General features: G+C 35.1%; 50 protein-coding genes, 2 tRNA genes, 3 pseudogenes and 1 other annotated feature (1 of these 56 only partly in view). Of the genes and pseudogenes, 48 read left to right on the top strand and 7 right to left on the bottom strand.

Annotated elements, in window-relative coordinates; all coding sequences use genetic code 11:
• The 14 genes from LDM92_RS06070 to LDM92_RS06135 all read left to right on the top strand — a co-directional run.
• A protein-coding gene (locus LDM92_RS06070; protein WP_223902444.1) for an oligosaccharide flippase family protein crosses the window boundary here: on the top strand, window positions 1–1,042 show its 3' portion. 389 nt of this gene lie to the left of the window's left edge; the window shows 1,042 of its 1,431 coding nt (coding positions 390–1,431); its start codon lies beyond the left edge, outside the window; its stop codon occupies window positions 1,040–1,042.
• Window positions 1,043–1,045: 3 nt separating this feature from the next.
• On the top strand, window positions 1,046–1,744 hold the full coding sequence (locus LDM92_RS06075) for a glycosyltransferase family 32 protein (RefSeq protein WP_223902445.1): 699 nt from the start codon (window positions 1,046–1,048) through the stop codon (window positions 1,742–1,744).
• 1 nt (window position 1,745) lies between these two features.
• A complete protein-coding gene (locus tag LDM92_RS06080; RefSeq protein ID WP_223902567.1) occupies window positions 1,746–2,210 on the top strand; it encodes a SprT family protein in 465 nt (154 codons plus the stop codon).
• A gap of 107 nt (window positions 2,211–2,317) precedes the next feature.
• Window positions 2,318–2,998 (top strand): MarR family winged helix-turn-helix transcriptional regulator, encoded by a 681-nt coding sequence (locus LDM92_RS06085; RefSeq protein WP_223902446.1) that lies wholly within the window; start codon window positions 2,318–2,320, stop codon window positions 2,996–2,998.
• 79 nt (window positions 2,999–3,077) lie between these two features.
• Window positions 3,078–4,829, top strand: a complete 1,752-nt coding sequence (locus LDM92_RS06090) for an ABC transporter ATP-binding protein (protein ID WP_223902447.1) — start codon at window positions 3,078–3,080, stop codon at window positions 4,827–4,829.
• Between the two features lie 72 nt (window positions 4,830–4,901).
• A tRNA-Leu gene (locus tag LDM92_RS06095) sits at window positions 4,902–4,987 on the top strand.
• Window positions 4,988–5,152: 165 nt separating this feature from the next.
• The gene (locus LDM92_RS06100; protein WP_198180913.1) at window positions 5,153–5,800 is read left to right on the top strand and encodes a glycoside hydrolase family 73 protein; all 648 of its coding nucleotides are present in this window, start codon (window positions 5,153–5,155) and stop codon (window positions 5,798–5,800) included.
• An 80-nt stretch (window positions 5,801–5,880) separates the two neighbouring features.
• Window positions 5,881–8,133: a DNA helicase PcrA gene (gene pcrA, locus LDM92_RS06105; protein ID WP_223902448.1), complete on the top strand. Its 2,253-nt coding sequence runs from the start codon at window positions 5,881–5,883 to the stop codon at window positions 8,131–8,133.
• A 47-nt stretch (window positions 8,134–8,180) separates the two neighbouring features.
• Window positions 8,181–10,193 carry an NAD-dependent DNA ligase LigA gene (gene ligA, locus LDM92_RS06110; protein WP_223902449.1) on the top strand — a complete coding sequence of 671 codons (2,013 nt, stop codon included), beginning with the start codon at window positions 8,181–8,183 and terminating at the stop codon, window positions 10,191–10,193.
• 13 nt (window positions 10,194–10,206) lie between these two features.
• Window positions 10,207–11,346: a CamS family sex pheromone protein gene (locus tag LDM92_RS06115; protein WP_223902450.1), complete on the top strand. Its 1,140-nt coding sequence runs from the start codon at window positions 10,207–10,209 to the stop codon at window positions 11,344–11,346.
• A gap of 14 nt (window positions 11,347–11,360) precedes the next feature.
• Window positions 11,361–11,663: an Asp-tRNA(Asn)/Glu-tRNA(Gln) amidotransferase subunit GatC gene (gene gatC, locus LDM92_RS06120; RefSeq protein ID WP_045927721.1), complete on the top strand. Its 303-nt coding sequence runs from the start codon at window positions 11,361–11,363 to the stop codon at window positions 11,661–11,663.
• Entirely contained in the window at window positions 11,663–13,102 is a 1,440-nt protein-coding gene (gene gatA / locus LDM92_RS06125; protein ID WP_223902451.1) for an Asp-tRNA(Asn)/Glu-tRNA(Gln) amidotransferase subunit GatA, read from the top strand. Before gatC ends, gatA begins: the two co-directional genes overlap by 1 nt.
• Window positions 13,103–13,105: 3 nt before the next feature.
• Entirely contained in the window at window positions 13,106–14,536 is a 1,431-nt protein-coding gene (gene gatB / locus LDM92_RS06130) for an Asp-tRNA(Asn)/Glu-tRNA(Gln) amidotransferase subunit GatB (protein WP_223902452.1), read from the top strand.
• Window positions 14,537–14,566: 30 nt separating this feature from the next.
• Window positions 14,567–15,487 (top strand): diacylglycerol kinase family lipid kinase, encoded by a 921-nt coding sequence (locus LDM92_RS06135; protein WP_223902453.1) that lies wholly within the window; start codon window positions 14,567–14,569, stop codon window positions 15,485–15,487.
• Between the two features lie 67 nt (window positions 15,488–15,554).
• Here LDM92_RS06135 and LDM92_RS06140 read toward each other — a convergent pair whose 3' ends face one another.
• Window positions 15,555–16,265: a Bax inhibitor-1/YccA family protein gene (locus LDM92_RS06140; RefSeq protein ID WP_046331795.1), complete on the bottom strand. Its 711-nt coding sequence runs from the start codon at window positions 16,263–16,265 to the stop codon at window positions 15,555–15,557.
• 173 nt (window positions 16,266–16,438) lie between these two features.
• Between LDM92_RS06140 and rlmD the strand changes: the two genes are divergently transcribed.
• The 10 genes and pseudogenes from rlmD to LDM92_RS06190 all read left to right on the top strand — a co-directional run bounded on the left by rlmD (window position 16,439) and on the right by LDM92_RS06190 (window position 28,592).
• Window positions 16,439–17,791, top strand: a complete 1,353-nt coding sequence (gene rlmD, locus LDM92_RS06145; RefSeq protein WP_223902454.1) for a 23S rRNA (uracil(1939)-C(5))-methyltransferase RlmD — start codon at window positions 16,439–16,441, stop codon at window positions 17,789–17,791.
• A 222-nt stretch (window positions 17,792–18,013) separates the two neighbouring features.
• Window positions 18,014–20,032, top strand: a complete 2,019-nt coding sequence (locus LDM92_RS06150; RefSeq protein ID WP_223902455.1) for a site-specific DNA-methyltransferase — start codon at window positions 18,014–18,016, stop codon at window positions 20,030–20,032.
• A 3-nt stretch (window positions 20,033–20,035) separates the two neighbouring features.
• The gene (locus tag LDM92_RS06155) at window positions 20,036–23,026 is read left to right on the top strand and encodes a type III restriction-modification system endonuclease (RefSeq protein WP_223902456.1); all 2,991 of its coding nucleotides are present in this window, start codon (window positions 20,036–20,038) and stop codon (window positions 23,024–23,026) included.
• 1 nt (window position 23,027) lies between these two features.
• Window positions 23,028–24,337 (top strand): annotated as a pseudogene (locus tag LDM92_RS06160) (hypothetical protein).
• Complete coding sequence (locus LDM92_RS06165; protein WP_223902458.1) at window positions 24,303–26,195, top strand: SNF2-related protein; 1,893 nt, start codon at window positions 24,303–24,305, stop codon at window positions 26,193–26,195. The pseudogene LDM92_RS06160 and the gene LDM92_RS06165 overlap by 35 nt, the downstream one beginning before the upstream one ends.
• 11 nt (window positions 26,196–26,206) lie before the next feature.
• Window positions 26,207–26,560 carry a hypothetical protein gene (locus LDM92_RS06170; protein WP_223902459.1) on the top strand — a complete coding sequence of 118 codons (354 nt, stop codon included), beginning with the start codon at window positions 26,207–26,209 and terminating at the stop codon, window positions 26,558–26,560.
• 178 nt (window positions 26,561–26,738) lie between these two features.
• Entirely contained in the window at window positions 26,739–27,005 is a 267-nt protein-coding gene (locus LDM92_RS06175; RefSeq protein WP_223902460.1) for an AbrB/MazE/SpoVT family DNA-binding domain-containing protein, read from the top strand.
• A 24-nt stretch (window positions 27,006–27,029) separates the two neighbouring features.
• Window positions 27,030–27,734 carry a DUF6994 family protein gene (locus LDM92_RS06180; protein WP_223902461.1) on the top strand — a complete coding sequence of 235 codons (705 nt, stop codon included), beginning with the start codon at window positions 27,030–27,032 and terminating at the stop codon, window positions 27,732–27,734.
• Between the two features lie 118 nt (window positions 27,735–27,852).
• Window positions 27,853–28,233 carry a YbgA family protein gene (locus LDM92_RS06185; protein ID WP_223902462.1) on the top strand — a complete coding sequence of 127 codons (381 nt, stop codon included), beginning with the start codon at window positions 27,853–27,855 and terminating at the stop codon, window positions 28,231–28,233.
• Window positions 28,230–28,592 (top strand): TIGR02328 family protein, encoded by a 363-nt coding sequence (locus tag LDM92_RS06190; protein ID WP_223902463.1) that lies wholly within the window; start codon window positions 28,230–28,232, stop codon window positions 28,590–28,592. Before LDM92_RS06185 ends, LDM92_RS06190 begins: the two co-directional genes overlap by 4 nt.
• 132 nt (window positions 28,593–28,724) lie before the next feature.
• Here LDM92_RS06190 and LDM92_RS06195 read toward each other — a convergent pair whose 3' ends face one another.
• Both LDM92_RS06195 and LDM92_RS06200 read right to left on the bottom strand, forming a co-directional pair.
• Entirely contained in the window at window positions 28,725–29,183 is a 459-nt protein-coding gene (locus LDM92_RS06195; protein WP_223902464.1) for a DUF3021 domain-containing protein, read from the bottom strand.
• Window positions 29,180–29,614, bottom strand: coding sequence for a LytTR family DNA-binding domain-containing protein (locus LDM92_RS06200; RefSeq protein WP_223902465.1), 435 nt, complete (start codon window positions 29,612–29,614; stop codon window positions 29,180–29,182). The genes LDM92_RS06195 and LDM92_RS06200 overlap by 4 nt, the downstream gene beginning before the upstream one ends.
• Window positions 29,615–29,835: 221 nt before the next feature.
• Between LDM92_RS06200 and LDM92_RS06205 the strand changes: the two are divergent.
• The 11 genes and pseudogenes from LDM92_RS06205 (at window position 29,836) to LDM92_RS06250 (ending at window position 40,767) form a co-directional block, all read left to right on the top strand.
• Window positions 29,836–30,372, top strand: a pseudogene (locus tag LDM92_RS06205) (DUF7010 family protein).
• Between the two features lie 22 nt (window positions 30,373–30,394).
• On the top strand, window positions 30,395–31,678 hold the full coding sequence (locus LDM92_RS06210; RefSeq protein ID WP_223902467.1) for a KAP family P-loop NTPase fold protein: 1,284 nt from the start codon (window positions 30,395–30,397) through the stop codon (window positions 31,676–31,678).
• A gap of 133 nt (window positions 31,679–31,811) precedes the next feature.
• Window positions 31,812–33,389, top strand: a complete 1,578-nt coding sequence (locus tag LDM92_RS06215) for a type I restriction-modification system subunit M (RefSeq protein ID WP_373868650.1) — start codon at window positions 31,812–31,814, stop codon at window positions 33,387–33,389.
• 16 nt (window positions 33,390–33,405) lie between these two features.
• Window positions 33,406–34,647, top strand: a complete 1,242-nt coding sequence (locus tag LDM92_RS06220; protein ID WP_223902468.1) for a restriction endonuclease subunit S — start codon at window positions 33,406–33,408, stop codon at window positions 34,645–34,647.
• An 18-nt stretch (window positions 34,648–34,665) separates the two neighbouring features.
• Window positions 34,666–37,683 (top strand): type I restriction endonuclease subunit R, EcoR124 family, encoded by a 3,018-nt coding sequence (locus tag LDM92_RS06225; RefSeq protein WP_223902469.1) that lies wholly within the window; start codon window positions 34,666–34,668, stop codon window positions 37,681–37,683.
• 49 nt (window positions 37,684–37,732) lie between these two features.
• Window positions 37,733–37,963 carry a hypothetical protein gene (locus tag LDM92_RS06230; protein WP_223902470.1) on the top strand — a complete coding sequence of 77 codons (231 nt, stop codon included), beginning with the start codon at window positions 37,733–37,735 and terminating at the stop codon, window positions 37,961–37,963.
• A gap of 3 nt (window positions 37,964–37,966) precedes the next feature.
• Entirely contained in the window at window positions 37,967–38,656 is a 690-nt protein-coding gene (locus LDM92_RS06235) for an abortive infection family protein (RefSeq protein WP_223902471.1), read from the top strand.
• 42 nt (window positions 38,657–38,698) lie between these two features.
• Window positions 38,699–39,583, top strand: a complete 885-nt coding sequence (locus tag LDM92_RS06240; protein ID WP_223902472.1) for a restriction endonuclease — start codon at window positions 38,699–38,701, stop codon at window positions 39,581–39,583.
• Window positions 39,584–39,637: 54 nt separating this feature from the next.
• On the top strand, window positions 39,638–39,943 hold the full coding sequence (locus LDM92_RS06245) for a type II toxin-antitoxin system RelB/DinJ family antitoxin (RefSeq protein WP_223902473.1): 306 nt from the start codon (window positions 39,638–39,640) through the stop codon (window positions 39,941–39,943).
• A 186-nt stretch (window positions 39,944–40,129) separates the two neighbouring features.
• Window positions 40,130–40,240, top strand: a pseudogene (locus LDM92_RS09960) (type II toxin-antitoxin system mRNA interferase toxin, RelE/StbE family); the annotation flags it as partial.
• Between the two features lie 41 nt (window positions 40,241–40,281).
• Window positions 40,282–40,767: a prolyl-tRNA synthetase associated domain-containing protein gene (locus LDM92_RS06250; RefSeq protein WP_223902474.1), complete on the top strand. Its 486-nt coding sequence runs from the start codon at window positions 40,282–40,284 to the stop codon at window positions 40,765–40,767.
• Between the two features lie 70 nt (window positions 40,768–40,837).
• On the opposite strand, the gene LDM92_RS06255 is transcribed toward LDM92_RS06250, so the two are convergent.
• The gene (locus tag LDM92_RS06255) at window positions 40,838–41,659 is read right to left on the bottom strand and encodes a MurR/RpiR family transcriptional regulator (RefSeq protein ID WP_223902475.1); all 822 of its coding nucleotides are present in this window, start codon (window positions 41,657–41,659) and stop codon (window positions 40,838–40,840) included.
• Between the two features lie 139 nt (window positions 41,660–41,798).
• Between LDM92_RS06255 and LDM92_RS06260 the strand changes: the two genes are divergently transcribed.
• The 10 genes from LDM92_RS06260 (at window position 41,799) to LDM92_RS06305 (ending at window position 52,796) form a co-directional block, all read left to right on the top strand.
• Entirely contained in the window at window positions 41,799–42,500 is a 702-nt protein-coding gene (locus tag LDM92_RS06260; protein WP_034977286.1) for an N-acetylmannosamine-6-phosphate 2-epimerase, read from the top strand.
• Between the two features lies 1 nt (window position 42,501).
• Entirely contained in the window at window positions 42,502–44,544 is a 2,043-nt protein-coding gene (locus tag LDM92_RS06265; protein ID WP_223902476.1) for a glucose PTS transporter subunit IIA, read from the top strand.
• A gap of 1,048 nt (window positions 44,545–45,592) precedes the next feature.
• Window positions 45,593–45,831, top strand: a binding site (T-box leader).
• A 49-nt stretch (window positions 45,832–45,880) separates the two neighbouring features.
• Entirely contained in the window at window positions 45,881–47,065 is a 1,185-nt protein-coding gene (locus tag LDM92_RS06270; RefSeq protein WP_223902477.1) for a metal-dependent hydrolase family protein, read from the top strand.
• A 94-nt stretch (window positions 47,066–47,159) separates the two neighbouring features.
• The gene (locus tag LDM92_RS06275) at window positions 47,160–47,531 is read left to right on the top strand and encodes a pyridoxamine 5'-phosphate oxidase family protein (protein ID WP_223902478.1); all 372 of its coding nucleotides are present in this window, start codon (window positions 47,160–47,162) and stop codon (window positions 47,529–47,531) included.
• Between the two features lie 163 nt (window positions 47,532–47,694).
• A complete protein-coding gene (locus LDM92_RS06280) occupies window positions 47,695–48,696 on the top strand; it encodes a D-2-hydroxyacid dehydrogenase (RefSeq protein ID WP_223902479.1) in 1,002 nt (333 codons plus the stop codon).
• A gap of 125 nt (window positions 48,697–48,821) precedes the next feature.
• The gene (locus LDM92_RS06285) at window positions 48,822–49,529 is read left to right on the top strand and encodes a GH25 family lysozyme (protein WP_223902480.1); all 708 of its coding nucleotides are present in this window, start codon (window positions 48,822–48,824) and stop codon (window positions 49,527–49,529) included.
• A complete protein-coding gene (locus LDM92_RS06290) occupies window positions 49,526–50,761 on the top strand; it encodes a DEAD/DEAH box helicase (protein ID WP_223902569.1) in 1,236 nt (411 codons plus the stop codon). Before LDM92_RS06285 ends, LDM92_RS06290 begins: the two co-directional genes overlap by 4 nt.
• Window positions 50,758–52,086: a PTS sugar transporter subunit IIC gene (locus LDM92_RS06295; protein ID WP_223902481.1), complete on the top strand. Its 1,329-nt coding sequence runs from the start codon at window positions 50,758–50,760 to the stop codon at window positions 52,084–52,086. Before LDM92_RS06290 ends, LDM92_RS06295 begins: the two co-directional genes overlap by 4 nt.
• A gap of 53 nt (window positions 52,087–52,139) precedes the next feature.
• Window positions 52,140–52,212, top strand: a tRNA-Arg gene (locus LDM92_RS06300).
• Between the two features lie 143 nt (window positions 52,213–52,355).
• Complete coding sequence (locus LDM92_RS06305; protein ID WP_223902482.1) at window positions 52,356–52,796, top strand: hypothetical protein; 441 nt, start codon at window positions 52,356–52,358, stop codon at window positions 52,794–52,796.
• Window positions 52,797–52,965: 169 nt separating this feature from the next.
• On the opposite strand, the gene LDM92_RS06310 is transcribed toward LDM92_RS06305, so the two are convergent.
• The gene (locus LDM92_RS06310; RefSeq protein ID WP_223902483.1) at window positions 52,966–53,202 is read right to left on the bottom strand and encodes a DUF2188 domain-containing protein; all 237 of its coding nucleotides are present in this window, start codon (window positions 53,200–53,202) and stop codon (window positions 52,966–52,968) included.
• A 410-nt stretch (window positions 53,203–53,612) separates the two neighbouring features.
• Here LDM92_RS06310 and wecB point away from each other — a divergent pair, with 410 nt between their 5' ends.
• Entirely contained in the window at window positions 53,613–54,755 is a 1,143-nt protein-coding gene (wecB, locus tag LDM92_RS06315; protein WP_223902484.1) for a non-hydrolyzing UDP-N-acetylglucosamine 2-epimerase, read from the top strand.
• 53 nt (window positions 54,756–54,808) lie between these two features.
• On the opposite strand, the gene LDM92_RS06320 is transcribed toward wecB, so the two are convergent.
• Window positions 54,809–55,339: a GtrA family protein gene (locus LDM92_RS06320; protein ID WP_373868651.1), complete on the bottom strand. Its 531-nt coding sequence runs from the start codon at window positions 55,337–55,339 to the stop codon at window positions 54,809–54,811.
• On the bottom strand, window positions 55,332–55,778 hold the full coding sequence (locus tag LDM92_RS06325; protein ID WP_223902485.1) for a flavodoxin: 447 nt from the start codon (window positions 55,776–55,778) through the stop codon (window positions 55,332–55,334). Before LDM92_RS06325 ends, LDM92_RS06320 begins: the two co-directional genes overlap by 8 nt.
• Window positions 55,779–55,914: 136 nt before the next feature.
• Between LDM92_RS06325 and map the strand changes: the two genes are divergently transcribed.
• On the top strand, window positions 55,915–56,742 hold the full coding sequence (map, locus tag LDM92_RS06330) for a type I methionyl aminopeptidase (RefSeq protein ID WP_223902486.1): 828 nt from the start codon (window positions 55,915–55,917) through the stop codon (window positions 56,740–56,742).
• 5 nt (window positions 56,743–56,747) lie between these two features.
• Window positions 56,748–57,665, top strand: a complete 918-nt coding sequence (locus LDM92_RS06335) for a YihY/virulence factor BrkB family protein (protein ID WP_223902487.1) — start codon at window positions 56,748–56,750, stop codon at window positions 57,663–57,665.
• Window positions 57,666–57,671: the final 6 nt, after the last annotated feature.

A 57,671-nucleotide genomic window follows, 5' to 3' on the forward strand; every position in this document is an offset into this window, starting at 1 on the left:
TTCCTGGTTCTTTCAGGGACTGGCTGATTTTGGCCGAGTGGTTTTAAAAAATACTGCCGTTAAACTAGTATCTGTTATCTTGATTTTATTATGGGTTAAAAGTCCCGGTGATCTTTGGAAGTATATGTTGATTATGTCGGTTTCAACTATGTTAGGGTCATTTGTCTTTTGGTTTGATATACACCGTTATGTAGGTGGACCGGTCAAACACTTTTACCAATATCGCGCGACTGTTAAAGCAATCTTTACCCTTTTAATTCCGCAAATTGCCACGCAAATTTATACCTCGCTTGACAAGCCTATTTTAGGACTTTTTCAAAATTCCACTCAGGTTGCCTTTTACGACAATTCCCAAAGAATTTCCAATATGGTTTTGGGAATTGTGACCAGTATTTCCTTAGTGATTATGCCTAAAATGGCGGGTGAAGGTAAAAAAGAACAACGAATAGTTTTAAAAAAATCTTTGGAAGCGACAGTGATGCTAGGGACATTATTTGCAGTTATTATTATGGCGAATACTAAAGAATTTGTGCCTTTCTTTTTTGGGCATAAATTTATCCCAATGACGCCTTTGATGTTCTTCTTCACTTTGACCATCATAATGATTCCAACAGGTGGAGTTTTTGCTAACCAATTTGCCCTTGCTAATCACCGAGACCGAGATTATGCTATTCCCGTGATAGTCGGCGCAGTGTTAGAAATAGTATTGAGCTATTTTTTGGATCGGTTTTATGGTGCAACGGGAGCAATGATTGCAATTTTAATTACCGAGTTTATAGTTTTGCTTTTACGACTATGGATTGTTCGGGATGGTTATGATTTTAAATATTCTTTTCGTGAAATTCCTAAATATTTCCTAATTGCAATTATTGTTTTGGCAGCGGGGATGCTTCTGCCACAATTGTTTGCATCAGCATTTCTTAACATGCTAGTCAAATCAATCATTATGCTTGTTTTGTATATCGCTTTAATGTTCTTGTTGAAACTAGACTTTAATCAAGACATAATTTTGCTATTAAAGAAATTTTTTACTAGAGGTTAACTTATGATTCCCAAAATAATTCACTATGTCTGGGTGGGGGGCAACCCTAAGCCTAAAAATATTCAGCGTTGCATGAAAACTTGGACCAAGCATCTGCAAGACTACCAAATAATCGAATGGAACGAGGACAATTTCGATATTCACGAAAATAAATATGTTGAGCAGGCTTATCAAGCTAAAAAATGGGCGTTTGTTTCCGACTATATCCGGGCTAAAGCCGTTTATGAAATGGGCGGCATTTATATGGATACTGACGTTTTAGTCTTGGACAATTTGCATGATTTATTAAATAATAGAGCTTTTGTTGGTTTTGAAAATAAAGAGAATCCGTTTACGGCAGTCTTTGGCGCTGAAAAAGGTCATCCATTAATTAAAGACATGCTTTCTTATTATGATGACCGAGATTTTACATTTGATAAGCAGGACCAATTGGCGGGAGTCAATACTGTATCGGTGTCTGACATTTTAAAAAACAAGTACGGTGCTCAGCCTAATAACAAGGAGCAGCAATTGCAGACCGGTATACACGTTTATCCGGATGGCATACTTTGTAATCCGTCAGCACAATCAAAAACTATTCATGTGTTTACTGGTACGTGGATGGAAGGTGCCAAACCGTTAAAAAGAAAGTTAGTCACAGCTCTTAAAGTCAGGATTAAGACAAAAAAAGAGGCAGCTCTTTATGCCAAAGTTTTCAGATAATCTGACTGAAGAAGAATTACAGAACCTGGTGGCAGAAGTTTCTCTTAAGTATTTTGGCAGACAGTTTAAGCACCAAGTAAAAATTAATAAGCGCATGACAACAACTGGTGGTCGGTATCATTTAGATGATCACCACATTGAAATTAATGCGCATTTTTTAGTGCCGCAATATTATCAAGAATTGATTGGCATAATTAAGCACGAATTGACGCATTACCACTTACATTTAAATCACAGAGGATATCGTCATCAAGACCATGATTTTAAAGTTTTACTTAATAAAGTTGGTGGTTCAAGGTATGCACCGGATATTGGTCTCAGACGCAAAAGAAAAGCAAAATATTTGTATATTTGCACTATATGCGGTCAACAGTTTGTGCGGGTTCGGCGCGTTAATGTACGTCGTTATGGCTGTGGCAAATGCGGCGGCAGGTTAAAATTAGTCAGTTATAAAGAAGTTAAATAAAAGCTAATTAACATATTTTGTTTGACAAATTGTTAGGCACCAAACTATAATTTAATTGTAAATTATATTAGGTACCTAACTTTTTATTACATAAAAGGAGCTTAGTTATGAGTCAAGCAAGTGATCAATTAATGAAACAACTGCATTTTATTTTGCGGGCTAGTCGTTATTATATGTTTCAAAACAAAGAACCGATATCTGGACAAAAACGGGTATTGGCAGTTTTAAAACTTGAAGACGGTTTAACCCAAAATTATTTAGCTGAAATTTTGGCTTTGAAACCTGGTTCTTTAGCAGAATTATTGAAAAAAATGGAACTAAAAGGTGATATCTCACGTGAAGTTGATGAGCAGGACAAACGAGTTAAACGTGTTTATTTAACAGCAGCTGGGAAAGAAAAGGCTGCCAAGCTGGCTGAATTAAAAGACAAGCAAGATACCGAGCCTTTCTTTGCCGGTTTGACTGCGAAAGAGCAGGAGCAATTTGGTCAATATCTGCAAAAAATTGCTGCTGGCTGGGATGAAGATTTTAAGGAAAAAGCCACCGATTTTGTTGATCCCGCCTACCGCATGGAAAGAATTAAAAAATGGCGCAAATATGCTGCAGACCATGACTTCTCCAGGTCTGATATGCGAGACATGTGCCGCCACATGTATAGGAAGCATCACTGCCATCATGACTTTGAACCACGTGACTTTACCAAAAATTGTTATAATTATGATAAGATGCATAAATATGATCGGGACTTTTGGCGCAAATTCTGGCATAATGAAAATGAAGAATTATAATTAGCAAGATAAATAAAGAGCTTTTCAATTATTGAAAAACTCTTTTATTTAGTCTAACTAAGGAAAGCCGGTATCTTTTATGGCATTCAAGTCACTTAAAGATAAAACACAAAGTGTTAAATTCAGTGATTTTTTAAACTTGTTAAAAAGTTTGAATGTTAAAAAATCGTTATTTGCATTAGGGCTGTTTCTCAGTCTGATCACAAGTGTAGCAAATTTGGCTTTACCATTGTTAACCAGAGAATTAGTAGATACTAGCAAGTGGGATGATTTTAATTATTCGAGCTTAATTATTATTATCATTGTTTTTGTCCTTCAATTAATTTTAGGAACAGTGGGCGGATTTGTTTTGCGCTATTTTGGTGAAAGCGTTGTTAAAAGTCTGCGCGAACGCCTGTGGGGTCATCTTTTAAAGCTGCCTGTAAGTTATTTTGATGTTACTAAAGTAGGTGAAAGCAGTTCTCGTTTGGTTAATGATACGGGAATTATTAAAGATTTGCTGGCTTCTCAATTTCCTAACTTTATTACTGGGGCAATACAACTATTTTTCTCATTAATCATCTTATTTGTGATGGATTGGCAAATGGCCACCTTAATGTTTACCGTAATCCCTATTGTGGTAGTAATTTTATTGCCAATTGGTCGCATTATGGTGAGACTTGGTCGCAAATTGCAGTCAGAAACAGCTAAATTTAACGGTGATGTCAGTGAAAAATTGTCTGAGGTACGTTTAATTAAATCCAGTAATGGCGAACAGTATGAACAAGAATCGGGTAACCACAGGATCAAGAAGATTTTTACTATTGGCGTATTGGACGCTCGGGTTGAAGCTATTTTGCAGCCGATTATCATGACTTTGATGATGGCGGCTTTTGCAGGCATTCTGGCATTTGGTATTATTCGCGTAGGTCAGGGTTCTTTGACCAGTGGTTCTCTTGTAGCATTCTTACTATATCTGTTTAACGTGATTGCACCAGTTGCTAATTTTGCAACTTTCTTTTCACAGATACAAAAAGCCTTGGGTTCAACTGAACGCATACAAGCAATTTTACAAATTGAACCTGAAAAGAATTTAAGTCATCATACTTTTGATTTGAGTAATAAAACGTTGACAGCACAAAACGTTAGCTTTAACTATGTTAAAAATGAACCCGTTTTACAATCTATTTCATTTGTTTCAAAACCCAACTCTGTAATTGCCTTTGTGGGACCTAGTGGTGGCGGCAAATCTACCATTTTTGCCTTATTAGAACGCTTTTATCAGCCTGAAAGTGGCAAATTCACTATTGGGGATGAAAATATTCAAGATATTGACCTGGCAAATTGGCGCTCCCAAATAGGCTATGTTTCTCAGAACAGTGCTATTTTTTCCGGAACAATTCGGGAAAATTTGGTTTATGGTTTGACTAAGGACATGACGGACGATGAACTTTGGCACGGATTGGCTTTGGCTTATGCCGATCAATTTGTGCGGGAATTTCCTGATCAAATGGAGACTGAAATTGGTGAACGGGGAATTAAACTATCTGGTGGTCAGAAACAACGTTTAGCTATTGCCCGAGCTTTTTTGCGTAATCCTAAAATTTTGATGCTGGACGAAGCAACGGCAAGTCTGGACTCGGAATCCGAGGGAAAAGTGCAACAGGCTCTTGATAAACTAATGGTCAATAGAACCACATTGGTTATCGCACACCGCCTGGCTACGATAGTTAATGCTGATCAAATTTATTTTGTAGAGAACGGTAAAATTACAGGTCATGGTACTCACCACGAATTAATGCAAAATCACAGTTTGTATGCCAAGTATGTAAATGAGCAAATGGTCGATTAAAGCTTTTTAGCTAAAATGAGTAAGAAAAGTCTTGTGTTAAATTTAATTTTGGGTTATAGTATTGAATGTGTTGCGGGCATGGCGGAATGGCAGACGCGCAAGACTAAGGATCTTGTGATCGCTTTTAGATCGTGGAAGTTCGAGTCTTCTTGCCCGCATTTTTTAATGGAGCTTTGGCTCCATTTTTTTTGTATACTTAATTATATATGAGCAAAATTGTCATGTTAGCTTACTACTTTTATTTTAAAAATTAATTACATTGCATAATTTATACTCAAGAGAGGTTATACTTAAGAGGAGATTTTTAAAGCAAGGGAAAACAAATGGCGAGAAAACGAAAAAGCAAAAAATTATCTAATACAGCGATCATCATTCGAACATTTATCATTCTATTTTTATTGATTATTGCTTTTGCAACTTTTCGTTATTATCGCAGACAGGCAATTCAATCAGAGCAGATTAGACAGGAGCAGCTTGCTCGAGAACAGGCCAGGCAGAAGATCATCAGGCAACACAAAGCTTTTATCAGAGAAATAGGTCCGATAGCTAAAGAAGTGGATAAATCCTTCGATCTCTTGCCAAGTATTACTATTGCTCAGGCCTGCCTTGAAAGTGATTATGGCAAAAGCGACCTTTCACAAAAATACAATAACCTATTTGGCGTCAAAGGAAATAACCCTAATACTTCGGCAGTACTAAAAACCAAAGAGTTTGAAAAAGGTAAATGGGTAGTTGTTAAAGCTCGCTTTCAAATCTATGATTCCTATGAAGCTTCTATAAGGGCTCATGCGCGCTTGTTCCAAAAGGGGACAACTTGGGACGCAAAACAATATCGTCACGTTCTAGCTGCTAAGAACTATCAAACGCAGGCTCGAGCTCTAGTTAAAGACGGCTATGCAACTGACCCGAATTATGCCGACAAATTAATTAAGCTAATCGAAGAATACGATCTTGCACGTTTTGATAAATAGAATGCAATCAACTCAAAATATGGTCATGATTTTTGGTACAATAGAATAGTTAAAAAATTTTTGGGGTGAAAGAATTCAAAATGAGCGCAGAATCAATTTTAGCAGGTTTAAATCCACAGCAAAAAAAGGCAGTGCAGATTACTGAAGGACCATTATTAGTTGTTGCAGGAGCAGGTTCAGGGAAAACTTCTGTTTTAACCAGAAGAATTGCATACCTTGTTGCTGAAAAAGGGATTGCGCCATGGAATATTTTGGCTATTACTTTTACCAATAAGGCTGCCACTGAAATGAGAGAGCGTGAGCATAAATTATTGGGACAACAGGCTGACAGTATTTGGATGTCTACTTTTCACGCTCTTTGTGTGCGAATATTACGGCGAGACGCAGAAAAAATTGGTTATACCAGTAATTTTTCGATTGCTGATTCGGCCGAACAGCTCACTTTAATCAAACATATTCAAAAAGAGCAAAATATTAATCCTAAAATGTACGAGCCACGCAGAATTTTGTCTGCTATTTCTAATGGCAAAAACGATTTACTCACTCCAGATGCATATTCTGCCAGTGCTGCTTCACCTTTTGAAAAAGTAACTGCCCAAGTTTATCAGGAATATCAAAAACGTTTAAAGAATGATCAAATTATGGATTTTGATGATTTGATCATGCAGACCTTAGTTCTGTTTAAAACTGATCCTACTGTTTTGCATTTTTACCAAAATAAGTTTCGCTATTTACTGGTTGATGAATACCAGGATACCAACCAGGCTCAATATGAATTGTGTCATGCATTAGCTGCACAATATAAAAATATTTGCGTTGTGGGAGATGCGGATCAGTCTATCTATGGTTGGCGCGGTGCTAACATGGAAAATATCATGAATTTTGAAAAAGATTATCATGATGCAGGCGTACAAACCGTCAAGTTGGAACAAAATTACCGTTCAACTGGACATATTTTGGCTGCCGCTAACGCAGTCATTAAGAATAATAGCAACCGTAAGGCTAAAAAATTATGGACAGACCAAGGTGAAGGAGCAAAAGTAACTTATTATCGAGCTCAAAGTGGCGACGATGAAGCACACTTTATCATTGCTAAAATTCAAGAAGAGGTCAAAGAGAAAAAACGTTCCTACCATGATTTTGCGGTATTATATCGTACTAATGCCCAGTCTAGAACGGTCGAAGAGTCATTCGTAAAGTCGAACGTGCCTTACCAAATTGTCGGTGGTCATAAGTTCTATGACAGAAAAGAAATCATGGACATTATGGCTTATCTGAAGTTAGTGGCTAATCCCAGCGATTCAATGAGTTTTAACCGCATTATTAATACTCCTAAACGTGGTATTGGTCCGGTGAGTGTTAGGCGCTTTATGGATTTTGCCCGTGATAATAATTTATCAATTCTAGGAGCCTTTGATCACCTTAATATGTCGGGCGTTACTGCACGGGCAGCGGCCAAACTGAGTGATTTTGGTGCTAAATTACGTGATGCAATTAATTTTGCTAAAGATCATAGCGTCACCGGTCTAACAGAAAAAATACTGCAGGATTTTGGCTATACAGCTGCTCTTAAGGCAGAACACACAATTGAAGCTGAAACCAGACTAGAAAACCTGGATGAATTTTTGTCTGTTACGAAACGTTTTGATGACGAATACGAAGAAAATGAAGACAGCGATGAGACCGAAAATGCTCTTAGTGACTTTTTAGCAGAAGTATCTCTTTTAAGCGACCAGGATGATTTAGCTAATAATGATGATCAGGTGGCATTAATGACGTTACACGCTGCCAAAGGACTGGAATTTCCGGTAGTCTTTTTAGTGGGGATGGAAGATGGACTTTTTCCTTTATCACGTGCTTTAATGGAAGATGATCAGCTGGAAGAAGAACGTAGACTGGCTTATGTGGGTATTACTAGGGCAAAGCGCGAACTATTCTTAACAAATGCATATTCACGTATGATGTATGGTCGAATGCAGAATAATCCGCCATCCAGATTTTTGGCAGAAATTGATCAAGATGATCTGGATATTGAAAATTCAGTTCCAATTACTTTCTCAAATGACAACTACCAGACACAAACTGCCCCGTTCGCTAACGCAGATGAACGAGCTCGTGCACAGGTTTACACTCCTAAAATTAAACCTGCTGGTGCAGTTGGTGCTGAGAAAAAGGGTTGGAATGTCGGCGATCAAGTAGAACATAAATCTTGGGGCAAAGGCGTTGTAACTAAGGTTAACGGTAAAGGCGAAGACATGGAGCTTGATATTGCATTTAGTGGCAAAGGAATCAAGCGGCTTCTAGCAGCATTTGCACCAATTAAAAAGGTATAATTAAAGTAGAAGTAAAAAAATAGTATTTTTTAATCAGGAGGAAGAAAATGGCAGATTTAACTCTTGATGAGGCCAGAAAAGAAGTTGCTGCGCTGAGAGATAAACTAGATGATTGGGCAAATGCATATTATACAAATGACACACCTGAGGTTGAAGATAATGTGTATGATAAAAACTATAATCGTTTAGTTGAGCTTGAACAGGAATTTCCGCAACTGGTGTCCCAAGATTCCATTACCCAAAAGGTTGGGGGCCAGATTGACAATCAGTTTACCAAGGTTAATCACGAAATTCCGATGTTATCAATGGGTGATGTCTTTTCAAAAGAAGAACTGCAGCAATTTGATGACAGGGTGCAAAAACAGATTGGTCATGAAGTTGCTTATAACGTCGAATTAAAAATTGACGGTTTATCAATTGCACTTGAGTATACTAACGGTAAATTAACCAGAGCTTCAACTAGAGGTAACGGTCAAGTAGGTGAAGATGTTACACCCAATGCTCGCTATATTGCAGATATTCCCCAGACTTTACCTGAAAAATTGACCACAGAAGTCCGTGGTGAATGTTACATGGGTAAAGAACCATTTGCTAAACTCAATGCGGAACGTGATGAAAACGGCGAAACAACTTTTGCCAATCCGCGTAACGCTGCAGCTGGGTCTTTGAGGCAACTGGATGCCAGTATTACCAAGCACCGTCATTTAAGTACGTTTATTTATACTTGGGTTAATCCACCAGCAGAAATTACCAGTCAACACCAGGCTATTGAGAAAATGACTCAGCTTGGTTTTCACACCAACCAAACAGGCCGCAGAATTGCTAAAATGGCTGACATTTTTGCTTTTATTGATGAATATACTGCAAAAAGAAATTCACTCGATTATGGCATTGATGGCATCGTCTTAAAAGTTGATGACCTAGATTTACAGCAAGAACTGGGAAACACAGTCAAAGTGCCTCGGTGGGAAATAGCTTATAAGTTTCCACCAGAAGAGCAGGAAACTGTGGTTCATGAAATTAAATGGACTGTTGGTCGTACTGGTGTCGTAACGCCTACCGCTATCATGGATCCTGTGCAACTTGCTGGTACTACAGTTTCTCATGCTGTTTTGCATAACGCCGATTTGTTGCAACAAAAGGATGTTCGTATTGGTGATACCGTTATGCTGCATAAAGCGGGTGACATTATTCCTGAAATTTCAGAAGTGGTGCTGGCAAAACGGCCTAAGGATGCCCAGCCGTATCCAATCCCGACGACGTGCCCATCGTGTGGTGAAAAACTGATCCATCTAAAAGATGAAGTGGCACTGCGCTGCGTTAATCCTTCTTGTCCTGCTCAAATTGAAGAAGGAATTACTCACTTTGCTTCAAGACCTGCGATGAATATTGATGGTTTGGGACCAAAAATTGTGCGACAGCTAATTAAGAACGATCTGGTACATAATGTGGCTGATTTATACCATTTAAATGCATCTGATTTGGCAAAACTAGATCATTTCAAGGATAAGTCCATCAGCAATTTATTAAATGCAATTAATAATTCGAAAAGAAATTCAGTCGAATTATTGTTAACGGGACTGGGTATTGATCATGTTGGTGCCAAAGCTGCTCGTTTAATTGCACAAAAGTTTAAAAATATGGCAAAGATTATGGCTGCGGACGTGCAAGATGTGGCTGCAATCGATACAATAGGCATGACAATTGCAGAATCTTTAACAACCTATTTTGCTCAGGATGAAGTCGTAGAGTTAGTCAATGAACTTAAAAACAGCGGCCTTAATATGGATTATCTTGGTGCAGGTCCAGAAGAAACTGAGTCCATCCCAGATAATTACTTTAAAGATAAGACTGTTGTTTTAACAGGGACTTTGGCTCACTATACTAGAAGTGAATTTACTAAAAAATTGCAATCTTTAGGTGCAAAAGTAACTAGTTCTGTTTCTGGTAAAACAGACTATGTCATTTACGGTCAGGATGCTGGTTCCAAGTACTCAAAGGCTCAGAAACTGGGCGTACCATTATTGACTGAGGAAGAAGCAATTGCTCAAGTTAAATAAAGGACCATTTAAAGTGAAAAAATACTTGCATATATTAGCGCTTTTAGGAATATCATTAAGTTTGACGGCTTGTGGAAACTTGAAAAATTCTGACTTGGCGAATAATGCCAAAACATCTTCTAATTCCAATTCTAAAACTTATCAGACTACTGATACTGGTAACAATGGATATACTGTTTTACTTAAAAACGGGCACTATGTAACTAGTCCAATATCTGGTTTAACGGCAACTAATAATGATAATTCGGTGGATACCAGAGAATTAGAACGAGGATTGGTTCAGATTTCTAAGGGTGTTTATTCAACTAATTCTTATGTTTTTCAAGAAGGTCAGTATATTTCTGCCAACATGGCTAATGAATGGTTAGGGCGCAAGTCAAAGTCAAATCCCAATGGTCTGAATCCTGAAGCTGGAACTAAAAAAAATTATCAGCCATATTATTTAGAAGAAATACTTGAACAAGATTTTTTGACAGGATCCGGTTCGAATTATCATATTGGCGGTATTAGCGTTGGTCTTGCTCTTAATTCTATTGATTACTACCAAAAGAAAAAAGATGGTCCTGAATATCAAGCTCAAATATCGCGTGCAAAGCAAAAGCAATATGGCCAAAAAGCAGCTGAGCAAGTCGTAGCTCGCTTGCGTAAGAAAAAATCGTTAAAGAAAATTCCAATCACCGTTGGTCTTTTTGCTAAAGAAAGCAAGGATTCATTAGTTGCTGGAACTTACTTTTTGAGTGGGACAGCGGCTGCTAATAGTAGTAAAATAACTAAATGGAAAACTATTAATACTCAATCTGAAGTTTTGCCTACTGTTGGTGGTAAAAAAGCAATCAACAGCAGTGATGCTTCCAGTTTCAATAGTTTTAAAGAATCTATTCAAAATTATTTCCCTAATATCAGTGGTGTAACGGCAACTTTACGATATGAAAATGGTAAATTAGCTCAGGAAAATATTTCAATTACTACCCAGTTTTATGGGTATGAGCAAATTCAAAGTTTCACGAGACTTGTTTTATCAACTGCAAAGAAGTATTTGGCTAATAACGTGCCAATTGAAATTAAAATTGGCTCTGTTAATGACATCCAGGCTTTAGTTGCCAAGGAAACAGGGGATAGTAGTTATCAAGTCCATATTTATGGTGGCGAATAAGGAGGTATATTTGCGTGGAAATTACAGAAGATACAATTAAACACGTTGCGACTTTGTCGCGACTTGAAATTGATGAAAAAGATATCGGCAAAGTAACTGAACAAATGAGTTCAATTATTAATATGGCGGATCAATTGTCAGAAGTTAATACCGATGGCGTTAAGGAGACAGTTCAGGTTGTTGATCGTGATACTGTTTTTAGAGAAGATAAGCCTGAACACTGGCAAGACAGAGATGAATTAATGAAAAATGTTCCTGACCAAGCCAATGGCTTCATTAAGGTTCCAGTAATTATTAACAAGGATGAGGACGAGTAATGAATTATTTAAATGAAGATATTGACTCTTTAAATGAAAAGCTTGCCCAAGGAACTTTGTCTGCTGACAAATTAGCGCAAGATACAATCGATAATATTAAAAAAACAGATGATAAGTTGAATGCCTGGATTACTGTTCAAGAAGATGCCAAACCTCAAAATGATTTGGATTTTGCTCACAATAAACTTGCTGGTATTCCGATTGCTATTAAAGATAACATTATAACTGATGGTGTTAAGACAACAGCTGCCAGTCATATTTTGGACAACTATATTCCAGTATATGATGCAACGGTTATTGAAAGGCTGAAAAAAGCACAAGTGACTTTAGTGGGCAAAACCAATATGGATGAATTTGCGATGGGTTCTTCTACTGAACATTCATACTTTGGCATTACTCATAATCCGTGGAATCTGGATAAGGTACCGGGTGGTTCATCGGGCGGTTCAGCTGTTGCTGTTGCTTCTGGACAAGTTGTAGCAGCGTTAGGTTCAGACACTGGTGGTTCAATCAGACAGCCTTCTGCATTTAACGGTATTTTTGGTATTAAGCCAACATATGGTCGAGTTTCACGTTGGGGTTTAATTGCATTTGCTTCTTCATTAGATGAAATCGGTGTGATGAGTAAGCGGGCAAAAACATCAGCTGAAGTTTTGAACGTTATTGCGGGTAGTGACGACCATGATTCCACTCTTTCGACTAGAGCAGTGCCTGATTTTACCAAGTATATTGGTCAAGATGTAAAAGGGATGCATGTAGCAGTTGTTAAAGAATATATGGCTGCAGTTGATGGCGATATGCGTGCTGTTCTGCAAGAACAAATTGATGCTCTGGAAAAAGCAGGTGCTATTATCACTGAAGTATCCTTACCTTTAACAAAATATGTGGTTCCAGACTACTATATCATTGCCTCAAGTGAAGCTTCATCAAACTTGCAAAGATTTGATGGGATTCGTTACGGCTACCGTGCTCAAGATACTAAGAACCTCCTAGATGTATACGTTAAATCTCGTTCAGAGGGCTTTGGTGAAGAAGTTAAACGCCGGATTATGCTGGGATCCTTTGCACTTTCAGCTGGTTCTTATGATCGTTTCTTTAGACAAGCATCTAAAGTGAGAACGTTAATTTGTGATGAATTCGATAAGATTTTCGCTGAAAATGATGTTATTGTGGGACCAACGACGACAACTCCTGCTTTTGGCATCGGTAGTGAAATTTCTGATCCAATCAAAATGTACAATAATGATATCTTGACAATTTCAGCCAACTTAGTAGGAATTCCTGCTGCCAGTGTTCCTGCTGGTTTAGTTGATGGGATGCCTGTAGGTCTGCAGATTATGGCCAAAAGATTCGATGAAGGCAGCATTTTCCAAGTAGCTGACTTTATTGAAAGAACTAATAAGTTTTATGAAAAAACACCAACTGGAATGGAGGATTAACTGATGAATTTTAAATCAACGATTGGGTTCGAAGTTCACTTTGAATTAAAAACTAAAAGTAAGATTTTTTCACCTTCACCAGTAAGTTATGGTGCAAAGCCCAACACGGAAACAAATGTAATTGATTGGGCGATGCCAGGTGTTTTACCTTACGTTAACAAAGACGTTTATCGCTTAGGAATTATGGTTGCTTTGGCAACGCATGCTCATATTTTACCAACTACTCATTTTGATCGGAAAAATTATTATTACCCAGATAGCCCTAAGGCTTACCAAATCACCCAATTTTTCCAACCACTAGCTCGTGATGGCTATGTTGAAATTGAATCTCACGGTAAGAAAAAGCGTATCGGCATTCATGAAATGCACATCGAGGAAGATGCCGGTAAAAATACTCATGGTACAAACGGTTATTCCTATGTTGACTTAAACCGTCAGGGTGTTCCTTTACTTGAAGTTGTTTCTGAACCAGAAATTGCTGATCCTGATGAAGGATACGCCTACCTTGAAAAATTACGTAAGATAGTGCAGTTTACCGGTGCTTCCGACGTTAAGATGGAAGAGGGATCAATGCGTGTTGATACCAACATTTCCATTAGACCCGCCGGCCAAAAAGAGTTGGGCACTAAAGTTGAAATGAAGAACTTGAACTCTTTTGAACATGTGCGTAAATCTTTGGCATATGAAGAAAAGCGGCAAGCACAAGTTCTCCTTTCTGGTGGTCGCGTTCAACTTTCAACTCGGCGTTTTGATGAAGCAACTGGTAAAACAGTTTTGGAGCGTGTCAAAGAAGGCGATGCAGATTACCGTTACTTCCCTGAACCTGATATTGCTCCTGATCATATCAGCCAAGAGTGGATTGACGAAATCAAATCAACTTTGCCACGCTCAGCTGAAGAACGATACAACCAATACGTGAATGAATTTGGTTTAAAAGAATACGATGCTAATGTTCTTCTGCAAACTAAAGAAAGTTCAGACTTCTTTGATCAAACTGTTGCTGCAGGAGCTGATCCGCAGCTTGCTGCCAATTGGATGAATACCCAAGTTAATGGTTATTTGAATGATAATCGCGTTGAACTTGCTGATATTAAGTTGACACCTGAGCATTTGGCTGCCATGATTAAGTTAATTAAAGATGGCACGATTTCTTCTAAGATTGCTAAAAAGGTTTTTGCAGAGACAATTGCTAATGGTACCGATCCTAAGAAATATGTTGAAGACAAGGGTATGGTGCAGTTATCTGATACCAGCGTCTTAGCACCTATGGTGAAAGAAGTTGTTGATAACAACCCACAATCAGTAGAAGACTTTAAGAACGGTAAAGACCGTGCAATTGGCTATCTTGTCGGCCAGTTGATGAAACAGACCAAGGGCAAGGCAAATCCAAAGGTAATTAATAAGTTACTGAATGAAGAATTGCAGAAGCGTTAAGTAAGTTTTGAAATAATAAGGGTAGAAATTATGACTGAAAAAGCAAGATTGATCTATAATCCTGTATCTGGTCACGAACAGATGCCTAAAAATGTCGCGGATATATTGGACGTTTTGGAACAAGCTGGATATGAGGCAAGTGCATTTAGAACTAAGCCGGAAAAGCAAAGTGCGCAAAAAGAAGCAACCCGTGTAGCTAATGAAGGCTTTGATTTGATTGTTGCTGCTGGCGGTGACGGCACCATCAATGAAGTAGTAAACGGCATTGCTTATTTAGAGAAAAGACCTAAGATGGCAATTATTCCTGCCGGTACAACTAATGATTATGCTCGTGCTCTACATATTCCACGAAATGATATTGCCGAAGCGACAAAAGTTATTCTCAAAAATAAAACTCGTAAAATGGACATAGGTCAAGCAACTTTTGCCAAAGATATTCAGTATTTCGTCAATATTGCAGCTTGTGGCTCACTAACCGAATTAACTTATGGAGTTCCTTCAGAAGTAAAGTCTGCTCTGGGTTATACCGCCTATTTAATTAAAGGTGCTGAAATGTTGCCTCATTTAACTGAAAATGAATTGCGTCTGACATATGATGAAGGCGTGTATGAGGGCAAGCTTTCAATGCTATTGCTCGGAATGACTAATTCTATTGGTGGTTTTGAACAAATAATGCCTGACGCTGAACTAAGTGATGGCTTGTTTCAATTAATAATTGTCAAGCCGTCTGAACCAGTAAAGTTGTTAAAATTAATGGCTTTAGCTTTAAATGGCAAACACGTTGATGATCCTGACATTATTTACACTAAGACGCGTAGTTTAAAGATTGAATTAATGGGTAAAAGCAAAGGCGAAAAATTGCCGGTTAACCTTGATGGTGAAATTGGTGATTATTGTCCTGTTACCTTTAAAAATTTACAACAACGAATTGAATTTTTTGTTGGTGAATAATTAAAACACAAAGAAAGAGCAACTACTGTTAATAGTAGTTGCTCTTTTTGCTTGTTAATAAAATCTATTAGTTGCGGCTATTGCCACTGCCACCAAAGATTTCTAGCAAGAACATAAAAATATTAATGAAGTCAAGGTAAAGTTGTAATGCACCGAGAACTGCTAAACCATTAGTTGAAACTTGATCACCGTAATTACTGTAAATTGCTTTCATTCTGTTAGCATCACTGGCAACTAAGCCCGTGAAAAGAATGACACCGATAAATGAGAAGACATAGGTAACGGCAGGGCTACGTAAAAACATATTAACTACCCAGGCAACAACGAAACCAAGTAAAGCAGCACTCAAGTATGAATTCCAATTGCTAAGATCCCTTTTAGTAAAAGTACCAAACAAGGCCATGGCAATAAACACGGCAGCTGCTGAAACAAAAGCAGTGGTGATTTGGGTGCCGGTATAAAAGCCGGCAATTAAGGCAAACTCAAAGCCGTAAATTGCTGATAATATTGTTAACATTACTAAACTGGCCACTGGACTACGATCTGCCTTAAAGCTAATTCCCATTGATAAGCCAAAAGGTACAAATAAAATGAGCCACATCATAGCTACTGGCATGTTCATCACAGCGCTTCTGAATACGGTCATTGTTAAGTAAGCTGCTAATGCAGAAATCAGCACGGCACCACCCATGAGAGCATACATTTTAGTTAAAAAAGTATTAGTTTCGGAGATGGTGTGGATTTGGCGCCTATCTGAATTAGTATCGTAATTATTCATGAAAAACGTCCTTTCTTTAATTTATTAGTATTAAAAGTAACACAGACTAAAGTAAGTGTGAAGGGATAAAGCTGAAATTAATCCAATATTAAGAAACCGGTATCTGCATTACTTTTGCTGAGATTTTTAGTAAAATAAAGATATTAATTAGTGTTTGTAAAAAAGGACAAAATATGGAAAAGAATCAAATAATTAAACTTGAAATTACCGACTTATCATATGAAGCTATGGGAGTAGCCCATTATGAAGGGATGACGGTATTTGTTAACAATGCCTTACCGGGAGAAACGGTAGAAGCCAAGATCTTAAAAGTAAAAAAGCACTTTGCTTTTGCTAAAATTGAGCAAATTATCAAGGAAAGCCCTGACCGGGTTAATATTAAGCTCAACCAGTGGGTTCAAACTGGCTTAGCTTCTTTAGCACACATCAAATACAATAAGCAGCTGGAGTTTAAACGTAATCAAGTAGTAAATTTACTGCAGAAAGCACATTTAGATGATGTAAAAGTAGGCGAGACTTTGCCTAGTCCAGAACAAACTGGCTACCGTAATAAGGCACAGGTGCCAGTGCGTGAAGTTAAAGGCCAGCTTGAAATTGGCTTTTTTAGAAAACACTCGCACGATTTGGTGCCTCTGACCAATTTCTTTACTACTGATCCTGAAATTGACCGCGTTTTAGTTGCTGTGCGTGACATTTTAAGACAATACCGTGTTCCAGCTTACGATGAAATTCATAATCAGGGTGAAGTCAGGTACTTGGACGCTCGCCGCAGTAAAGCGACTGGTGAAATTATGGTCATCTTGGTTTGTTTGCACAAGGATTTTCCGCAACTACCTAAAGTAGCAGAGGCAATTAAACAAATCGATGGCGTAACTAGCCTTGTCTTGAACTATAACCCGAAGAAGACCAACGTTATCTTAGGTAAAGTTGATTACTTAATCTTTGGTAAACCACAAATTACGGATCAAATAGGTGATGTGAAGTTTAAGATTTCTCCTGAAAGTTTCTTTCAAATCAATTCACTGCAAACACCTCGCTTATATGATTTAGCCATTAAAAAGGCTGATTTAAAGGCGGACGATATCGTGATTGATGCTTATTCTGGTATTGGAACTATTGGTTTAAGCGTTGCCAAACACGTTAAATCTGTTCGTGGAATTGAAAGCGTGTCTGACGCGGTGAAAGATGCTAATAATAATGCCAAACTAAACGGTATCAATAATGCAAAATATGTGACTGGTAAGGCAGAAGAAGTGCTGCCAAGATGGGCTGCTAAGGGAATGAAAGCTGATGTTATCTTTGTCGACCCACCACGAAAAGGATTAACACCAGAATTTATTGAAGCAGCAGTAAAAACTAGTCCAAAGAAGATTGTTTATATTTCATGTAATCCTGCAACCATGATTCGTGATTTGCAAGAATTTATGAATGAAGGCTACACCTTTAGTCGAATTGATCCTGTTGACATGTTTCCGCAAACACCGCATGTAGAGGCGGTTACGGTACTGGAACGGACTAGGAAATAAGTACTAAATGCTTGTATAGTGGCATTTTAAATTAATATTGGAGCTATTTAAATTTATAATTAAGTATCCAAGGTACTTTAGTACTATAAAAGTAAATTAAAATGTGTTATAAAATAATATAAGAATTATTAAAAGCCTAAAAAAGCATATTATAATTATAATAAAATATAAGCATTAAGATATTTGCGAGACGAGTATAAACTTAAAGTAGGAGAGTAATCAATGAAAACAGACAATGAAAAATACAATGAGGCTGTGCAGCCAAATACTGCTTTTCTAAATGAACTGAAGGAAAAACTGCCTGAGTTTTTTACAAAAGATGGGTCATTTGACCTTGATAAATTTAAAAGACAATTAAAAAACAAGAACGTCAATGAACTTAGTGAAGGTTATCAACTAAATTTCATTGGTAAGGATTACGCTCGTCGCCAGGCTGGTGAAATGCCAAGTACTGTTATTGTGCCTGATGAAAAACAAAATCAAGGTGAAGGCAAGAACAGTAAGAACTTGTTCTTTACCGGTGATAATTTGGAAGTTTTACGCCATTTGCAAACAGCTTATACTAATAAAGTTGATGTAATTTATATTGATCCCCCATATAACACTGGTAGTGATGGCTTTGCCTATCAAGATTCTTTTGAATATAGTGATGATAAGTTAAAGAAAATGTTCGGTTTGAATGATGATGAAGTTGAAAGGCTTAAGAGTATTCAACTAAAAGCCAGTCACTCCGCTTGGTTAACTTTTATGTATCCTCGTTTAGTATTGGCAAAAAGATTATTGTCAAATAAAGGGATTATTTTCATTTCTATAGATGATAATGAACAAGCTAATCTTGTAGAGATATGTAATAATATTTTTAGTGAAAGCAATTATATTGGGTGTATTACCAGGGCAACTGGTACAACGACAGGACAAGACGCTAATAAATTAGGAAGTAGTTTAGACTATGTTTTATGTTTTTCTAAGTCAAACAAATTTAAACTTGGAGGTTTACCTTTAACTGATGAAGATTTAAAAAGATTTTCTGAAACTGATAGTAAAGGAAAGTATTCAGTATTGCAGCTTCGAAAGACTGGTAATGCTGATAGAAAAGAAGATAGGCCTAAAATGTTTTATCCTTTAATTGCTCCAGATAACAGTGAGGTTTATCCATTTGGACCATCAGGTTATTTAAGTCGATGGAGAGTAGCAAAAAAAACGTATATTCAACTATTAAATGAGGGTATGATCGTTTGGAAGAAAAATAAAAACAAAAACTTTAAGTCTGGTGGATATAAGTCTAGTAGGTGGGTACCATATGTGAAATACTATGCTGAAGGAAGGACTAAGCAAGCTTCTAACTTGTTAGATGATTTTAAAATTGTGCCAGGTAATAAAAAAGCATCACTTTATTTGAAAAAGTTATTTAAAAATCAAGTATTTACCAATCCTAAACCGATTGAATTAATCAAAATTTTAGTTTCAATTAGTAATATAAGTAAAGATGGATTAGTACTTGATTTCTTTGCCGGCTCCTCTACCACTGCCGATGCTGTAATGCAACTTAATGCAGAAGATGGTGGACACCGCAGATTCATAATGGTTCAGCTTCCTGAAAAAACATATGAAACTAACGAGGATGGAACTCCTAAATTAGATAAAAAGGGGAATTATATTCCAACTAAAGGCGGAAAAGGAGCTTATGATGCTGGCTTTAAATCTATTGATGCAATCTCACGTAAACGGATTCGCCTTGCTGCCAAAAAGATTAAAGAAGATAACGAATTAACTTTTCCTAAAGATTTTGATGGCAGTTTTAAACATTACCGAGTAGTTAAGCCGTCTAAGCTAACCCTTGAAAATATTGATAATTTTGATCCAAATAACATTAATTTGTTTACCAACATGGTTGAAGGGTTCTCTAGTAATAGCTTGAATATTCCTGGGAATACGTCAGGTGAGCAAACAATTCTTACGACTTGGTTAGCTAAGGATGGCTATCCTTTTGATGCAAAAGTTGACGAAGTTAAGTTTGATGACTACATAGCTCATAAGGTTGAAGATGATCGTCTTTACTTAATTAACGAAGGCTGGACTAGTAATGAGACAAAGAAACTATTGAACCAACTTGGTACTCACAAATTGAATGTTCAAAGTGTGGTTATTTTTGGCTATTCATTTAATATTGCGGAATTGAGAGAGTTAGAAAATGGCTTGAAGCAGTTAGATAGTAAAGTTACTTTATTAAAGAGGTATTAATTTATGAAGATTAGACTTGAAACTTTGCAACACCAAACTGACGCTCTTTGTGCAATTAACAATGCATTTCCTGGTATGGATGCCATGAGCAATGATTCAAATGCTAATTATATTTATGCTAATCCATTAATTAAACATCGCTTTAGGGATGAAGCTAATATCGACATTAAAATGGAAACCGGAACAGGGAAGACCTATGTTTATACAAGAATGATGTACGAATTTCATCAAAAGTATGGATTGTTTAAGTTCGTCATTGCCGTGCCAAGTCCGAGCATTAAAGAAGGAACACGAAACTTTATTAATAGTGATTATGCTAAACAGCACTTCAGTGAGTTTTATGAAAACACTCGGATACAATTGAATGTAATTAATGCTGGTGATTTTAGTTCACGCTCAGGTAGGCGCAATTTTCCGGCTCAATTATCTGAATTTGTTGAAGCTACTAGGCAAAATGCTAATCAAATTGAAGTTCTTTTGGTAAATCAAGGAATGCTTCATTCCAGGTCAATGCATCATGATGATTATGATCAAACTTTACTGGGCGGTGAAACTTCACCAATTAAGGCCATAGCCGCTACTAGACCTGTACTGATTATAGATGAACCTCAACGCTTTCCACGTGGCAAAAAGTTCTATGATGACATTAAAGAAATGGAGCCACAGCTAATTATTCGTTTTGGAGCTACTTTTCCAGAAAGTACTACGGGTCGTGGTAAAAATAAGATAATCAAAGTGGATTATTACCGTGGTAAACCCCAATTTAACCTTGATGCCATCGACAGTTTTAATCAGGGTCTAGTTAAGGGAATTGACATTTATTTTCCTGACTTGCCTAAAGAACAGGCAAATAACCTATATAGAGTAAAGCAAGCTAAGGCAAGGGAATTAGTTCTTTCTAAAGGTAATAACGAATATTCTCTTAAAGTTGGTGAAAAGTTAGCAGATGTTGACTCTGGATTTGAGGGTAATATTACTTATGATGGCGGGACTGACTGTGAATTATCAAATGGATTGGCTCTATCTAAAGACATGAAGCTAATTCCAGGAACTTTTGCCGAAAATTACCAAGATGAAATCATCTCACAAGCTTTAGAGTGTCATTTTAAAGCAGAAGAGGAAAATTTTTTAAGACCAAATTCAGGTAATAATCCGCCAAAAATTAAGACTTTATCGTTATTTTTCATTGATAGCATTTCTAGTTTTCGTGGCGAAAATAATAAAAAAGGCTGGTTAGCCAAACATTTTGAGAAACTTTTAACGCAAAAATTAAAAAAAATGATGGATCGTTATGAAATGGCGATTGACGAACGCAAAAAAGATTATTACTCTTTCTTACAAGCAACTTTAAGAAGTTTGCAATCTGGACATCAAGATGTTTATGCTGGCTATTTTAGCGAAGATATAGGTAGTTCAAATGTAGACATTCAGGCAGAAGTTAAAGATATATTAAGTAATAAAGAGAAATTGTTGAGTTTTAAGGACAAAAATGGAAAGTGGATCACTAGGCGTTTTTTATTCTCTAAATGGACTTTACGTGAAGGTTGGGATAACCCAAATGTATTTACTATCGCAAAGCTGAGAACTTCTGGATCGGAAACTAGTAAGATTCAAGAAGTTGGTCGTGGTTTACGACTACCAGTAGATGAAACTGGTCATCGTTTAACTCAAGATGAATGGCAGAGCAGGCTTTCATTCTTGGTTGGTTATGATGAAAAAGATTTTGCTGAAAAATTAGTGGGTGAAATTAATGATGATTCGCCAGTCAGATTAAATCATAAAGAGCTTACGAAAGAAATGATAAATCTAATTGTGGAAGAAAGAAAAAAAACTGATCCCAAATTTAATAGTAATCAATTGCTTATTGATTTAGAGGCACATGACGTGATTGACCGATCAAACGAGTTTAACCAGCAGGTACAAATTGAAAATCAAAAAATGTCAGGTTATGAAGCTTTATGCTATTTCTACCCAGAGTTAGAACAGAGAACGCAGGTTACAAAAGGTAAAGTTCGAGATAAAAATTCTCAAGAAAGCACTGCAATTAAATTACGTAAGCAAAACTGGCAGCAACTTAGTGATCTTTGGCTACAGCTGTCTAGGCGGCAAATGATTAAGTTTGATCCTTCAGTTAATCAAAATGCGGAAATTGTTGCACGAAATGTTTTTAACGATAGTGATAATAAGATTTTTGTCTTGGAACGACCACAAATGATTCATCAAGAGATTCATCAAGAAATATCAAATGATAAAAATAATGCCTCAGTTAGTGAATCAAAGTCAGATTTTAAAAGAGAATACCTAACAATGAATTATGGCAAGTTCCTCAAAATCTTAGCAAAGGAAACGGATTTACCAGTTAATTTACTTAATAATCTTATGATTAGTGCTATTAAGCGTTTAAAGGGTAATACTAATTATATTAATGGGAAAACTTTATGCAATCTGATTAAGACTTTTAAAAATCAATTTAATGATCGTATTAAAACGTCTTATAGTTATGAACCTCTTGATTTCTCTGCTTCGACATCAATCTATAATGCAAAGAAACATGAATTCGTTGACTCAATTCCAGCAAATGCTATTGGAGTTTATCAATCAAATTCTACTTCAGATCCCTCTTATTTATATGATAGACCACCTTTACGTTATGACAGTGCAGATCCAGAGCTAAAAATTTTGCAACGTTCATATGGACCAAAAATTAGTGTCTTTGGCAAATTACCCAAGCAAGCTATTAAAATTCCGCGTTTTGATAACGGAACAACAACACCTGACTTTATTTTTAAAATTGAACATAGCAATAAAAAGCCAACCTATTTGGTGATTGAAACTAAAGCTGAAAACAAGCGACTTGGTGATGAACAAATTCATATTATTCAGCAGAAGTATTTTGATCAATTAAAAGAAACAGGGGTTTATTATCAGATGGCAACTAGTGAGCAAGAAGTACATGATTTGATTAGTAAGCTGGAAAATGGGGAGCTAAACTAAGATAATATCATTAATTAAACTAGCGAATGAAGGAAATTTGAAAAAACTGGTGCCAAACCAAAATTGCCAATCAAGGTTGATGGTGTTAGTTCTGAAACCTTAAATGTTTATAAAATCCCACTCGAATATCTGTATTATAATGATAAAAATGGACGGATAGCGACAGGAATATCGCAATATCAAGATGAATTAAATCCTGCTAATGATCAAGATGATCCTCAATATAATAATTTTGTAGCTAAATTGATTAAACAAGATAATTTAACTGCACTTAAAAGAACTGAGAAATCTATAGCTGCATCTGGACAACAAGTATACGGCTATGTATTAGATGATGGTCGTATTGTAGATGGTAACCGCCGCTTTACTGCTTTGCGTGATATTAAGCAATCAACAGGCAAAACAGTCTATTTTGAAGCCGTTGTTTTACCTTTTTCATATAACAAAAAAGCCGAACGAGTCAAAATTAAGAAACTAGAACTAGCTCTTCAGATGGGGGTTGAGGAACGGAAAGATTATGATCCAGTTGATTTAGCTGTGGATATTTACCAAACTACTAGTGGTAATTGTCCTATAATGACTCAAGCTGATTACGCTGCCGATTCCCATATGCGTTTAAATGAGGTTAAAAAGTACTATGATGGTGCTGTTTATATGCGAAAATTTCTTCAGTTTATTGGAGCACCAGAAAATGCCTATAATATAGTGAAAGAAAGCAAGGTTTGGTCTTTATTTTACGAAATGGGGAAATCACTTTCTAAGAATTTTGGAAACAGTCCGGATTCTCAAGTTCATAAAAATGAAACTATGAATTCATATTTTGGTGTGATACTTTATCAAATTCATGTTGGTGTTATTGGAAATACAGCTCGAACACATATTCGACAATATGGTAGAAATGTGGTTAACAACAGTGATAATAATAGAAAATTTAATAATAGTATAACAAATATGGTTGATGATTTGTCTGATGCACTACAAAATAATGACATCAATACAACTTCCGATTTAATGCAAAGCTTGACGGATGAAGATAAAACAGTTGAAGCCATAGGTGATACTTTTGAGGCATACAAGCAGAATGCTCTTAATAGTGAGTCTGTAGATAAGTTTATTCGAAACATAAAGCAAAATGTAAAGTCCTACCATGATTTGAATGAAAATAATGGCTTATTCGGAAATTTACGCTATAGCGAAGTAAGTGAAGGTCAACTGAAAACTTTACAGAAATATATGCGTGATTTGAATCAGCTAAGTAAGGAGTTGTTCAATAAGTATGGAAATGAAATCAAACAGTCCAATAATCATTAAGAATGAAAACGGGTTATTTCAACTTTTAGATGATAAAGTCCGTACTTTGGAAACAAAAACTGCTAAGCGTGGGTTGGCTATCTTTTCTCCATATTTTGAAAATTTTGAAAAAAGAACTTTTAAAAGAGATTTAACATATGTACAGTTGTTGGAGTTAGTTAACAAGCTTAATCAACGTTTGAAAAGAAAAGGGCTACCTCAAATAAAGACTAGCAAAAATTTTGATCATTTTGTGCAACAGCAGAAGTATTATATTAAAAAACAAAGTCATGCTGGTTTAACAATTAAAGATGGGGATCCTCGTTGGCATGAAGAATTTGAAATATTCAAAACAATTGTTAGTCAAGAAATTACTCGGCCACTAAAAGTAGAACAAGAAAAAGCTAGTTTCTTTATGACTATCATGAAACGTGCAGCAAACTTCTCAGTTCCTGGTGCTGGGAAAACAGCAATGATGTACGGAACCTTTGCTTTTTTATCTAGTCCAAAAGTAGATAAAATAGATAAATTATTAGTTGTCTCACCTCTGAATGCTTTTGCGGCTTGGCGGACTGAATTTAAAGCTGTATTTGGTCCGAAGCGTCGATTACACTACTTAAATTTGCGAGATAAAAAGTACAATAATAATTATGGTGCTATTACGCATGATTGGGTTCAAGCAAATGTAATCAATATCAATTATGAATCATTACAAAGCAAGCTCGATATTATCAATGATTTGGTAGATTTGAAAACGATGTTGGTGTTTGATGAGGTCCATCGGATAAAAGCTATTGGAGGTCAACGCGCAAGGGCGGCTTTGAGTTTAAGTAACGTACCGTACTATCGTTACGTATTAACTGGGACACCAATTCCCAATGGCTTTAGAGATATTTACAATTTCTTGCATCTCATGTACGCCAATGAGTACTCCTCATTTTTTTCCTGGGATTTGACAAAACTAAATGGTCTCGATTCTAAAGAGGTTAATCATAAATTATCGCCTTTCTTTTGGCGAACTAATAAAAAAGATTTGCATGTGCCCAAGCCAGATCCAGATATTATTGAACAAGTTGCACCCTCAAAGAATCAACTAATTTTGGCTCATGCTATCTATGAAAATGAAAATGGGACTTTAGCTACTTTCATTAGGTTGTTACAGGCATCGACTAATCCCGAATTGTTAAAAACAAAAATTAACTATAAAGAATTGGGACTGATTGATATAGATTCTGGTGTCTGGAATAAACAAGAATTAAAAATTGAAAAAGAAAATATTAGCAGTGGAGAAACTTATAAAAAGTATGATCTAGCTAAAGTGAAATCGCCTAAATTCGAGATAGGAATTAATTTGATCAAAAAACTAGTCAGTCAAGGGAAAAAGGTACTTGTTTGGGGAATGTTTATTGGCACTATGCAGAAGATCACTGATACACTCAATGGTATAGGTATCAAAACAATTTTGGTCTACGGTGCAACTCCTAAGCAGGATCGTGAAGGAATGATTGAAAATTTCCGAAGTGGTGATGTACAAGTACTAGTTTCCAATCCTAATACTTTAGGTGAGTCTATTTCTTTGCATCAAACAGTTCATGATGCAGTTTATTTTGAATATAACTTCAATTTAACCTTCATGCTGCAATCAAGAGATCGTATTAATCGTTTAGGGCTACCAGCTGATCAATATACACGATATTATTATTTAATGACTAAAGGTGATGTTGCTCATACAGGCTTCATTGATAATACAGTCTATAAAAAATTGAAGGATAAAGAAAAAATTATGCTTGATGCCATTGACGGTCAGTTATTAGTTCCTGAGTATACAGACGACTATCTTCAAGAAGTAAAGGACATAGTAATTGGAAAATATAAGTAGGGAGACATAATATGGAAACTATTATTCCATCCGATAATACAACCAAAGAAGAATTACAAGAACGGATAGACTATATGGTGAATGAAGCTTCTAGGCTTGAAAAATTGGCAATGACAGATAAAGACGAAGCAATGATCAGATTCAGGGTGCTAAAAAACTTTGCAAATAAAGAATGTCATGTACTAAATTTGCAGAAAAATGAAGAAACTGTTAACAAGAATCTATATCTATTAAGCTATCAAAAGCTCTTTAATCACTTACATTTTACCTCAGGTAAAACACCTCTAAAATTACTCTATTGGAATCTCGATGAATTTCACCAAGCAAATATGGGCTTTAAGTTATACCAACTTTATACCAACTAACTATGATCTCAGCACTTACTAATGCTTGAACAAATATTCAATTCCCATATGCAGTGGTCTACGGCCAATACTTAATTAAATGAATTATATTAAAATATCTGAAATAAGAATCTTGAACCTAAACTAACTTTATGATATTGAGTTTGAATTAAGAGACTCTTTACAAGGAGGAATTGTTATGGACAGCGTTTTTACTGGTAAAGTTTCAAAAAAAGGACAAGTAGTTATTCCCATACAAATCAGGAAAGCTTTAGGTTTGAATAAGGGAAGCAAAGTGTCATTCGAACTAAATAATGGTGAAATTACTATCAAAAAATTACCAACGGCATTAGATTGGGCTAATTTGGTTAAGCAAATTCCAGTTGAAGATGTTAAAATCGATGAAAATGGTTATTTTGACCCTAAAAAATCGCCGGATTTCCATGACTGGAAGGTTAATGGCTAATAGAGTCAGGAGAATGAATGATTTTTGCAAGTATACTTAAAAAACATTGAACGTTTGAAAAATTTCTATCAAAGTGATTATTACCGCTGGTTGGAAACCAATGATCCTAAAAGGGTCAAAAATGTTGAAGATGCTCTATATGAAGATCCAGATAATTGTGATGACGAATTATACAAAGATCTAGCTCTTAAATATAATTTAGAGCGCAAGAAATGTAATTTATTTGTTAGCGACAATAAGCAAAAGATAAAAATGTCAGCAGATATTGTTTGTGGTGTTAAAAGTTTAAAAGATTTAGGTTCAAGTACGCCAGAATTTTTGTCAAATTATGCCAAAATAAGATCAAGTGTAAAGTTACATTTCATATGGCCCCAGCATAAAGTTCCAACAATAAATACTTATCGCTATCAAATTTACCACGATCGCATTGATTACTTGTTATATGATTTGAAACATTACTTTATGGGTAAAGAAACGCCGATGCAAAAAGCCTATCAAAATAATAATACTATCATTTGGCTTGATGCTTTTAACAATGATTTTCCAAAATTCGTTCAGGCAATGCACTTCGAAAACTTTGTTAATGAAAATTTTGAAGTTTTAGATATTGAATTTAGACAAAGAAAAACTGTTACTGGCGATTTACAGCAACTTCAGAGTAAATCTAAGAATAAAAATGTTCAAAAACGATACATGGAACAGTTATTAACTTTGGATAAGCTGTTTTAATAAATTTAGTTTCATTCGTTTGTTGCGAAATAGTATTTAGTAATAAAATTTAGTTAGGAAGAATTTAATATTAATAAAGCCACGCATGTAAATGCATGAAAAAATAGGACAATTGAAAATGGATAAATGGCAAGAAGAGTGGGCCTATAATAAATATTGGGTGATGGCTCATTCGCAACAGTGCTATGAACAGATTAGGCTGCTAGCTAAAGACAACGACTGGTCAGAACAAAAGAATATTGAATTCAAGGACTTATTAGAAAAAGCAGCGAGGCAAACCCCAACAGTTAAAACCTTAACCAATGCCTATCAACATGTCTGGGGTTATTTTAAAAAAATTTGTACGGAAGAGGAAAAACAAACTTACTTACATTTATTGCAAGAATTGTCACCAACAGAAGATGAATTGGGTCCATTTTTAAGTCGTTTAGCTGAAAAATATCAAGTTTCTTATTTATTAAACTCACGTTTAATTCAGGAGTGCAAAGAAAAATCATGAGATTATGGCATCAAGACTTAATTTGGCGATTGCCTAAGCAACAGTTATTAGGGCAACATCGAGAAATTGCGGCTTTGCGCGGACGTGGCTGGGACAAACCACATTCTACTGTTAATTATGTTTTTCAGTATTCACCATATAAATTGTATCAATTTCATTTGTTAGTATTAGCTGAAATGCAACGGCGCCATTATCATCCAGATGTTAAATGGTTTGATCCTTATTATAGAGGACAATATTGTCCTAAGTACGAGAGTTTACCGGCTATTCCCTGGACTGATCCAATTTATCCAGAGCACAATGATGAATATTTGCAAAGTTGCTTAGATAATTTACATCAAAAAGGAATAGATTTGTAATAAGTTTAGTTTGCTAAAAATTGCAAGATTGACACTGGATGATGACAATTTCCTAGATTTTTTTAAGAAACGCAAGTAAAAAAGTTGAGCACTTTGACATGAATGCTCAACTTTTTTGCCATGGTAATTAGATTACTTTTTTTTGATTTTATGATTAATATTTGCAATTTCCTTTGCAATTTTATGGTAATTATAATACCAGCAAATTAAGTAGATAATGACAAAAATCACAGTAAATTTTATAAAGTTAACCAAGTTTAACGAAACCCAACCAGCTAAAAGGGCCAAGAAAATAAATCCAAAATAGTAGGTAAAGAAATTTATAACCGTCTTCTTTAATAATGACCATTGGTTAATAGTGAAGATAAAACTGCCAAAACCGAAAAAAATTCCAGTAACCGCCCAGAGAATAATTGAGACGCTAAAAGCATTGAGCAAATTACTAAATTTTGTCGTAAAAGATGGACTGGATGGAACATAAACTGAGCTATGTGATGCATAACTGCAAAAGATAGAAATCATTAAACCAATGAAGATTCCCCTAACGGCAAAATTAAACAAATAATTGATAAATCTCTTTGTGTTTTTCATATTCCTAACCTCTCTTTCAGGGTCTTAATATTTCTTCTTGATATTTGTACGCGATGCTTATTAGTCAGAACCACATCGATTAACCCATTATTAAGTAATTCAAGGTGATCGATATGTTGATAATTAAATATAGCGCTGCGTGAAGCTTCAATAAAATAGTTCGGTAGATCTGCTTTCAAATTTGATAAACGATCATTATATGTAAGTTGCTGCTTTTCTGTATAAACATTAATATCTCTATTAGCAACTTCAAGTGAATAAATGTCTTCAAAATTAATCGGATAAATTTGAGATTGATAATGGCACCATAATGAATTTTCTGACTGTGCTAATTTTTGCAAAAGTTCATTAATTGCTGGTGTCATTTTTTTGATCCGTAATTCACCATGTTCTTCGCTAATATTAGGATCGATGTGACAATTAATTTTCATGCCTGGCGCTCCTTTCTGCTAATAAGTATAGTAGATGAATTTCACTTTTATCCCAGATTACTGCAAATGGTGGAATAAATGTCATTAATGGTTATAAAATTTGTGTTTCTGGTTCAAATTTAGCTTTTATAATTAAAAGAGGGTTTGAGTGCATGAATATACTAAAGTATAATTTAAAGAAAAGTTGTTTTACTTAAATTACCCAACAAAGGATGAAGAGGATGCAAGAAATTAATGAATTAAGGTTAGATTGTGCACTTAAACAAAAAAGAGGACTGCATATAATACTGGCTTCAATTATTATTTGGCTAACCATTGCAATTATTCACATTTCATCTATTCCAATACTAACGAAAAACCTTCTTACTTTTGTTTACGCTTCAGTTTTATTGCCTTTATCTTATTTTGTTTCAAAGCTAATTAATGTTGATTTTCAAAACAAAGGTAATCCACTAACAGAGCTAGGAATCCTGTTTTCTGTTAATCAAGCATTGTATTTACTAATTGCGATGTGGATTTATCCAACTATACCAGAGAAAATGCTTATGATATTAGCAGTTATTTTTGGCGCACATTTACTGCCATATAGTTAGTTTTATAAGTCAAGGATTTATTTTACTTTGGCGATTTTAATACCCTTTTTAGCCTTAATCATTGGACTAAACTTTGAGCCAGCAATTTTGGTTTTGACAATGATCGGAATTGAAATTATTTTTTCCATTGCTTTAGTTTGGGAAAATAGGAAATTTAAGTTTTAAAGTTTTTTAGAAAGGTAAAAGTTTGAGAAGTATAGATTTAAAACCAACTGACGAAAATATAATTAATACCGTTCTTACTAATAGTATGGGCAGAAATGATGGTGTTTATAATTTTGTGAAAATGCTTAATTCACAATATGGATCTATTTCGATTGCTGTTGATGGCAAATGGGGATCCGGAAAAACCTTCTTTATTAAGCAATGTAAACTGCTTTTAGATTGCCTAAATGATGAAAATGATAGCAGTGAAAAAAGAAAAATCTTAGAAGCAGTTACACAAGGAAAGACGGAAAAACTTTCCAAAATTAGTTATAAATCAGTATATTTTGATGCTTGGAAGAATGATAGTAACATTGATCCAATTGTTTCTTTGTCTAAAAGCATAGCTACAACGACTTTTAACATTAAAACAAAAGCCAAGAGCGTAGCTTTTAAAGCAGGAGAGCAACTTGTCAGAATAGCAGTTGAAAAAATTGCTAAAATTGATATTGGTAGTATCTTGGATATATTTCAAACAGAAGAAAATACTGAAGCTGAATTTAAGAAAGAATTGGCTTCTTTAATACCTAAAGATGGTCGTCTTGTTATTTTTATTGATGAATTGGATAGATGTCGCCCAGTATATGCTGTTAAGCTGTTAGAAAGAGTACAACATTTTTTTGATAATGAAAAAATAACTTTTGTGTTTGCTGTAAATCTTTACGAATTGAAAAACACGATACAAAAACTTTATGGCTCAAATTTCAACGGTGATCGCTATTTGGACAGATTTTTTGATTTTGTTATGTCAATCCCAGAACCGGATCTTGAGTTATATTATCAAAACATGGCTGATTCAATGAATATTAATACTAACTTTCCAGTGTATTATAAAGAATTAGAAACAAAATTTGACTTTAGTGCAAGGGAACGCAGCCATTTTGAAAATCGTGTCAATACTGCTATTTATAAAACTCGCTCTAAACGGAACAGTAGCTTTTTCCCATTTAATGATAGTTTTGAAATGGTAGATTTATTTGTGATTCCATATTTAATTGCTCTGAAAATGATTGATAGGCATAAATATGAGGACTTTATTTCTAATGAAGATGGCACAGATTTTATCGACTTCTTGTCTATAAATAAAACTTTTTCAAATATAAAAAGAATAAAAGTTATTAATGAATTAAAAAATGAAGCAAAAAAATTATATGAAAGTATATTTGTCGAAGATAATGGTTATAAAAAACACATTAGCGAGGTTTTGAGTTTAGTTTCCAATTTTTCTAATTATGAAGATAAAGATGATAAAGCTACTAAGAAATAAGCATATTAAAATTTATCTGATTGATAAATATATAATGGTACAATTAAATAGACATTGATTGAGCTAATTTCAATCAATTAATTAAATTAGAAAATAACTTTGAATATAAATTTTAAAATTAAAGGAGATAACATTGTCAAATACAACTACAAGTTTACAACAAGGGCTGTTCAGTGCAGCAGACTCATTACGATCGAAAATGGATGCGAGTCAATATAAAAACTATTTATTGGGCACAGTCTTTTATAAATATTTATCTGATCATATGCTTTACAACGTTTTGGAATTATTAGCTGACGAACCAGAGGGAACGCTAGATGAAGCTCAAAAAATATATGAAGATAATGCTGAAGATGCAGAACTAGTTAATGAGTTACGAGTATCATTAGGTTATGTAATTGAACCTGAATACACATATAATAGTATTTTAAATGCAGTCAATAATCATACTTTTCAGGTCAAGCAATTAGGTGATGCTTTCAATAAACTAGAAAGCTCGGACCAAGACTTTGAAGGGTTATTTGATGATTATGATTTATATTCCAAAAGTTTAGGAAGTACGGCGCAAAAAAGAACAGATACTATAGCTGGAGTTATTCAAGCAATTGGCAAAATAGAATTGGTTAAAACTTCAGGAGATAGTCTGGGAGATGCTTATGAATACTTAATTAGTCAGTTTGCTTCAGAATCTGGCAAAAAAGCGGGTGAATTTTATACACCTCAACAAGTTTCTGAGCTATTAACCCGTTTAACTTTGGTAGGCAAAGATTATTCAGCAGGAATGACAGTTTATGATCCTGCTATGGGATCTGGGTCTCTGCTCTTAAACTTTAAAAAATATGGTTCAGCTCACGATCGAGTTACTTATTATGGGCAAGAAATCAATACTTCTACATATAACTTGGCCAAAATGAACTTGATTTTGCACAACATTGACCAAGCAAACAGGCATTTGCGTAATGGCGATACTTTGGACGAAGATTGGCCAGCAGAGGAAGCCAATAACTTTGACGCGGTAGTTATGAATCCACCGTATTCATTAAAATGGTCAGCAAACAAGGGCTTTTTAGATGATCCTCGTTTCTCTCCTTATGGTGTTTTGCCACCTAAGTCCAAGGCTGATTATGCCTTCTTGCTTCACGGTTATTACCATTTAAAGCACAGTGGTGTGATGTCTATAGTTTTGCCTCATGGCGTTCTTTTCCGTGGCGGTGCTGAAGGTAAAATCAGACAAAAGCTGCTTGAAAATGGTGCGATTGATGCAATTATCGGTCTACCAGCAAATCTTTTTTATAGTACCAGTATTCCAACAGTGATTGTTGTACTTAAAAAAGATAAGCAAGACCGTGATGTCATGTTTATTGATGCTTCTAAGGGCTTTGAAAAGGTTAAAACGCAAAACAAATTACGTGAAGAAGATATAAACCGGATTTTAACTACTTATTCTGCACGTCAAGATGTTGAAAAATATGCTCATTTAGCAAAATTTGATGAGATTAAAGAAAATGATTTTAATCTAAATATTCCGCGTTATGTTGATACTTTTGAAGAAGAACCACCAGTTGATGTGCAAAAACTAGTTGCAGATATGGCTAGCATTACAAAAGAAGAAAAAGAAACAACTGATGAAATCAAGCAAACATTGGATGAATTGGTTGGAACAAACCCAGAAGGACAAAAAACGCTGAATCAGTTAAAAGATATTCTATAGTAAGGTTTGTTGAAAAATGAATGAAAATAAAGCTGTACCAAATATTAGATTTAAATCATTTGAAAATTATTGGGTAAAAATTAAGGTTAGCAATTTAGGAAATAAGTTTACAGGTGGCGGAACACCTTCAAAAAAAAATAAAAGTTACTGGTCAGGTTCGATTCCTTGGTTTCAAAGCTCTGATCTAATATTGAATAATGTCTTAAAAATAAGTATAAAAAAAAGGATCACTTATAAAGCTATAGATGAATCTTCGACAAAACTGGTGTCAAAAGACTCCATAGCTATCGTTACGAGGGTAGGAGTTGGAAAGCTTGTACTTATACCATATAAATATACAACTAGCCAGGATTTTATTTCAATTTCTGAAATTATATATAATAAGAAGTTTGTTCTCTATTTATTATATTACGTTTTAAATTATTCTAGACGATTAGGTACAAAACAAGGGACTTCTATAAAAGGAATCACAAAAAATTATTTTTTAACAACAGAGGTTGTATTACCAAAAAATAGTTTTGAACAACAAAAAATAGGTGATTTTTTCACTAAGTTAGACAAGCTACTTGATTTGCAGCAGCAAAAGATTGACAAGTTGGAGCTGCTAAAAAAGGCTTTGTTACAAACGCTATTTCCTAAGCATGATGCCAAAATACCTGAACTAAGATTTCAAGGGTTCAATAAAAATTGGCTAAAAAATAACATTATGGAAATAGCACCTTTAAGAAGTGGATTTGCTTTTCAAGGCTTTAAATTTAAGGAAAAAGGAGTTCCGATTATAAGAATAAGTAATATTCTAACCGAAGGTAAAACAGGGGGAGAGTATGTGTATTATGATGAGATGAAAAACGATATAGAATATACATTAAAAAATGGAGACTGTATCATAGCAATGTCTGGTGCCACTACAGGGAAAAGTGCCTTAGTTAAGGGAACATGTGAAAAATACTACCAGAATCAGCGGGTAGGTATGTTTCAACATAAAAATAACTTCTCTTATAAATTTGTTACTCAATTAATAAAATCCAATTTATTTTTAAGACAAATGGATAGAGTACTTGTTCAGGGGGCACAGCCTAATATCTCCTCTAAAGAAATTGATTCGTTTACTTTTTCTATTCCAAGTATGTATGAAGAGCAACAAAAAATTGGCAACCTGCTATCTAAAGTTGATCAATTAATCGAATTAGAAAATAAGAAATTACAAAATTTTCAACAAGTTAAAAAGTGTCTTTTACAAAATATGTTTGTTGAATAACAGGGAAAGGAGATAAGGATGGCAGTAACCAAAGTTAAAGAAGCCCAAATGGAAAAAACTTTAATTGAGCAATTAACTCAAGGTATTAATCAATGGCGTTTACGTGAAGATTTAAAAACAATTCCGCAATTATGGGCTAACTTTTTTCAGATTCTTGAAGACAATAACCGCGATCAGCTTCATGATGTTCCACTAACACAAAATGAAAAGGAAACCATTCGTACGCAAATAACTCAGCCTAATTTTTACCAAGCTGCCAAATTCTTGGCTGGTGCTAACAGACAAGTTAGGTATCACTTAAAACGTGATGATTCTTCTTTACCAGATGCCGATTTGTTGATTTTAGATAACACCAATATTGCTGGTGGAACTTCCGTTTATGAAGTGGTACACCAAGTAGAAGTCAATAAGTCGAGCTTGTCACCGCTTGATCAAGATAGGCGCTTTGATGTTACTCTCTTGATTAACGGCTTACCCCTAATTCATATTGAATTGAAGACACCTAACTTTCCCTTTAAGGATGCATTTCGTCAAATTCAAAAGTATATAGACGAAGAAAAATTTAGTGATATCTATAATTTTGTGGAAATGTTTGTTGTTACCAATGGTACTAATACTCAGTACATTCCTGCTGGGCAAACTCTACGTGCTAATTTTTTGATTTCTTGGATTAATCAAGACAAGCAACAAGTTAATGATTACTTAGATTTTGCGCATGAAGTCCTGTCCATTCCGATGGCACATCACATGATTGCTGACTATACTGTTTTAGATGACAATGCTCAGAGAATCATTCTGCTGCGTCCATATCAAATTCAAGCAATACAAGCAATTTTCGAAGCATCACGTGAAGGAAAGTCTGGCTTTATTTGGCACGCTACTGGTTCAGGTAAAACCCTGACTTCATATAAAGTCGCTCGTAACTTATTACAAATTCCAGCTATTGATAAGACAATTTTTCTAATAGATCGCAAAGATTTGGATATGCAAACTGTTTCAGCATTTCAAACTTATGCAAATAATGACACGATTGATGTGAAGGAAACCGCGAATAGTTTTGAATTGGCTAAGAAATTGGGTGATGGTAACCGCAATGTGGTTGTGACTACCAGACAGAAACTGCAAACGATATTCAAACGAATGGAAAATTCACCTGAAATTGCTAAAAAGTATGAAAAGTTGAAAGATTTACGCTTAGCTTTTATTGTTGATGAATGTCATAGAGCAGTTACGCCAACTCAAAAGAGAGAACTAGATCGATTTTTTAATCGTCAACCATTATGGTATGGCTTTACCGGTACCCCAATTTTTGCGGAAAACGCACGGTCTGAAAACGGACAAGATGCTCGTACCACTGAGCAACTTTATGGTCCAATTTTACACAAATATACGATTGAAGATGCAATTCATGATAAAAAAGTACTTGGCTTTAAAATCGATAACGAAGGAAATTCAAATCAAACAGATAATGATGATATTTATCTCACAGATGCTCACATGAAGGCAGTGGTCAAGCAAATTTTAGCTTTAGCTTATCGTAAGCAAGGTCTTAGCAATGGCCACAGGTATTCTGCACTTTTTTCAACATCTTCTATTAAACAAGCGCAGAAATACTATCACTTGTTTAAAGAGGCAATTGCCAACGGTGAAGTGCCTAATCGTATTCAAAAAGTGGCACCGGATTTTCCCCGCATAGCTATTACGTATTCAATCTCTCAAAACGAAGATGAATCAATGGTTAACCAAGCAGAAATGAAACAGTCATTGGATGACTACAATAAAATGTTTAGTACCCAGCTTTCTATGACTGATATTCCTAGTTATAATCGCAATGTCAATGATCGTTTAGCATGCAAAAATAAAGCATATCAAACACGAGACCAACAACTAGACATAGTGATCGTAGTTGATCGGTTATTGACTGGATTTGATGCACCAAGATTATCCACGTTATATTTGGACAGACCACCAATGAATGCCCAAAACCTCATACAAGCCTTTTCAAGAACAAACCGTATTTATGATGATGGCAAAAAATGGGGTCAAATAGTAACTTTCCAATATCCTAATCAGTATAGTGATGAAATAGATAAAGCGTTGACACTTTATGCGAATGGTGGCACTAATGGCGTTCTTGCTCCGGACTGGAATACGTCACGGAAGCGTTATGTACAAGCACGTAAGAAACTGGACAAATATGTCGCTAATCCGCAGATATTGACTACACTTATTGATGCCCCTAAAAAAGAACAGAAACAGTTTGCTGAAGCTTTTCAAAAATATGATCAGGCGCTTGCTGCTATTAAAACTTATGATGAGTTAGATAAGCAGGACAAACTTCCAGCTTCTGCACAAGTTAATGTTGATGATATCCCATCTGAAATAGAAAACACTTTAGAAGGTACATACAAAAATATTATCGATAATTTAAAAGCAGAAAATAAAAATGATGACGACCCAGTAGACCTTGATCTTGATGAAGATTATGAGCTTGAATCTATTCATATTAAAGAAGTGGATGAACGCTATATTATGTCACTCATTCAAGATTATATTTCAACAGCGAATCAGCAAAGCCAACAAGTAAATGTTGCACAAAAGTCTAAAGATCAAAGTGAGACTTCACAAGTTGGTAACTACATTGATCAGTATGCTAAAACTAATGAGCCACGTGCGAACCATATTCGTTCGATTTGGCAAGATGTTCAACTTAATCCTCAAAAATATTCTGATCAAAAAGTTGAAGATGTATTAGAAAACTCTATCAAACAGGAAAATAAAAAGATTTTAAGTCAACTTGCGGACGATTTTGGTCTTGATTATGGCAATTTGAATTATGTTGTTAATAATTACCAGCCTGATGAAATTAATCATAAAGGTATGGGAGATTTGGTAAGTAAAAGATATTTTGATAGGTTCAAAGAGACTCATCCTGATAGTAAATTAAAGAATTGGCTTAGCTGGAAGACTGAGGTACGCGAAAAGGTTAAGGTAGTTTACAATACAAAGATTAAACCTTTAGAATCTGAAGAGTAAAAATTGATAGTTATTATTTGTAAATGTGATATCCCGAAAGTCGTGAGACATGTTGCAAAAAAGTAAATATGATTTTTTAATGAAAAAGCCAATTATTGAAATTTTGGATGGAGATGCTTGCTTAGATAATTTAATTAGTGAGGATAAAATACATAATGGACAACTTAAGAAAGTAGAGATTCATATGCCATATTTATCTGGTCCAGATATTTGTAGCTTATCCGAAAAGTTTGGAAGTCCAATTGAATATGATATATTCTCTCGCTGGTCATACATGTAAGAGATGTTTGAAAAGGCAAAATATAAAAATAAGACACAGGAAATTTTGAGCTATTTGTTTAGTAAAACTAATTTTAGCATGTGTAAAAATATTTCTGACTTGTCCGTTGAAATGTTCGAAGAGTATTATCAAAAAGCAACAACTCTAGCTATTAAAAAAATTAATAACTTCATTGATTATACTGGGGATAAATTAATTATTAAAAATAATAATGTGTTTTTAAAATCTGACCTGTTTGAAATAAAGAGCAAATATATCCAAAAGATTGACAGAACATACATTAAAGAGGTTCAAAGTAAAGCAAATGAAAATTTAAGGCAAGGCAACTTTGATAGTGTTTTAACTCAAGCAAGAACTCTTCTTGAAGAGGTATTTATGTATGTTCTTGAAGTAGATGGGATTCAACCTTCAAGAAAGGGAAATATTAAGAAACTGTATGGACAAGTTAAATTAGCTTATTCAATGAGTACAGGCAAAGATGTTGATAAGAGAATAAATGAATTACTTTCCGGTCTAGAAAATATCGTTGATGCGATAGCAGAAATGAGAAACAAAGAAAGCGATGCTCATGGTTTGGGAAGAAAAAGAATAAAAGTTGAAGAACACCATGCGCGTCTTGCTTTAAACGCTGCTTTAACTATGGCAGATTTTATTTTGTCAGTATCGGCAAAAAATATAAGTAAGAGAAAATAATTTCATATAAAAATTTATATTTAAAAAATGGAGATAAAGTGAATGGCTAATCGACAAATTAATATTGAGAATCTAACTATGAAAGAAATTCTGATTGCAATGCGTCGTTTGGGTGGTCAGGTAACAAGGCGTGAAATTTGTTCAGATATTCGTGACAATTCCACTGCAATTTCTGAAAAAGAAGTGAATGAAATTAAGGTGTCTAAAAAAACTGGTAATAAATATAAACCTTTTGACTATACGTTTAATTATGCAGTTATGTATTTAGTAAGAACTGGTTTTTTAACTGAAGATGATCATCAAGTAGAATTATCTGAAAAAGGTCGTAAAGTTGATCTCGATATTTTTAATCCTGAAAAGGATGTTCGTCCCTTTTTGGAAGATAATAATTCTCAGGAATTGAAGAAAAAGAGCTTGGCTGAAATTGATTCTGCTAAAGATACTACGGATGAAGTCACAGAGGAAGACCAGTGGAGACAAGATTTGCTAGATGCCCTGATGAAAATGAGTCCGAAAAAATTTGAATTTTTTTGTCGCGGTTTGCTTACCAAAATGGGGATTGACGTTGATAAGACGATTGGCGTTAACTATGTTGCCGATGGTGGCCTTGATGGTTTTGGCTATGTTCGCTCAAACGATTATCGTACTACCAGAGTGGCATTGCAGGCAAAACGCTGGCAAACCAATGTTTCTGCGCCAGAAATAGACAAGTTTCGCGGAGCAATGGATAAATATAACGCAGAGTTTGGCATTTTTATTACTAATTCTGATTTTACTCGCGGTGCAATTAAGACAGCACGTGAAGGGACAAGAATTATCACTTTGATTAATGGTGACGAAATCTGTGACCTGGTGGCAAAGTACAATTATTACGTAGAACCTGTGACCACATATAAGTTAAAGCCATTTTATACAGAAAAAGATTAAACAACCTTTACGTTAACTAATTTATTGTTATTGCTTTACAGATAAGGTGATACTATGTCGACTATACAATTTGGAATTAGATTAGATAAGAAAGAAAAGCAAGAATTAGATGACAATGCCAAGCAAATCGGCTTGACGGTTGCTACGGCAGTTAAAATGCTTATCTCTCAGTTTAACCATGATAAAGGATTTAGTTATCCTGTAAATCGTAAAGAGGATAATACATCAGATACAAATTTACCTTTCGAAGTTGAAAGGGCTATGGTAATAGCTAAAGCTGAAGAGTTAGGATTGATTAAGGATAGTAGTATTAAAGTAGATAATCTAGATGATTGGAAAAAGCGGTGGACAGAAAATTAAAATACGAAGTGCGTTTTGAAAAATCTTTTGTAAAAAGAATGGATAATTTACAAAGTATTTTTAATCAATCTACTGTTGATACAATAGATGCAAGGATGATAACTAGGTATGTTTTTGAACTCCTAGCTATTGAAAAAATATACTGTTCATAAAGTTTTGAAAAAACTCTAGAGTGAATACCACGAATTTCATGTTCTTAATGATTTACTAGTAATTTATTATCAGGTGGATGCCAAAAAACGTTTAAGTATGGTAACTATCACCAATCATAAGGAACTTTCTACTGGTAAGTTATGAAGTAAGATTAAAAATAGCATCTTTTAAGAAAATAACGCCAAATGAACAAAGACGAGACATTACATTACTTAGATCAACTTGGAATTAAATATGAAATAGTGGAGCATCCAGCTGTTTATAATATGGCAGAAATGGAGCAGATTGAACTGCCACATCCTGAAGCTGATGCTAAAAACCTGTTTGTGAGGGATGATAAAAAACGAAACTACTATCTTTTGACGATTAAGGGCGATAAAAGAGTCAACTTACAACAATTTCGTGAAGAAAATGGCACACGCAGGCTTAGCTTTGCTTCGCCAAAAGATTTAAAAGAAAAATTAGGCCTAGAACCTGGCTCCGTCACACCTTTAGGACTGTTAAATGATTCTGAGCATCAAATATCGTTTTACCTTGACTCATACTTTAGTCAACAGCCGAGAATTGCCGTTCATCCCAACGACAATACAGCTACTATTTGGCTAGATCCGCAAGACTTGCTTAAAGTCATAAAAGGTTTGGGTAATCCTGTTAGGGTAGTAAAGATGTAACTTTTATTCTGAATATTATAAAAGATGGTAAATCTAAAAATAGGTTTACCATCTTTTTTTATATCAACTATTAAATTTCTTTTTTTAATATTTCTGGTAGGACTTTTTCCTTGATGGAATTGCTATCAATTTTAGTATAAATTTCGTACCCGCGTGCTAACACATCGCACAGATAAAGTTGAGAAACTTGGCCAGCTACAGAACCAATATTTATAAATTCTCCCACTGCTGTTTGTAATTGAACATCGCCTAAATTTGCTATGGGTGAGCTCAATTCATTAGAAATGGTAATGATTTTTGCACCGTTCTTTTTAGCTAGTTTTAAAGAGTCATATGTATCTTTGGTATGACCCGAAAGAGATAGGCCAATAACAACATCTTTTTTTGTTAGTAATGAACTAATTTGTACTTGAATGTGTGGATCAACTTCGGCATGCGCTATTAGACCTATCCTTAACCATGTTTTAGCAAAATCTTTTGCTGACTCTCCGGAATGCCCTAGGCCAAATAAATAGACCCGCTTGGCTTTAGCCAGTATCTTAACCGCTTTAAGTAAATTTTGGGGAAATAACAAACTTTTAGTTTTGTTGATTGAATCGATTAATAAGTTTGCACTTTCAATATAAAAGTTACTATCCCCACTAGTGGCAGCCAATTTATTCTGCGAAATTGATTCTTGTGCTAAATAAATTTTTAGTTTAGAAAAGCCTGAAAAGCCAAGTTTCTTGCAAAGGCGAATAATGGTAGCGTCGCTTGTGTCAGAAGCTATAGCCAATGATTTTATCGTATCGTAAATTACTTGTTCTGCGTGACTAGCAATGTAATTAGCTAATTTTACTTCAGATTTGGTCAACTCTTTTTTGTTCTCATTAAATAATTGGATAAAATTCATTTCTTAAAAAGCCTCTTTCGCTAATGAGTAAATTATATCATCCTTTTTCAAGAAAACGATTGCATTTCCCGTCAAAAAATAATATCATACTTTATGAAGTAAAACTTCAAAAAATAATATTAATGGAGTAAAAATACACATGGAAAAAGAAAAGTTCATTAATAAGATCCATAAGGGATTGATTGTTTCTTGCCAGGCTTTACCCGGAGAACCTTTGTATACTGAAAAAGGAGGGATAATGCCTCTTATGGCGAAGGCTGCTGAAGAAGCAGGTGCGGTAGGTATACGTGCAAATTCAGTCCGTGATATTAAAGAAATTCAAGCTACGGTTAGTTTACCTATAATCGGAATCATTAAAAAGGACTATCCCCCTGAAGAGCCGTACATTACACCAACGATGAAAGAAGTAGATGAATTAGTTGAAACCAAGGTTGATGTTATAGCTTTTGACTGCACTTTACGTCCTCGGCATGATGGACAAACCATTAATCAATTTATCAAAGAAGTTAAATTGAAATATCCGCATCAGTTAATGATGGCTGATATATCAAATTTTGAAGAAGCACAGAATGCTTATGAATGTGGCGTAGATTTTGTTGGTACTACCTTGGCTGGTTATACAGCTGAAAGTGAAAACAAGTCTGGACCAGATTTTCAATTAATTAAAAAAATTGTGGATGCTGATCTGCCACTAATTGCAGAGGGTAAAATTCATACTCCAGCTGAATTAAAAAAGGTAATAGACCTTAATCCGCTTGGAATCGTAGTTGGTGGTGCTATTACCAGACCTCTGCAAATTGCTAGGACGTTCACTTCAGTATTTAAAAAAGGGAGAGAATAAAATGACTAAAAATAAGAGATTCACTGCAATTGGTCAGTGGTTTTCCCAATTAGGACGAGCTTTCATGTTGCCAATTGCTATTTTGCCGGTTGCCGGTTTATTGTTAGGACTTGGCGGAGCTCTAACAAATGATGCGGCTGTTTCAGCTTTTCCAGTTTTAAATCAAGTTTGGTTACAAAATACATTAAAAATAATGAATTTTGCTGGTAATGCAGTTTTTAGTAACTTGGCTTTAATCTTTTCAATTGGATTGGCAGTAGGCTTAGCTAAAGGTGATAAGGGTACTGCCGGTTTAGCAGGTGGTGTAGCTTATCTTGTATATACTGCGACAATTTCTGGTTTGCTACAATTGTTTAACCCTAAAAATACAATTGACACCGGTGTTTTAGGTGCGATCGTAATAGGTTCCGTTGTTGCATACTTGCATAATCATTACCGTAAAATTCAATTGCCACAATTTTTAGGCTTTTTTGGCGGATCAAGATTCGTACCAATTATTTCTGCAATTGCTGCTATAGTTATCGGTGCAATATTTTACTTAATCTGGCCCCCAATTCAAGGTTGGCTGACTACTGCTGGACATGCAATTGCTGCAATGGGCAGTTTTGGTAGTTTCCTGTACGGATTTTTATTACGGCTAACTGGAGCCGTCGGTTTACATCATACTATTTATCCGATGTTCTGGTATACGGCACTCGGTGGCACAGCAGAAGTAGCAGGAAAAACCGTTGTCGGAGCGCAAAACATTTTCTTTGCCCAATTAGCTGATCCAAATTTCCATGGTTTATTCACTTATGGTACTCGTTTTTTTGCTGGACGTTTTGCAACCATGATGTTTGGCTTGCCTGGAGCTGCTTTAGCAATGTACCTTTGTCTGCCAAAAGTTAACAGGAAAAAAGATGGTGGATTGTATCTTTCAGGTGGTCTTACTTCTTTTCTTACAGGTATTACCGAGCCTTTAGAATATTCATTTCTATTTGTAGCTCCTTGGTTATATTTAATTCATTCATTTCTTGATGGTTGCTCATTCTATCTTGCAGATATTATGAACATCAGAATTGGTAATTCATTTTCTGGTGGATTAATAGATTATCTGTTGTTTGGAGTTTTGCAAGGAAAAGATAAAACAAACTGGCCTAATGTATTAATTATTGGGGTTATTTGGTTTTTCCTCTACTTCTTTGTTTTCACTTTTTGTATTAAAAAATTCCACGTCAATATTCCAGGAATGCAAACTGAAGTAGATGATGACGTTGAAAAAAATGATCAAAAAGGAAATGCCACCAGTCTGCATACAGAGTCCGAGCAAATTATTGCTGCTTTAGGTGGGGCTGAAAATATAAATACTATTTCTGCTTGCGCTACCAGATTAAGAATTTCACTTAACGATAACAGTCAAGTTATTGAATCTGTATTTAAAAAATTAGGTTCTCCGGGTGTTTTAAAAGTCGCTGGTGGACTACAAATTATTTTTGGTGGGAAAGCCGATCTTTATAGTCAAGAAATAAATGATTTGCTAGCTCATCCTGAAAAAATAAATGAGACCACAACTAGCCAAGATGCTGAAAATAATAAAATGACAATTGAGTTTAATGCACCCGTTAACGGTAAATTTAAATCTTTAGTTGATGTTGATGATGAAGTCTTTTCTAAAAAAATGATGGGTGAAGGTTTTGCAATTGAACCAAGTGATCAACATGTTTTTAGTCCAGTAGAAGGTGAAGTTGTTTCAATTTTTAAGACCAAGCATGCAATTGGACTTAAAACGAAAGAGGGACTGGAAGTATTATTACATATGGGAATCGATACTGTTGATCTGGCAGGCAAACCATTTACTATTAAAGTCGAAGAAGGAGAGAAAGTTTCTCCAAAAACTGAGTTGGCTGAAGTGGATCTTGAGCAAATTAAAGCAAGTGGTAAAAAGCCAACAATTATTACAGTAATTACAAATGCAGTAGATCATGTTATACAAGCAGGTGATGATGCTAAAACAGGCGATGAGATTCACGCTCAAGATGATGTTTATCATGCTTTAATCAAATAAATAAAATTGGTAGATAAGATGATATTGGTTAGCAAAAGTTTGGTCGTTTGTTGATTGTGATTTTATTTTAGCCAGAATTAAAAAGATATATTTCTCAAGTTGGAGTATTTAAAAATAATGTAAATTAAAAGCTATTTTGTTGATAAACCATACAGCTATTTGTTTGTATATATTAACTAAATAAATACCACTAAATTATTAACAAAAGGTAAATATTTTTATTTATAAATATAATTGGTTAAATTATATTAGCTTTCATTGTAGAATCTTTTTCGTTGCCGTTAATCTCTGGTCAGGATTAGGATATTGCTTTTAAAAGCATCAAGAAATTAAGACCTGAACGCAGCCTATAATGGTAACGAATCTGATGTTAAAAATATAGTTATTAGTTTAACCGTGACTTTAATTAAACAATTACATCATTGTTAAATAAGTATCTTTCTTTCTTGTGTATAAATCTAATTTCTCAATCAACTATTGTTTTAGTTAGAATAATTAATATTCATTTAATCATTAAATTACGATAAATTTTATCTGATTATTTTTTATGTGAATTTGCTAATATCTCATCAACGTTGAAATAAAATAGCGGATGATTAAAGCAAAAAGTTGAGGCTCTTGCCTTTTACATCTTTCAGGAAAAAGGATTGTTAGTTGATCACTTAAGCTAATACTAGTTACAAACTAGTAGAAAAAACGCATATGAGTAGGGATAGATTAATTATTAGCATTCTGACTAAACGACTAAAAGCAGTGGTAATCACAACTAATTTTAAGTCGTAATTGGAGGTGTGGCATCAAAAAGGTTATCGATTACCTGTTACTAAAATTTTACCTAGCATAAACTTAAAAAAGCAATATCGTCAGGTTAAACAAAATTACTATTTTATAAGCATCAGAAAAGTAGGACTAAGATGATAAAAATCTTTTTACCATTCTTAGCCCAGTAGTTAATGCTATACCCCCAAGTGAACTGCCGATTCTTCATTTTTACTTCATGGTGTTGACATAATTAATAAATAATGATAGATTAAAAGTCAATTAAATAAACAACATCTTGCAAAGCAGAGTAACTATTTTGTTGCTGATAAAGAGAGCTGATATTTGGTGAAAATCAGTTAGCAGTAAGTAGTGAACATGGGCTTCTAATTGATGTCCATTGGTGATAATTAGCCAGTGGCGGAGTTGCATCCGTTATTTTTGCAAGCTATTGTTTGATAGTTAATGAGGTTTATTACGTGAGTAATAAATGAATAAAAGGTGGTAACGCGAGCACTCGTCCTTAAGAAGAAAAGGATGAGTGCTTTTTTTATACAAAAATTTGGAGGTTTTTTAGATGACTAAAACTGCTTATACTAACGTTAATTTATTTAACGGAATTGATGATAAAATTCAATCTAATACCACGTTGGTGGTTGATGACGAGTGTGGTAAGATTACGGAAATTGTTGCAGGTACTGCGCCACAAGCTGATAAAACAGTCGATTTATACAATAAATATGTGATTCCTGGTCTAATCAATTGCCATACACATATTATTATGGATCCCTTAACCCCCGATGGTGGTAGTGAATCTGATGTGGTATCTTCTACGGTTCGTGCAGTAAAACATTTGCATGATTTATTGAAATCAGGTGTTACCTATATTCGCGAATGTGGGAGTACATATAATATAGATATTGCTCTTAATAATTTAATTAAGAAAAACAAATTGACTAAGGTACCAGAAATTGTGCCCGCAGGACACCCGTTTTCTATGACTGGTGGACACGGTGATTTGCCTAACTTTGGTGTACTGGTTGATTCACCTGATGAGATGCGTAAGGCTGTTCGTCAAGGAATTAAAGCTGGTGCCAAGGCAATTAAGGTTATGGCAACAGGTGGAGTTATGACTGAGAATGATTCTCTTGATGACCCTCAATTAAGCGAAGCTGAGATGCATGTTGCTGTTGAAGAAGCTCACCATAAAGGTTTGACTGTGGCAGCGCACGCTGAAGGCAACCCAGGAATTTTGAATGCGATTAAGGCCGGCGTTGATAGCATTGAGCACGGCTTCTACGTTAATGATGAAGAAATTAAGCTGATGATTGAAAAAGGAACATATTTGACGCCAACGATAGTTGGAGCTTGGGCATTTATCGAATATGCACCGGGTAAAATTCCAGACTGGGAAATGAATAAAATTGCGGCTGCTTGGAAAGATTTGCGCGGCAACATTACTAAAGCTAAAAATGCTGGTGTCAAAATTACTTTGGGCACTGATGCCGGCACACCATTTAATGACTTCACGATGACTCCTGAAGAATTGCCTTTACTAGTAGAACAAGGCTTTACTAATTTTGAAGCTTTGGAAACCAGCTATAATTCCGCCAAACTACTTAAAATTGCTGACGAATATGGTTCGCTAGAAGAGGGTAAGTACGCAGACTTTTTGGTACTTAATGAAAATCCGCTAGAGAAAATTAGTGCGGTTGTGCAAAAAGATAAGGCAGTTTATAAAAAGGGTAAGAGAGCTTACTAAATAAAAGCAAATGATTTTGCAAATTCGAACAAGTGTTCCATAATAAAAGAAGCTACTAGAAAAGCAGCTTCTTTTATTTTTTAGGAGGACAAAAATGAATCAGAAGTTTTTAGATGTCATGAATGATGAAGGACCAGTCACCATTGTTACTATTAATGCCAACCCAGCCAGTGTGGTAAATACGTGGATGTCGTATGTAAAAGTCGACGAGGCAAATAATTGCCTTTATATCCCTGCAGCGGGAATGCACAGTATTGAGAATGATTTTGCCCAAGATAATCATGTTCTTTTGACTATGGGTTCTAAAAAAGTAGAGGGTACAGCTGGTCCAGGAGCTGGCTTTCATGTTAAAGGAACTGGAAAATTTTTGGCAGAAGGACCAGAATTCTCTGAAATGCAGGCACGTTTTCCCTGGTTAAGAGAGGTTTTACAGGTTAATATCAACCAAATTGAACAAAAAATTTAATTTAGCACTTTAAAATAATGTGCAAATCTGAGAGTCTTATTAGCTTTCATATGATTAGGCTTAAATTATTAATTATTATTTTTTAAAATTTATCTTTAATTTTATTCTAATTTTAGATACAATAAGAGATATAAATTTTTTATCCAAAAAAGGAGGATTAATAATGAAAGCTTTACTTTACAATATGACCCCGGAGCAACAGGTTTATGCTGACAAGTGGAATAAAGATCATCCTGAAGATGATTTGGTTTCAACTGAAGACAAGCTTGATGCTAAGACTGTTGAGATGGCGCAAGGCTATGATGTTGTCAGCGTTTTGCAGGTCTTTGACATAGATGAGGAAGAGGTCTATCGTAAACTGAGCTCATATGGAATTAAGCAAATAGCTTTAAGGTCTGTTGGGTATAACATTGTTAATTTTGATTTTGTGCACAAGTATCATATGATTGTAACGAACACACCGGCATATTCTCCACGTGCAGTGGCGGAGAACACTTTGACTTCTGCAATGTACTTGTTGAGAAAGTGGGGTCCTATTTTAGATAATGAAAGAGAGCACCTCAATTTTGTTCGGTCTGAAGATTTGATGAGTGATGAAATCTATAACCAAACAGTTGGTATTATTGGTGTTGGTCGTATTGGTTCTTGCGTTGCAGAAATGTTTCATGCGTTAGGAGCCAAGGTACTCGGTTATGACTTGGTTGAAAATCCTGCCAACGAGGCATTTTTGGAATATACCGATTTTGATACCGTAGTTAAAAATGCAGACATCTTGACGTTGCATACACCTCTTGAGCCTTCAATGGAAAACATGATTAGTGCCAAGCAATTTAAAGAAATGAAGAACACCGCATATCTGATTAATGCAGCTAGAGGCCCATTGGTTAACACTCAAGACTTGATTGATGCATTGAAGAACAAAGAAATTGCTGGTGCTTCTCTGGATGTGATGACAGGTGAAGAGGCAATTGTTATGAAAAAATTTAAGGATATTTCCGAATTACCAGTTGAGTATCAGGAATTAGCCAAAATGCCTAATGTGGTCTTTACGCCGCACTCCGCATATTACACCAAGACCTCTGTTAAAAATATGATTGAACACAGTATGACTGATGTTAAACGAGTATTAAACGGTCAAAAACCAATATATTTAGTTGAAGAATAGTTACTGCTTATTAAGTGATCGACTTTATGGTCGATCACTTTTTTTATTGCTAAGATTGTAGTTAGCAACTGTAGTGGAAAAATTGCTATAATGAACAGGTGTAGAAAAAATAAACGGAGAAAAAGATGAAAAGGTTTCATCATAAGTTTACTCTACCTGCAATTCTAATCTTACTAGCTGTTGCAATTGGCCTTCTTATTACTGGTATAGCCAATATGCATAACCAGACGACATTGCCACCAAACGGTAATTCAAGTGCAATTGGCGTCGAATTAAATCAGGATTATGGTTATGTTGATTTACATGAACTACAGGCTAATGGTATTTCATTTGTCTATTTGAGAAGTACACAGGGACGCTCATACTTTGACGATGATTATCTGTCATATCGTGATCAAATATTAGGAACTAAATTGGCTTTTGGTACTATTGTTGCCTACAGCAATGAATCAACACCATTGCAGCACTATCAGTATTTTTTGAAAAAGGTGGGCACTGACACCGGTAGTTTACCAATTTGGATAGAACCAGCTATTGATAGCTATGATTTAACATATATTAAACAAATGGCTCAATTTGCTGGCATGCTTCAAGGATTAAATAAGCGAGTCATGGTAGATGTTGCTGTTAAATATAAAAAATATTTTCCCCATGGTGTGCAGTTCATTACTGGTGGCAAAAAAGCCCCGAACAAAATGCAATATTCATTCTGGCGCTATAACAATGACGGACGGGTAAAGTCCGTGAGAAATCTAGAAAGTGGGGTAGTTATGCTGACATACAATGGTACAGTTACCCAGTACAAGGAGAAATACGGACAATTAACACAATAATGAAACAAGAAATTCAAGCAGTTTTAACAAAATTAAAAATGGCTGAACCAACTTTAATTCAGCAGGAAACGCGCACTCCAATTTTAAATAGTGCAAGTTGTATTGCACTTGCCAAAACAGGAACGGGGAAAACCTTGGCTTATGCGCTACCTTCATTGGAAAAAGTAGAAAAAGGCAAACCCAATAGTTTAGTTATTATTGCACCAACAACAGAATTAGCGGTGCAGATTCGCCATGCCATTAACCCTTTTATTCATGCTCTTGCTTTAACGGGAATTACACTTGTTGGAGCTGGTAATCGCAAACGTCAAGAAGATAATTTAAAAAAGAAACATCCTGAAATTGTCGTTGCCACTCCCGGAAGATTTTTTGATTTCTTTTCAGCTAATCGCATCAAAGTTAATCAAATAAGAACTCTGGTAATAGATGAGGCGGATGACGTTTTAGAATTTAATAAAATGGAATTATTAAGTTCTTTAGGACAAAATATGACAGCTGATGCGCAGATCTTGCTTTTTGGTGCTACTGAATCTGAGATAACCAAACAGGCAGAAGATATTTTTGCCCGCAAATTTATCACGATTGATGTCCGACCAGAACAGAAATCAACTGTTAAAAATTATTTTTTACAAATAGATAATGCCCATAAAATTGATTTTATTCAGCGCTTGATGCGCCTTGATGGTTTTAAAGGCATTCTGTTTTTTGATTCAAATCAAACAATGATGCGCTTTGCCGGTATTTTGGCACATACTAAGACTAAATTTGGTATTTTAGCTAATGACTTCGGCAAGCAGAAAAGAGAGGCAGCTCTCAATAATTTTAAAGTTGGTAGAATCAAATTGCTCCTAGCAACCGACTTGGCTGCCCGTGGTTTAGACATTGCTGGTGTAACATATGTGGTAAACTACGACATCCCTAGTGAAGTTAACACCTACATGCATCGTGCTGGAAGAACTGGTAGAATGGGTGCCAAGGGATTTGTGGTAACTTTAGGGGATGATCATGATCTGCGCGATCTTAAAAAGCTGCTTGAACAGAGTGTTAAAATTGAACGTGTATTTTTTGCAGGATTTCATTTGACTACTAAAATGCCGCGCAAAAAGGAAAGTAAGAAACAGGACGCAGCTGAAGAAAAGAAGGTTAGTGGGTCAAGCAAAAAACATAAAAAGCATAAGAATAAAAACAAGGGCTATCATCCCCATTACTTGAAGAGAAAGGAGCAAAAATGAGTCGATTAGTTACTTGGCTTGAAGACTATATTTTGCCTTTAGCTAACAAGATAGGGCAAACTCACTGGCTTGTGGCTCTAAGGGATGCATTTGTTTCCGTGATGCCGATTACTATTGCCGGTTCCCTCGCTGTATTGGTCAAAAGCCTGATTGCTGCAGCCAAGACCGAATTGGGCTGGCACACTTTTGCTTGGGCAATGCAGCCGCTCTCATTAGTATGTAATGTAGTTTGGCGTGGTACTTTTGCTTTATTTGCCCTCTTTTTGTCAATGTCTCTAGGCTATCATTTGGCTAAAAGCATGGAAGTTGATCCTGTTGCTGGAGCAATTGTTTCTTTATCATCTTTAGCCATGAGCATCGCCAATTTAACTAAGCTTAAAGTTAACGGCAAAATCATCTCTATTCACAAAGCTTTTAATATTTCACAATTTTCAACCACTGGCATTTTTACTGCGATTTTATTCGGCTCAATCGGTGTTACTATCTTTGCGCTTTGTTTTAGGGCGAGAATCAAGCTCCATCTTTCTGCTAATTTACCATACGCGGAGCAAATGGCATTTGATTCACTCATTCCTGCAATTATCGCGATATTTTGTATTGGTATGATTAATTTTGTCTTTCAGACAATCACGGGCACTTTTTTTGGCAACTGGCTGCTCAATTCGATTCAAACTCCTTTAGTAAAATTAGGTCAAGGCTTCGGCATGGTAATGCTTGTGACCATATTAGTCCAAATTTTCAGCTTTTTTGGTTTTAACGGTTTAAGTGTCTGGGCTCCAATTTTAGATTCAATTTGGCTAACTGCCCAGAATGTTAATGTCACAGCTGCCCGTGCAGGAAGAGAAGCACCTTTTATCTGGGTTCGCGGATCATTTGACGCATTTGCCTGGTTCGGAGGAGCAGGTGGCACGTTGATGCTGATTGTGGCCATACTGCTGTTTTCCAAACGGAGTGACTACCGAACAATTGCTAAAGTTGCACTTGCACCCGGAATTTTTAATATCAATGAACCGATTATTTTTGGCTTGCCTGTAGTTCTCAATCCGGTTTATTTTATTCCATTTGTTGTTGCTCCTTTAGTCAATGTGGCCTTTTCATACGGCGTCAGCATGATGAATTTAGTTAATCCTGTCCAAGTAGCAGTTCCTGCCGTTGTGCCACCAATCATCGGACCATTTCTAGCTTGCAATTATGATTGGCGTGCTATCGTATTGTCAATTGTCAACATGCTCATTGCTTTAGCCATCTGGACACCCTTTGTTTTTGCGGCAGATAAAATTGCTGATTCTAACGCGCCACAACCATATTTTACTCGTCAATATTAGTTACTAAAAAAATTGGCTTTTATCACTCAAATTTGGTAAAGTTAATCTATTGCGACCCTGTAGTTTATCTGGATAGAACAATGGTCTCCTAAACCGTAGAGGTGAGTTCGAATCTCACCGGGGTCATATAATGTTTAATTTAAATGCAAATTTGGTAGCATTTAAATTTATTAGAAATAGTTGCTAATCTTTTGTAGCAGGACAATTTTGTCTTAACTAACCTATTTTAAACGAGATTGGCTTTTTTAGTTTAATTAGAATTTTTAAAAATGAATCCACACAAAATGTCTTTACCCGAAGTTTTAGCTAATTTTCGGGCTCGTAATGTAACTTTTGAATTAAAAGATGGTACTAAAAGAACAATTTTTGTTAATGAAATTGAGGACAAAGATGATGACCAACCTGAAATGATTTTTATGGCTGATGATCCAAAAGATGATGTTTTTATCTCTCAAGTGGTTGATGCAGTTCCAGGCAGTGCCAATTTTTCTTTGGCTATACATCAAATGACATACTTTGAATTAAAATTTGTCTTAAAAGGTAAAAAAGCTGCATTTAAACTTAAAGATGGTGCAATTAAAACTTTTGTGGTAACGAATGTTTTAATCAAAAATGCAGCAAAGCCAAACTACACATTTGTTGGTAACAAAAAAGAAGATAGTATTGATAGTTCAGATATTTTAGGGGTAAAAATAATTGTGGACAAATAAAAGTCTGACTATCAAGAAGATAATCAGACCAGAATTTGAAAGATTTGTTATTTATGTAAATATGAATAAAATAAAGTTTATATTTTAGTTTGAGAAATATAGATTAATTAAAATGTCAGAATAAATAAAAGATATGAAAATATTATTAACAACAATGTATCGATATATATTAACCTGAGGCTTTGGGACTGTCATGACCATACGAATTTTTAAGATTTATACGTCCATTTCTTTTTTGACTAATTAGTTCGGTCTTTTCCTTTTGTGCCAACCTCTTTGCGTATTCTAAAGCATCAGGCTTACGGTCAAAAGATTTAGAGATTTTGTCGCTACCAGCAATTTTAACAGCCCATTTATCGCCGTGAGTAGTGACCCAAACGTTTTTAGTTACTTCTGCTTTACCCATAATTTATTCACCTCTTTTCAAAATCATTATACAGCGAATAAATATATAAAGTGAAAGAATAAACACTTTTATAAAGTAATTATTTGTGCAGTTACTGATCTAGTGCATTTGCTGACTATATTTTTAATATAAAGGCGATTCTAAAATACGAATAACTAAGAAGATAATTAATATGAATAAAATTACTGCTATTCCCAGTAAAATTTTTCTGCATTTGACTGTCTTTCTTCTATCAAAACTAAAGACAAAACAAAAAGCTGCTAAAACTATTAACAGGCCTGTAATTAGTAATAATTTAAATCCATGATACATTTCTTCACCAACTTTTGTTATTCACATAGTTATTAAACCATAATTAACTTGTTTTTTTGCAGCTAATTTACTAATATATTAATAAAATGGAGGAAATTATGAGCAAAATTAGGGTAATGACTGTTTTTGGTACCAGACCGGAAGCGATAAAGATGTCTCCTTTGGTACAGAGATTAAAAAAAGATAATCGATTTGAAGAAGTTACGGTGGTTACAGCGCAACATCGAGAGATGCTTGATCAAGTTCTTAATATATTTAAAATCAACCCGGAATACGACTTTAATATCATGAAGAAAAACCAAACTTTGGAGGGTGTCACGGCTAAAGTATTAATCGACATGACAAAAGTCTTAAAAGAAGTTAAACCAGATATTGTTTTGGTCCATGGAGATACAACTACCAGTTTTGCTGCTGGTTTAGCTAGCTTTTATAATAAATGTCCTTTAGGTCACGTTGAAGCAGGCCTTAGAACCTGGAATAAGTATTCACCTTTTCCTGAAGAAATGAACAGGCAAATGACTGATGATTTAACTGATCTTTATTTTGCACCAACTGTGGTTAGCAAGCAAAACTTGATTAAAGAAAACCACAATTCTGATAATATTTTTATCACTGGTAATACAGCTATTGATGCCTTGGAAGAAACTGTTCAAAGTGATTACCACCATGAGGTTTTAGATCTGATTAAACCCGGAAGCAAGATAATACTTGTGACCATGCACAGGCGGGAAAATCAGGGAGAACCTATGAGACGGGTTTTTAAGGTGATGAAGCAGGTCGTAGACAACCATGATGATGTTGAAATTATTTATCCTGTGCATTTATCACCAAGTGTCCAAAAAGTTGCTCACGAAATTTTAGGTAATGACTCGCGAATTCATTTGATTGCCCCTTTAGATGTGGTTGATTTTCATAACTTAGCCAAATTAAGCTACTTCATTATGACAGATTCTGGAGGAGTTCAAGAAGAAGCCCCTGCTTTAAACAAGCCAGTCCTAGTTTTAAGAGATACTACGGAAAGGCCGGAAGGTGTTAAAGCTGGGACACTCAAATTAGTGGGAACGCAAGTTGATAACGTTAGAAATGCGATGCTGGAATTACTTGATAATAAGAAAGTGTATGACCAAATGGCCAACGCCAAGAATCCTTATGGTGATGGTCATGCATCAGAAAGAATAATGGATGATATTGCTTACTATTTTGCTCAAAATAAGGGTGAAAAACCAGCTGATTTTAAATGAATAGTCTAAATTTTGTCATACAAAAAGCCAAGAAAAATTTTCTTGGCTTTTATTTATCGCTTTTTTTCTTTACGTGACTTAATTTTTTCTTTTGCTCGAGCAATCATGGTAGTTTCTTGAGCTTGAAAAACTGATCTCGTAGTGAGGTAATTAAAAATACCAACTAAAATTTGATCAACAATTTTTACTAACAAGGCATCTAAATGAAGCCAAGACAGCCCAACCAGCATAATTAGACTGTCAGGGATAAGACTAATGATCCTATAGGTAAAAAAGACAATCAGCTTTTGCCAAGTTGAATGTTCCTCATCAACATTATTGATAAAAACAGCCTTTTGATTAAATACAAAGGAGGCGAGGTTAGAAACAATAAATGCAATTGTATTCGATACTAAAACAACGCTATGCCACCATTTATGTAAAACCATAAAAACCACTGTGTTGATTAGGGCTGCTATAAAGCCAAAGATCATGTAGACAAATAAATTGCGATGTCTTTTGACTACTTTTTGCGCTAAGTGGTGGATTTTAGGATCAGACATTGAGTCAAATTTTTGTGAATCTATTTTCTTTTTCTTAACCATTTAACTGATCAGCCATTTCCTTAGCTGCATTATCAATCGCATCTATATCGTTATCGTTTGGTGCATTTTCAATTGTAACTGGTTTAGTCACTTCTTTTGCTCCAACTTGCTTAAACATTTTTTCAAAATCAAAGACATTTTCACAAAAATGATCGGCATACATCATGTCGCCGCTACCTAATACAGCAAAATATTTCCCACTTAAGTCTAAGTCTTTTAGTTGATCATAAAAGTCGGCAATGTCGTCGGTCATAGTGCCTTCGCCATAGGTATAAGTAATAAAGATGCACAAATCACTTGATAAGTAATCACTGGCGTCAGTAAATTCAGCTTCGCTCGTTTCAACGTCAAAGCCTAAATCCTGTAAATCTTCTTCCAGAATATCTGCCATATCTGCATCGTTGCCAGTCATACTTGCATAGACTATTTTAGCTTTCATTAAATTCATACCTTTCACAAAAACTAATTCATCAAAACATTATACCTAATTTTGCGTAATTAATGAAATTCTTTAGTAAACTTTTAAAAAACGCTATAATGTAATCAAACATCATTTAATAGAGGAGAATTTAAATTTGATTACAATTAAATCCATTAGAGAACTAAAGGGTATGCAGGCTTCAGGACGATTATTAGCATCAATGTTTGAAGGCCTGCAAGACGTGATTAAGCCTGGAATTACTACTTGGACTATTGAAGAATTTTGTCAAGATTTTGTCAAAAGTCGTGGTGGTCGATTGTCAGAACAAGGCTTTGAGGGTTATAAATATGGGACATGTATTTCTGTTAATGATCAGATTGCTCATGCTACGCCGCGCAAGGATACAGTTTTAAAGGAAGGCGATTTGGTTAAAGTTGATGTGACTTGCAATCTCAATGGCTTTGAAACAGATTCTTGTACTACTTACCCAGTAGGTGAAATTTCTCAAGCTGATCAGGATTTGATGGATACAACTAAAAAAGCCATGTACTTAGGTATTGATCAGGCTGTTTTAGGCAATCGTATTGGGGACATCGGAGCCGCAATACAACATTTTGTAGAAGATGAGCATCATTATGGTGACGTTAAAGAATTAGTCGGTCATGGTATCCAGCCAAGTATTCATGAAGACCCGGAAGTGCCACATTGGGGTAAGGCAGGACACGGACTAAGATTGCGCGAAGGAATGACTATTACCTGTGAACCAATGGTCGAAGCCGGCGGGGACTGGCGCATTGTAGAAAAAAGCGTGTCTGATCCTAATGATGATTGGGTCTTTTACGCTACACCGGACGGCTCAAAATCCGCACAATTTGAACATACCTTTGCAATTACTAAGGACGGTCCTAAAATTTTAACGTTGCAAAAACCATATGATGGCTATGAAAAGTACTTACCACATTTTGACGAAATGGATGACTAAATTGCATGGGTAGAAAAGCTGAGGCAGTCAGGAAACGCTCTTTTTTATTTTATAAAACTGTTTCCCTGAAATTTACTCAAGGTGAAGTTTTAACCAGCGCCATTGCGATTGCCTACTACGTTTTGTTTTCGATATTTCCGTTAATTATTATTATCGGAAATATTTTGCCGTTATTTAATATTAATACTGAACCGATTGCCAGTTATTTAAAATTAATTTTTCCAGATAAAATTGCTAAATTTATTATGCCGATAATTAACTCACTATTGAAAAGCAAATCAAGTGGGTATATTTCATTTGGTATCGTATTGGCATTATGGTCAGTTTCTTCGTTAGTCAATGCTATTAGAATTGGTATGAATCGCATCTATGGTGTTCGTGCTCAAGAATTAAAGCAAAAATGGCAGGTCACTGTCTGGACAAGATCTATTACGATTATGTTGACCAACCTCATGATCATAGTATTTGCTTTACTTAATTTAACTTTGATTTTTGGTCAGCAAGTACTCGAATTTCTACGCCCAATTTTCTCCTTTTCTGTCGGTGAAATTGAAAAAATTTTTAGTTATCGTTACCCAGTAATTATTATTACAATGATAGGTTCACTGTATTATGTCAATTATTTTTTACCCAACATCAGATTAAAGAAAAAAGTTATCTGGCCAGGTGTTTTCACTACCTTATTCGGCTGGATTATTCTTTCCTGGCTTTTTAGTTTCTATCTGCACCATTTTCGTATTAGCTGGGAAAACTATGGCATTATCGGTACTTTTATTATTTTCATGCTATGGTTGAATATTTCCTCAATTCTCCTTTTACTCGGCACATGTGTAAATGCTGCGATAGTGACAATGAATTATGGAGAAGTACATTATTCAGTGGGGCGCTTAGCTGAATATATCCAAAGAAAGCGTAGTCAATAAAAATTG

This window comes from Lactobacillus laiwuensis (assembly GCF_019972835.1).
Classification (GTDB): domain Bacteria; phylum Bacillota; class Bacilli; order Lactobacillales; family Lactobacillaceae; genus Lactobacillus; species Lactobacillus laiwuensis.

Excerpts from the sequence above, each read along its gene's own strand:
- LDM92_RS06220 (WP_223902468.1), top strand. The coding sequence starts at position 33,406 with ATGAATGAAAATAAAGCTGTACCAAATATTAGATTTAAATCATTTGAA.
- LDM92_RS06195 (WP_223902464.1), bottom strand. The coding sequence starts at position 29,183 with ATGAAAAACACAAAGAGATTTATCAATTATTTGTTTAATTTTGCCGTT.
- LDM92_RS06255 (WP_223902475.1), bottom strand. The coding sequence starts at position 41,659 with ATGAATTTTATCCAATTATTTAATGAGAACAAAAAAGAGTTGACCAAA.
- LDM92_RS06140 (WP_046331795.1), bottom strand. The coding sequence starts at position 16,265 with ATGAATAATTACGATACTAATTCAGATAGGCGCCAAATCCACACCATC.
- ligA (WP_223902449.1), top strand. The coding sequence starts at position 8,181 with ATGGCAGATTTAACTCTTGATGAGGCCAGAAAAGAAGTTGCTGCGCTG.
- gatB (WP_223902452.1), top strand. The coding sequence starts at position 13,106 with ATGAATTTTAAATCAACGATTGGGTTCGAAGTTCACTTTGAATTAAAA.
- LDM92_RS06175 (WP_223902460.1), top strand. The coding sequence starts at position 26,739 with ATGGACAGCGTTTTTACTGGTAAAGTTTCAAAAAAAGGACAAGTAGTT.
- LDM92_RS06165 (WP_223902458.1), top strand. The coding sequence starts at position 24,303 with ATGGAAATGAAATCAAACAGTCCAATAATCATTAAGAATGAAAACGGG.
- LDM92_RS06075 (WP_223902445.1), top strand. The coding sequence starts at position 1,046 with ATGATTCCCAAAATAATTCACTATGTCTGGGTGGGGGGCAACCCTAAG.
- rlmD (WP_223902454.1), top strand. The coding sequence starts at position 16,439 with ATGGAAAAGAATCAAATAATTAAACTTGAAATTACCGACTTATCATAT.
- pcrA (WP_223902448.1), top strand. The coding sequence starts at position 5,881 with ATGAGCGCAGAATCAATTTTAGCAGGTTTAAATCCACAGCAAAAAAAG.
- LDM92_RS06310 (WP_223902483.1), bottom strand. The coding sequence starts at position 53,202 with ATGGGTAAAGCAGAAGTAACTAAAAACGTTTGGGTCACTACTCACGGC.
- LDM92_RS06090 (WP_223902447.1), top strand. The coding sequence starts at position 3,078 with ATGGCATTCAAGTCACTTAAAGATAAAACACAAAGTGTTAAATTCAGT.
- LDM92_RS06250 (WP_223902474.1), top strand. The coding sequence starts at position 40,282 with ATGAACAAAGACGAGACATTACATTACTTAGATCAACTTGGAATTAAA.
- LDM92_RS06100 (WP_198180913.1), top strand. The coding sequence starts at position 5,153 with ATGGCGAGAAAACGAAAAAGCAAAAAATTATCTAATACAGCGATCATC.
- wecB (WP_223902484.1), top strand. The coding sequence starts at position 53,613 with ATGAGCAAAATTAGGGTAATGACTGTTTTTGGTACCAGACCGGAAGCG.
- LDM92_RS06185 (WP_223902462.1), top strand. The coding sequence starts at position 27,853 with ATGGATAAATGGCAAGAAGAGTGGGCCTATAATAAATATTGGGTGATG.
- LDM92_RS06260 (WP_034977286.1), top strand. The coding sequence starts at position 41,799 with ATGGAAAAAGAAAAGTTCATTAATAAGATCCATAAGGGATTGATTGTT.
- LDM92_RS06190 (WP_223902463.1), top strand. The coding sequence starts at position 28,230 with ATGAGATTATGGCATCAAGACTTAATTTGGCGATTGCCTAAGCAACAG.
- gatA (WP_223902451.1), top strand. The coding sequence starts at position 11,663 with ATGAATTATTTAAATGAAGATATTGACTCTTTAAATGAAAAGCTTGCC.
- LDM92_RS06225 (WP_223902469.1), top strand. The coding sequence starts at position 34,666 with ATGGCAGTAACCAAAGTTAAAGAAGCCCAAATGGAAAAAACTTTAATT.
- LDM92_RS06275 (WP_223902478.1), top strand. The coding sequence starts at position 47,160 with ATGAATCAGAAGTTTTTAGATGTCATGAATGATGAAGGACCAGTCACC.
- LDM92_RS06200 (WP_223902465.1), bottom strand. The coding sequence starts at position 29,614 with ATGAAAATTAATTGTCACATCGATCCTAATATTAGCGAAGAACATGGT.
- LDM92_RS06280 (WP_223902479.1), top strand. The coding sequence starts at position 47,695 with ATGAAAGCTTTACTTTACAATATGACCCCGGAGCAACAGGTTTATGCT.
- LDM92_RS06155 (WP_223902456.1), top strand. The coding sequence starts at position 20,036 with ATGAAGATTAGACTTGAAACTTTGCAACACCAAACTGACGCTCTTTGT.
- LDM92_RS06135 (WP_223902453.1), top strand. The coding sequence starts at position 14,567 with ATGACTGAAAAAGCAAGATTGATCTATAATCCTGTATCTGGTCACGAA.
- LDM92_RS06285 (WP_223902480.1), top strand. The coding sequence starts at position 48,822 with ATGAAAAGGTTTCATCATAAGTTTACTCTACCTGCAATTCTAATCTTA.
- LDM92_RS06335 (WP_223902487.1), top strand. The coding sequence starts at position 56,748 with ATGGGTAGAAAAGCTGAGGCAGTCAGGAAACGCTCTTTTTTATTTTAT.
- LDM92_RS06150 (WP_223902455.1), top strand. The coding sequence starts at position 18,014 with ATGAAAACAGACAATGAAAAATACAATGAGGCTGTGCAGCCAAATACT.
- LDM92_RS06230 (WP_223902470.1), top strand. The coding sequence starts at position 37,733 with ATGTTGCAAAAAAGTAAATATGATTTTTTAATGAAAAAGCCAATTATT.
- LDM92_RS06270 (WP_223902477.1), top strand. The coding sequence starts at position 45,881 with ATGACTAAAACTGCTTATACTAACGTTAATTTATTTAACGGAATTGAT.
- LDM92_RS06235 (WP_223902471.1), top strand. The coding sequence starts at position 37,967 with ATGTTTGAAAAGGCAAAATATAAAAATAAGACACAGGAAATTTTGAGC.
- LDM92_RS06320 (WP_373868651.1), bottom strand. The coding sequence starts at position 55,339 with ATGGTTAAGAAAAAGAAAATAGATTCACAAAAATTTGACTCAATGTCT.
- LDM92_RS06295 (WP_223902481.1), top strand. The coding sequence starts at position 50,758 with ATGAGTCGATTAGTTACTTGGCTTGAAGACTATATTTTGCCTTTAGCT.
- LDM92_RS06170 (WP_223902459.1), top strand. The coding sequence starts at position 26,207 with ATGGAAACTATTATTCCATCCGATAATACAACCAAAGAAGAATTACAA.
- LDM92_RS06305 (WP_223902482.1), top strand. The coding sequence starts at position 52,356 with ATGAATCCACACAAAATGTCTTTACCCGAAGTTTTAGCTAATTTTCGG.
- LDM92_RS06240 (WP_223902472.1), top strand. The coding sequence starts at position 38,699 with ATGGCTAATCGACAAATTAATATTGAGAATCTAACTATGAAAGAAATT.
- LDM92_RS06265 (WP_223902476.1), top strand. The coding sequence starts at position 42,502 with ATGACTAAAAATAAGAGATTCACTGCAATTGGTCAGTGGTTTTCCCAA.
- LDM92_RS06245 (WP_223902473.1), top strand. The coding sequence starts at position 39,638 with ATGTCGACTATACAATTTGGAATTAGATTAGATAAGAAAGAAAAGCAA.
- LDM92_RS06085 (WP_223902446.1), top strand. The coding sequence starts at position 2,318 with ATGAGTCAAGCAAGTGATCAATTAATGAAACAACTGCATTTTATTTTG.
- LDM92_RS06325 (WP_223902485.1), bottom strand. The coding sequence starts at position 55,778 with ATGAAAGCTAAAATAGTCTATGCAAGTATGACTGGCAACGATGCAGAT.